60 protein-coding genes (2 of these 60 running past the window's edge) are annotated in these 55,768 nt (G+C 70.8%); 37 read left to right on the top strand and 23 right to left on the bottom strand.

Annotated elements, in window-relative coordinates:
• The 7 genes from Acor_RS11785 to Acor_RS11815 all read left to right on the top strand — a co-directional run.
• Positions 1-60, top strand: the final stretch of a protein-coding gene (locus Acor_RS11785) for a hypothetical protein (RefSeq protein WP_155336642.1). 354 nt of this gene lie to the left of the window's left edge; only the last 60 of its 414 coding nucleotides appear in the window; its start codon lies off the left edge, out of view; it ends in the stop codon at positions 58-60.
• A gap of 55 nt (positions 61-115) precedes the next feature.
• Positions 116-373 (top strand): hypothetical protein, encoded by a 258-nt coding sequence (locus tag Acor_RS11790; RefSeq protein WP_155336643.1) that lies wholly within the window; start codon positions 116-118, stop codon positions 371-373.
• Between the two features lie 4 nt (positions 374-377).
• Complete coding sequence (locus tag Acor_RS11795) at positions 378-1,391, top strand: LacI family DNA-binding transcriptional regulator (RefSeq protein WP_155336644.1); 1,014 nt, start codon at positions 378-380, stop codon at positions 1,389-1,391.
• Positions 1,392-1,515: 124 nt separating this feature from the next.
• Positions 1,516-2,664, top strand: coding sequence for a glycosyl hydrolase (locus tag Acor_RS11800; protein WP_155336645.1), 1,149 nt, complete (start codon positions 1,516-1,518; stop codon positions 2,662-2,664).
• A gap of 90 nt (positions 2,665-2,754) precedes the next feature.
• The gene (locus Acor_RS44260; RefSeq protein ID WP_155336646.1) at positions 2,755-3,078 is read left to right on the top strand and encodes a DMT family transporter; all 324 of its coding nucleotides are present in this window, start codon (positions 2,755-2,757) and stop codon (positions 3,076-3,078) included.
• Positions 3,075-3,644 carry a TetR/AcrR family transcriptional regulator gene (locus Acor_RS44265; RefSeq protein ID WP_155336647.1) on the top strand — a complete coding sequence of 190 codons (570 nt, stop codon included), beginning with the start codon at positions 3,075-3,077 and terminating at the stop codon, positions 3,642-3,644. The genes Acor_RS44260 and Acor_RS44265 overlap by 4 nt, the downstream gene beginning before the upstream one ends.
• A complete protein-coding gene (locus Acor_RS11815; RefSeq protein ID WP_155336648.1) occupies positions 3,641-3,958 on the top strand; it encodes a DUF952 domain-containing protein in 318 nt (105 codons plus the stop codon). Before Acor_RS44265 ends, Acor_RS11815 begins: the two co-directional genes overlap by 4 nt.
• 152 nt (positions 3,959-4,110) lie before the next feature.
• On the opposite strand, the gene Acor_RS11820 is transcribed toward Acor_RS11815, so the two are convergent.
• Positions 4,111-4,710 carry a TetR/AcrR family transcriptional regulator gene (locus Acor_RS11820; protein ID WP_155336649.1) on the bottom strand — a complete coding sequence of 200 codons (600 nt, stop codon included), beginning with the start codon at positions 4,708-4,710 and terminating at the stop codon, positions 4,111-4,113.
• 113 nt (positions 4,711-4,823) lie between these two features.
• Between Acor_RS11820 and Acor_RS11825 the strand changes: the two genes are divergently transcribed.
• Positions 4,824-5,600 (top strand): class I SAM-dependent methyltransferase, encoded by a 777-nt coding sequence (locus tag Acor_RS11825; RefSeq protein ID WP_155336650.1) that lies wholly within the window; start codon positions 4,824-4,826, stop codon positions 5,598-5,600.
• An 82-nt stretch (positions 5,601-5,682) separates the two neighbouring features.
• Here Acor_RS11825 and Acor_RS11830 read toward each other — a convergent pair whose 3' ends face one another.
• Positions 5,683-6,429, bottom strand: coding sequence for a DUF2786 domain-containing protein (locus Acor_RS11830; protein WP_170316884.1), 747 nt, complete (start codon positions 6,427-6,429; stop codon positions 5,683-5,685).
• Between the two features lie 41 nt (positions 6,430-6,470).
• Between Acor_RS11830 and Acor_RS11835 the strand changes: the two genes are divergently transcribed.
• Complete coding sequence (locus tag Acor_RS11835; RefSeq protein WP_155336652.1) at positions 6,471-7,505, top strand: phosphotransferase family protein; 1,035 nt, start codon at positions 6,471-6,473, stop codon at positions 7,503-7,505.
• Here the strand turns inward: Acor_RS11835 and Acor_RS11840 are convergent.
• Positions 7,492-7,917 carry an SRPBCC family protein gene (locus Acor_RS11840; RefSeq protein WP_246238596.1) on the bottom strand — a complete coding sequence of 142 codons (426 nt, stop codon included), beginning with the start codon at positions 7,915-7,917 and terminating at the stop codon, positions 7,492-7,494. The genes Acor_RS11835 and Acor_RS11840 overlap by 14 nt on opposite strands.
• A gap of 94 nt (positions 7,918-8,011) precedes the next feature.
• Between Acor_RS11840 and Acor_RS11845 the strand changes: the two genes are divergently transcribed.
• The 3 genes from Acor_RS11845 to Acor_RS11855 all read left to right on the top strand — a co-directional run bounded on the left by Acor_RS11845 (position 8,012) and on the right by Acor_RS11855 (position 9,377).
• The gene (locus tag Acor_RS11845; protein WP_170316885.1) at positions 8,012-8,407 is read left to right on the top strand and encodes a DUF3224 domain-containing protein; all 396 of its coding nucleotides are present in this window, start codon (positions 8,012-8,014) and stop codon (positions 8,405-8,407) included.
• A 120-nt stretch (positions 8,408-8,527) separates the two neighbouring features.
• Complete coding sequence (locus Acor_RS11850; RefSeq protein WP_155336655.1) at positions 8,528-8,827, top strand: hypothetical protein; 300 nt, start codon at positions 8,528-8,530, stop codon at positions 8,825-8,827.
• 124 nt (positions 8,828-8,951) lie between these two features.
• A complete protein-coding gene (locus tag Acor_RS11855; RefSeq protein WP_155336656.1) occupies positions 8,952-9,377 on the top strand; it encodes a hypothetical protein in 426 nt (141 codons plus the stop codon).
• 3 nt (positions 9,378-9,380) lie between these two features.
• On the opposite strand, the gene Acor_RS11860 is transcribed toward Acor_RS11855, so the two are convergent.
• From Acor_RS11860 to Acor_RS11875, 4 genes are all read right to left on the bottom strand, one after another.
• A complete protein-coding gene (locus Acor_RS11860) occupies positions 9,381-10,229 on the bottom strand; it encodes an ABC transporter permease (RefSeq protein WP_155336657.1) in 849 nt (282 codons plus the stop codon).
• Positions 10,226-11,125 (bottom strand): ABC transporter ATP-binding protein, encoded by a 900-nt coding sequence (locus tag Acor_RS11865; RefSeq protein WP_155336658.1) that lies wholly within the window; start codon positions 11,123-11,125, stop codon positions 10,226-10,228. The genes Acor_RS11860 and Acor_RS11865 overlap by 4 nt, the downstream gene beginning before the upstream one ends.
• Before the next feature lie 62 nt (positions 11,126-11,187).
• Positions 11,188-11,667, bottom strand: a complete 480-nt coding sequence (locus Acor_RS11870) for a Clp protease N-terminal domain-containing protein (RefSeq protein WP_155336659.1) — start codon at positions 11,665-11,667, stop codon at positions 11,188-11,190.
• Between the two features lie 2 nt (positions 11,668-11,669).
• Positions 11,670-11,900: a hypothetical protein gene (locus Acor_RS11875; RefSeq protein WP_155336660.1), complete on the bottom strand. Its 231-nt coding sequence runs from the start codon at positions 11,898-11,900 to the stop codon at positions 11,670-11,672.
• A 946-nt stretch (positions 11,901-12,846) separates the two neighbouring features.
• Between Acor_RS11875 and Acor_RS11880 the strand changes: the two genes are divergently transcribed.
• Positions 12,847-13,995 carry a sugar phosphate isomerase/epimerase family protein gene (locus Acor_RS11880; protein WP_218034239.1) on the top strand — a complete coding sequence of 383 codons (1,149 nt, stop codon included), beginning with the start codon at positions 12,847-12,849 and terminating at the stop codon, positions 13,993-13,995.
• A gap of 108 nt (positions 13,996-14,103) precedes the next feature.
• On the top strand, positions 14,104-17,415 hold the full coding sequence (locus Acor_RS11885) for a PQQ-dependent sugar dehydrogenase (RefSeq protein ID WP_155336661.1): 3,312 nt from the start codon (positions 14,104-14,106) through the stop codon (positions 17,413-17,415).
• 198 nt (positions 17,416-17,613) lie between these two features.
• Here the strand turns inward: Acor_RS11885 and Acor_RS11890 are convergent, their stop codons facing one another.
• Entirely contained in the window at positions 17,614-18,102 is a 489-nt protein-coding gene (locus Acor_RS11890) for a cupin domain-containing protein (RefSeq protein WP_155336662.1), read from the bottom strand.
• Positions 18,103-18,306: 204 nt separating this feature from the next.
• Here Acor_RS11890 and Acor_RS11895 point away from each other — a divergent pair, with 204 nt between their 5' ends.
• The 3 genes from Acor_RS11895 (at position 18,307) to Acor_RS11905 (ending at position 20,783) form a co-directional block, all read left to right on the top strand.
• On the top strand, positions 18,307-19,320 hold the full coding sequence (locus Acor_RS11895) for a tyrosine-type recombinase/integrase (protein WP_246238597.1): 1,014 nt from the start codon (positions 18,307-18,309) through the stop codon (positions 19,318-19,320).
• Positions 19,321-19,449: 129 nt separating this feature from the next.
• On the top strand, positions 19,450-19,605 hold the full coding sequence (locus Acor_RS42770) for a GNAT family N-acetyltransferase (RefSeq protein WP_174876136.1): 156 nt from the start codon (positions 19,450-19,452) through the stop codon (positions 19,603-19,605).
• A 482-nt stretch (positions 19,606-20,087) separates the two neighbouring features.
• Complete coding sequence (locus Acor_RS11905) at positions 20,088-20,783, top strand: hypothetical protein (protein WP_155336664.1); 696 nt, start codon at positions 20,088-20,090, stop codon at positions 20,781-20,783.
• Positions 20,784-21,016: 233 nt separating this feature from the next.
• Here the strand turns inward: Acor_RS11905 and Acor_RS11910 are convergent, their stop codons facing one another.
• Both Acor_RS11910 and Acor_RS11915 read right to left on the bottom strand, forming a co-directional pair.
• Positions 21,017-21,838, bottom strand: coding sequence for a hypothetical protein (locus Acor_RS11910; protein WP_155336665.1), 822 nt, complete (start codon positions 21,836-21,838; stop codon positions 21,017-21,019).
• Between the two features lie 374 nt (positions 21,839-22,212).
• Positions 22,213-23,382 carry a thiolase family protein gene (locus tag Acor_RS11915; RefSeq protein ID WP_155336666.1) on the bottom strand — a complete coding sequence of 390 codons (1,170 nt, stop codon included), beginning with the start codon at positions 23,380-23,382 and terminating at the stop codon, positions 22,213-22,215.
• A gap of 140 nt (positions 23,383-23,522) precedes the next feature.
• On the opposite strand from Acor_RS11915, the gene Acor_RS11920 reads away from it, so the two are divergent.
• The gene (locus Acor_RS11920; RefSeq protein WP_170316886.1) at positions 23,523-24,269 is read left to right on the top strand and encodes an HAD family hydrolase; all 747 of its coding nucleotides are present in this window, start codon (positions 23,523-23,525) and stop codon (positions 24,267-24,269) included.
• On the opposite strand, the gene Acor_RS11925 is transcribed toward Acor_RS11920, so the two are convergent.
• The 6 genes from Acor_RS11925 to Acor_RS11950 form a co-directional block, all read right to left on the bottom strand.
• A complete protein-coding gene (locus Acor_RS11925; RefSeq protein ID WP_155336668.1) occupies positions 24,232-24,954 on the bottom strand; it encodes a hypothetical protein in 723 nt (240 codons plus the stop codon). The genes Acor_RS11920 and Acor_RS11925 overlap by 38 nt on opposite strands.
• Positions 24,951-25,817, bottom strand: a complete 867-nt coding sequence (locus tag Acor_RS11930) for an ATP-binding cassette domain-containing protein (protein WP_155336669.1) — start codon at positions 25,815-25,817, stop codon at positions 24,951-24,953. Before Acor_RS11930 ends, Acor_RS11925 begins: the two co-directional genes overlap by 4 nt.
• Positions 25,814-26,173, bottom strand: coding sequence for a GntR family transcriptional regulator (locus tag Acor_RS11935; RefSeq protein ID WP_155336670.1), 360 nt, complete (start codon positions 26,171-26,173; stop codon positions 25,814-25,816). Before Acor_RS11935 ends, Acor_RS11930 begins: the two co-directional genes overlap by 4 nt.
• A gap of 61 nt (positions 26,174-26,234) precedes the next feature.
• Complete coding sequence (locus Acor_RS11940; RefSeq protein ID WP_218034241.1) at positions 26,235-27,257, bottom strand: DUF4037 domain-containing protein; 1,023 nt, start codon at positions 27,255-27,257, stop codon at positions 26,235-26,237.
• A gap of 100 nt (positions 27,258-27,357) precedes the next feature.
• Positions 27,358-28,779 (bottom strand): adenylosuccinate lyase, encoded by a 1,422-nt coding sequence (gene purB, locus Acor_RS11945; RefSeq protein WP_155336671.1) that lies wholly within the window; start codon positions 28,777-28,779, stop codon positions 27,358-27,360.
• Between the two features lie 169 nt (positions 28,780-28,948).
• Positions 28,949-32,152 (bottom strand): efflux RND transporter permease subunit, encoded by a 3,204-nt coding sequence (locus Acor_RS11950; RefSeq protein ID WP_155336672.1) that lies wholly within the window; start codon positions 32,150-32,152, stop codon positions 28,949-28,951.
• A 138-nt stretch (positions 32,153-32,290) separates the two neighbouring features.
• Here Acor_RS11950 and Acor_RS11955 point away from each other — a divergent pair, with 138 nt between their 5' ends.
• Both Acor_RS11955 and Acor_RS11960 read left to right on the top strand, forming a co-directional pair.
• A complete protein-coding gene (locus Acor_RS11955; protein ID WP_246238598.1) occupies positions 32,291-32,875 on the top strand; it encodes a MarR family winged helix-turn-helix transcriptional regulator in 585 nt (194 codons plus the stop codon).
• A gap of 161 nt (positions 32,876-33,036) precedes the next feature.
• Positions 33,037-33,810: an SDR family NAD(P)-dependent oxidoreductase gene (locus tag Acor_RS11960; protein ID WP_155336673.1), complete on the top strand. Its 774-nt coding sequence runs from the start codon at positions 33,037-33,039 to the stop codon at positions 33,808-33,810.
• A gap of 78 nt (positions 33,811-33,888) precedes the next feature.
• Here Acor_RS11960 and Acor_RS11965 read toward each other — a convergent pair whose 3' ends face one another.
• The 3 genes from Acor_RS11965 to Acor_RS11975 all read right to left on the bottom strand — a co-directional run bounded on the left by Acor_RS11965 (position 33,889) and on the right by Acor_RS11975 (position 36,266).
• Positions 33,889-34,359, bottom strand: coding sequence for a pyridoxamine 5'-phosphate oxidase family protein (locus tag Acor_RS11965; protein WP_155336674.1), 471 nt, complete (start codon positions 34,357-34,359; stop codon positions 33,889-33,891).
• 113 nt (positions 34,360-34,472) lie between these two features.
• The gene (locus Acor_RS11970) at positions 34,473-35,234 is read right to left on the bottom strand and encodes an alpha/beta fold hydrolase (RefSeq protein ID WP_155336675.1); all 762 of its coding nucleotides are present in this window, start codon (positions 35,232-35,234) and stop codon (positions 34,473-34,475) included.
• A 63-nt stretch (positions 35,235-35,297) separates the two neighbouring features.
• Positions 35,298-36,266 (bottom strand): helix-turn-helix transcriptional regulator, encoded by a 969-nt coding sequence (locus tag Acor_RS11975; RefSeq protein WP_155336676.1) that lies wholly within the window; start codon positions 36,264-36,266, stop codon positions 35,298-35,300.
• A gap of 73 nt (positions 36,267-36,339) precedes the next feature.
• On the opposite strand from Acor_RS11975, the gene Acor_RS11980 reads away from it, so the two are divergent.
• The 3 genes from Acor_RS11980 (at position 36,340) to Acor_RS11990 (ending at position 39,325) form a co-directional block, all read left to right on the top strand.
• Positions 36,340-37,098, top strand: coding sequence for a DeoR/GlpR family DNA-binding transcription regulator (locus Acor_RS11980; protein ID WP_155336677.1), 759 nt, complete (start codon positions 36,340-36,342; stop codon positions 37,096-37,098).
• 21 nt (positions 37,099-37,119) lie between these two features.
• Positions 37,120-38,298, top strand: a complete 1,179-nt coding sequence (locus Acor_RS11985) for an MFS transporter (protein WP_155336678.1) — start codon at positions 37,120-37,122, stop codon at positions 38,296-38,298.
• 136 nt (positions 38,299-38,434) lie between these two features.
• The gene (locus Acor_RS11990; RefSeq protein WP_155336679.1) at positions 38,435-39,325 is read left to right on the top strand and encodes a hypothetical protein; all 891 of its coding nucleotides are present in this window, start codon (positions 38,435-38,437) and stop codon (positions 39,323-39,325) included.
• Positions 39,326-39,338: 13 nt separating this feature from the next.
• Here Acor_RS11990 and Acor_RS11995 read toward each other — a convergent pair whose 3' ends face one another.
• Complete coding sequence (locus tag Acor_RS11995) at positions 39,339-39,878, bottom strand: TetR/AcrR family transcriptional regulator (protein WP_155336680.1); 540 nt, start codon at positions 39,876-39,878, stop codon at positions 39,339-39,341.
• Between Acor_RS11995 and Acor_RS12000 the strand changes: the two genes are divergently transcribed.
• Positions 39,871-40,557 carry an alpha/beta fold hydrolase gene (locus tag Acor_RS12000; protein WP_246238599.1) on the top strand — a complete coding sequence of 229 codons (687 nt, stop codon included), beginning with the start codon at positions 39,871-39,873 and terminating at the stop codon, positions 40,555-40,557. The two genes, Acor_RS11995 and Acor_RS12000, sit on opposite strands and share 8 nt — an antisense overlap.
• Positions 40,558-40,650: 93 nt before the next feature.
• Here the strand turns inward: Acor_RS12000 and Acor_RS12005 are convergent, their stop codons facing one another.
• Positions 40,651-41,394 carry a hypothetical protein gene (locus Acor_RS12005; RefSeq protein WP_155336681.1) on the bottom strand — a complete coding sequence of 248 codons (744 nt, stop codon included), beginning with the start codon at positions 41,392-41,394 and terminating at the stop codon, positions 40,651-40,653.
• A gap of 95 nt (positions 41,395-41,489) precedes the next feature.
• Between Acor_RS12005 and Acor_RS12010 the strand changes: the two genes are divergently transcribed.
• The 3 genes from Acor_RS12010 to Acor_RS12020 are packed head-to-tail and all read left to right on the top strand — an operon-like array spanning position 41,490 to position 44,373.
• Positions 41,490-42,524 carry an AAA family ATPase gene (locus Acor_RS12010; RefSeq protein WP_155336682.1) on the top strand — a complete coding sequence of 345 codons (1,035 nt, stop codon included), beginning with the start codon at positions 41,490-41,492 and terminating at the stop codon, positions 42,522-42,524.
• Positions 42,521-43,429, top strand: coding sequence for a DUF58 domain-containing protein (locus tag Acor_RS12015; RefSeq protein WP_246238600.1), 909 nt, complete (start codon positions 42,521-42,523; stop codon positions 43,427-43,429). Before Acor_RS12010 ends, Acor_RS12015 begins: the two co-directional genes overlap by 4 nt.
• Entirely contained in the window at positions 43,426-44,373 is a 948-nt protein-coding gene (locus tag Acor_RS12020; protein ID WP_155336684.1) for a VWA domain-containing protein, read from the top strand. The genes Acor_RS12015 and Acor_RS12020 overlap by 4 nt, the downstream gene beginning before the upstream one ends.
• Here Acor_RS12020 and Acor_RS12025 read toward each other — a convergent pair.
• The gene (locus Acor_RS12025) at positions 44,370-45,515 is read right to left on the bottom strand and encodes an FAD-dependent monooxygenase (protein ID WP_155336685.1); all 1,146 of its coding nucleotides are present in this window, start codon (positions 45,513-45,515) and stop codon (positions 44,370-44,372) included. The genes Acor_RS12020 and Acor_RS12025 overlap by 4 nt on opposite strands.
• A gap of 58 nt (positions 45,516-45,573) precedes the next feature.
• Between Acor_RS12025 and Acor_RS12030 the strand changes: the two genes are divergently transcribed.
• The 7 genes from Acor_RS12030 to Acor_RS12060 all read left to right on the top strand — a co-directional run bounded on the left by Acor_RS12030 (position 45,574) and on the right by Acor_RS12060 (position 52,564).
• On the top strand, positions 45,574-46,179 hold the full coding sequence (locus Acor_RS12030) for a TetR/AcrR family transcriptional regulator (protein WP_155336686.1): 606 nt from the start codon (positions 45,574-45,576) through the stop codon (positions 46,177-46,179).
• Positions 46,180-46,190: 11 nt separating this feature from the next.
• Positions 46,191-46,796, top strand: a complete 606-nt coding sequence (locus Acor_RS12035) for a class I SAM-dependent methyltransferase (protein WP_155336687.1) — start codon at positions 46,191-46,193, stop codon at positions 46,794-46,796.
• The gene (locus Acor_RS12040; protein WP_155336688.1) at positions 46,793-47,341 is read left to right on the top strand and encodes a TrmH family RNA methyltransferase; all 549 of its coding nucleotides are present in this window, start codon (positions 46,793-46,795) and stop codon (positions 47,339-47,341) included. The genes Acor_RS12035 and Acor_RS12040 overlap by 4 nt, the downstream gene beginning before the upstream one ends.
• Before the next feature lie 35 nt (positions 47,342-47,376).
• A complete protein-coding gene (locus Acor_RS12045) occupies positions 47,377-48,888 on the top strand; it encodes an AAA family ATPase (protein WP_246238601.1) in 1,512 nt (503 codons plus the stop codon).
• 100 nt (positions 48,889-48,988) lie between these two features.
• The gene (locus Acor_RS12050) at positions 48,989-50,401 is read left to right on the top strand and encodes a CBM96 family carbohydrate-binding protein (RefSeq protein ID WP_218034242.1); all 1,413 of its coding nucleotides are present in this window, start codon (positions 48,989-48,991) and stop codon (positions 50,399-50,401) included.
• Positions 50,402-50,405: 4 nt separating this feature from the next.
• On the top strand, positions 50,406-51,614 hold the full coding sequence (locus Acor_RS12055) for an MFS transporter (protein ID WP_155336689.1): 1,209 nt from the start codon (positions 50,406-50,408) through the stop codon (positions 51,612-51,614).
• Positions 51,611-52,564: a TolB-like translocation protein gene (locus Acor_RS12060; protein WP_155336690.1), complete on the top strand. Its 954-nt coding sequence runs from the start codon at positions 51,611-51,613 to the stop codon at positions 52,562-52,564. Before Acor_RS12055 ends, Acor_RS12060 begins: the two co-directional genes overlap by 4 nt.
• On the opposite strand, the gene Acor_RS12065 is transcribed toward Acor_RS12060, so the two are convergent.
• Positions 52,561-53,043, bottom strand: coding sequence for a cupin domain-containing protein (locus Acor_RS12065; protein WP_155336691.1), 483 nt, complete (start codon positions 53,041-53,043; stop codon positions 52,561-52,563). The genes Acor_RS12060 and Acor_RS12065 overlap by 4 nt on opposite strands.
• A gap of 152 nt (positions 53,044-53,195) precedes the next feature.
• On the opposite strand from Acor_RS12065, the gene Acor_RS12070 reads away from it, so the two are divergent.
• The 3 genes from Acor_RS12070 to Acor_RS12080 form a co-directional block, all read left to right on the top strand.
• Entirely contained in the window at positions 53,196-53,990 is a 795-nt protein-coding gene (locus Acor_RS12070; RefSeq protein ID WP_155336692.1) for a glycerophosphodiester phosphodiesterase family protein, read from the top strand.
• A gap of 30 nt (positions 53,991-54,020) precedes the next feature.
• The gene (locus tag Acor_RS12075) at positions 54,021-55,388 is read left to right on the top strand and encodes an MFS transporter (protein WP_155336693.1); all 1,368 of its coding nucleotides are present in this window, start codon (positions 54,021-54,023) and stop codon (positions 55,386-55,388) included.
• Positions 55,389-55,534: 146 nt separating this feature from the next.
• Positions 55,535-55,768: the 5' portion of an RNA polymerase-binding protein RbpA gene (locus Acor_RS12080; RefSeq protein WP_155336694.1), read on the top strand. Its footprint extends 111 nt past the window's final position; 234 of the gene's 345 nt are visible here — the first part of the coding sequence; the start codon lies at positions 55,535-55,537; the stop codon falls past the right edge of the window.

Below are 55,768 nucleotides of genomic sequence, written 5' to 3' on the forward strand. Positions count from 1 at the left end.
CAGTGGTGGCCGGACTGGACCTGCCTGCGCCGCAACTACGGCTACATGTTCATCTACTGACCACCCCGGCCCGGGACCCACATCCCGGGCCTCCTCACCGCCGGGGCGCGAACGGGTGATCGCGAGAGGCGGCCACCGCCTCGCCGGATGCCAGCCGCCGACCAGCTCCGCCGCCATCCGGCGCAACTCGGCCGCCCCGGCCCCGGCGGGCCGCCCGCCCGGCCAGCCGTCCACCGTCCAGGCCAGATATCCGGGCACGACGGTCAGGCCAGACCCCGCGCCCGGGGTGCGGCGGCGGCAGGTGGCCACCGACATCGACCTTCGAGGTCACCTCCCAGCAGGCCGCCCTGAGCTGAGCCCCGGGCTATCGTGATCCCGTGGCGGACGACACGGCGCGGCGGGGGATGCGGGAAGTGGCGCGCGTGGCCGGAGTGTCGGTCAGCACCGTCGCCAACGTCCTCAACCACCCCGCGCTGGTCACCGAGACCACCCGCCGCCGGGTCCGGGACGCCATGGCCGCCGTCGGATACGTCCGGTCCGGACCGGCCCGCCAGCTGCGCGGGGTGCCCAGCCGGGTCGTCGGCGTCGTCTCCCTGGACCTGGCCAACCCCTTCTACGCCGAGGTCAACCGCGGCATTGAGGACCGCCTCGCCGAAGCCGGCTGCGTCGCCCTGACCTGCAGCACCGATGTGCGCCCCGACAAGGAGAGCTGGGCGCTGGACATGCTGGAGGAGCAGGGCGTGCGCGGGATCCTCATCTCGCCGGTCGGCACGCGGCGCCTGCGCCGGCTCAGCACGCGCGGCACGCCGGTGGTCCTGCTCGACCATCCGCCCGGGGACCTGGACCTGTGCGCGGTCATGGTCGACGACGTGGCGGGCGGGCGGATGACGGGGGAGCACCTGATCTCGCTCGGGCACCGGCGGATGGCGTTCCTGCGCGGCCGGGTCGACGTCGCCCCCGTCGACCGGCGGCGGGACGGGCTCCGCCAGGCGCTGCGCGAGGCCGGAGCCGATCCCGCCGACCTGCTGGACGTCGTCCTCGGGCCGCCCACCGTGATGGAGGCCGCCGACGCCGCCGTACCGGGCCTGCTGGAGCGGCCCGACCCGCCGACCGCGATCATCTGCCTCAACGACCTGGCCGCCCTCGGCGTCATCCACGGCCTGACCCGCCTCGGCGTCCGCGTCCCCGCCGACGTCTCCGTGATCGGCTACGACGACCTCCAGTTCGCCGCCCGCCTCACCCCGGCCCTCACCACCGTCGCCCGCCCCAAATACGAGCTCGGCCGGGCCGCCGCCGACCTCCTGCTGGCCGAGGAGGAGCCCGGCCACCGGCACCGGACCCTCACCTTCCCGCCCGCCCTGCGCGTCCGCGCCTCCACCGGCCCGCTGTAACTTTCAACCCCCGTACCGCCCGCGAGCAGGGCGTACCCACCGCCCGCCCGCCACGGTTGCCGGGCCCGCGAATTGTGACGTCACAATCGGACATCCCCGTCCAACCAACCCCGGGAGCGACCACATGCTCATCCGACGGGCGTTACCCAGCGGCGCGTTGTTCGCCGCCCTGCTCGCCCTGGCCGCCGCGCTCCTGCCGGCCGCCCCCGCCTCGGCCGCCGTCGCCTGCGGGGTCGGCTACACCGTCACCAACCAGTGGCCCGGCGGATTCGGCGCCGCCGTCACCCTCACCAACCTCGGCGACCCCGTCGCCGGCTGGCGCCTCACCTGGACCTTCGCGACCGGGCAGAGCATCACCCAGATGTGGAACGCCACCCCCACGCAGAGCGGGACGGCGGTCACGGCGGCGAGCCTGCCGTACAACGCGAACCCGGCCACCGGCGCCGCCGCCACCTTCGGCTTCAACGGCGGCTGGACCACCGCCAACCCCGTCCCGGCGAGCTTCGCCATGAACGGCGTCACCTGCACCGGATCCGCCCCGACCAGCTCACCCACCCCGACCCGCTCGCCGACACCCACACCGACGCCGGGAGGGTGCACGGTGCAGCCCGTCAACCCCACCCCGCAGGCCCGCCGCCTGCTCTGCTACCTCTACAGCCAGTACGGCAACCACATCCTGTCCGGCCAGCAGGAATCCACCTGGATCGGCGGCCCCGACTACGAGAACACCTCCTTCCGGGAACGCCTCGACGGCGCCGCCGCCCTGCAGCAACTCAAGAACGCCGGCGCGGCCGTCATCTGGCGGCCCTTCCACGAAGCCGGCGGCGCCTGGTTCTGGTGGAGCAAGGAAGGCGGCGCCCAGTACAACCGCCTCTGGCGGTACATGTACGACTACTTCACCAACACCAAGGGCCTCAACAACCTCATCTGGCTGCACGGCTACAACGGCTCACCCCAGAGCGCCTTCTACCCCGGCAAGCAGTACGTCGACATCGGCGGCGCCGACACCTACGCCGGAGACGGCAACTACGACCCCCAGAAAGCCATGTACGACGCCACCCGCGCCATCGTCGGCACCACCGTCCCGATCGCCCTGCACGAGAACGGCCCGATCCCCGACCCCGACCGCCTCCAGTCCACCGGCGCCCGCTGGGTCCTGTTCGGCACCTGGCACGGCAACCACCTGACCGTCAGCAACTCCGCCGACCACCTCCGCAAGGTGTACGGCCACAGCTACGTCGTCACCCGCGACGAACTCCCCAACCTCCGCTGACCCCCGCCACCGGGTGCGCCGTCCTGGCGCACCCGGCACTCACCCACGGTCCGCTAAACTGGAACAAGCGTACCGTTTTGAGGAGTTTTCATGGCGTGGATCCTGCTGGCCTGCGCGATCGTCACCGAAGTCACGGCGACCACCGCGCTCAAACTCAGCGACGGCTTCGCCCACAAGGGCTGGAGCGTCCTGGTCGTCATCGGCTATGTCGCCTCCTTCATCCTGCTGTCGCGGGCACTCAAACTCCAGATGCCCGTCGGCGTCGCCTACGCCGTCTGGGCCGGCATCGGCACCGCCGCCGTCGCCGGCATCGGCACCCTGTTCCTCGGCGAATCCATGAACCTCGCCAAAGCCGGCGGAATCGTCCTCATCATCGGCGGCGTCGTCCTGCTCAACCTCGCCGGATCCCATTGACCGGCCCCAAAACCCCCCAGAAACGCGCCCAGGCCCGCCGCAACGCCATCCTCGACGCCGCCGTCACCCTCCTGGAAGAAGGCGGCTTCCCCGCCGTCACCCACCGCGCCGTCGCCGCCCGGGCCGGACTCCCGCTCGCCGCCACCACCTACTACTTCGCCTCCCGCGACGACCTCGTCGCGCACGCCTTCACCCGCCTGGTCGGCCACGAACTCGCCGCCCTCCACGCCATCCTCGACGCCCCCGGCCCCCTCCCGGACCGCCTCACGGCCATCCTCACCCAGGACCGCGCCCGCCAGCTGGGCCTCTGGGAGCTGTACGTCCACGCCGGCCGCGACCCCGCCCTGCAAGCCATCGCCCGTACCTGGACCGACGGCTGCGACGCCGCCCTCACCACCGCCCTGCACCGCGACGGCCACCCGCACGCCCCCGCCGACGTCCGCTTCCTGGCCACCCTGCTCAACGGCCTGTGGATCGAAACCACCGTCGAAGCCCGCCCCATCACCGCCGCCCGCGCCACCCTCACCCGGGCCCTGCACGCCCTCACGCTAAAGTCCCCTCCGTGATCCTCCACCTCGCCCTCGCCTCCGACTGGGCCCACGCCCAGACCAGCGGCCACTACCGCGTCTCCACCCTCGGCCGCACCCTCGACCAGGAAGGCTTCATCCACGCCTCCACCGACCTCCCCCAAGCCGAAGCCGTCGCCGCCCGCTACTACACCGCCGTAACCGAACCCCTACTCCTCCTCCACATCCGCGAAGACCTCCTCAACTGCCCCGTCAAACACGAAACCCCTCCCGGCAGCGACGAAATCTTCCCCCACATCTACGGCCCGATCCCCGTCTCGGCCGTCACCGCCGTCACACCCTTCCGCGCGTGAACGACGCCGCCGGATCGACGAACCCGACTTCAAACGCCCAGGGTTTCCTGTTCCGGCCATAGATCCGGCGAATCATGGGACTGCCGGGTCGACGTTGTCCGCGCCCTCGCCTCAGGTATCTCCTCGAAGCCGCCACAGCGACCCAATAGCTCTTAGGGCAGCGGTTCCGGTAGGACGCCGGCGATGACGGCGGTCACCATCTTGCCGACGGCGTCGGCCTCCGGTGGGGTGCCCGTGCGGTCGGCGAACAGGAGGTGGCCGGCGCCGATCAGGGTGGGGGCGAGGGTGTCGATGTCGGCGTTCGCCGTGAGGCGGCCCAGGTTCCGTTCGGCGGTGAGGTAGGAGGCGATCATGGTGACGGCTTCGGTGAGGACCGGGACGCCGGCCGGCCAGGTCCGGCGCAGCCGGGAACGCAGTTCGTCGCGGAAGGTGACCAGGGCCACGATCGCGACGGCGACCGACCCGAACAGGGCCGTGAGGGCGGTGGCGAGGTTGCCGGTGACGGTGCCGGTTCCGGCGGCCCGGCCCAGCGCGGCGGCCTGGGCGTCCATCCGGTCGACGCGGTCGAGGACGAACTCGGCGAGGAAGTGGTCGAAGTCGTCGAAGTGGCGGTGCAGGACGCCCTTCGCGCAGCCCGCCTCCGTGGTGACCGCCCGGCTGGTCAGCGCGCTCGGGCCCTCGCGCAGCAGGACGCGGTCGGCGGCGTCGAACAACTGCTCGCGTACGTCGCGGAGCACCACCCCTGTCGGCACTGTGCGGCCTCCCTTCACCCGTTGAGGAATGGGCAGTTGCCCACTATGGTGGGCGGATGCCCACTATATCGAAGGCGGGGGAGCCCCACCGCGAGCCTCACCAAGCCCGGCAGATGGCCGAGTCATTCGGCACCGACGCCGAACGCTACGACCGGACCCGGCCCCGCTACCCCGACGCCATGGTGGACCGGATCCTCGCCGCCAGCCCCGGCTCCGACATCCTGGACGTCGGCTGCGGAACCGGCATCGCCGCCCGCCAGTTCCAAGCGGCCGGCTGCAGCGTGCTCGGCGTCGACGCCGACGCGCGAATGGCCGAATTCGCCCGCCGCCGCGGACTCGAAGCCGAGGTCGCCACGTTCGAAACCTGGGACCCCGCCGGCCGGGCATTCGACGCGATCATCGCCGGGCAGACCTGGCACTGGGTGCACCCGGTCACCGGAGCCGCCAAAGCGGCCGAAGCGCTACGGCCGGGCGGCCGCCTGGCCGTGTTCTGGAACGTCGGCCAGCCGCCGCCCGACCTCGCCGAAGCCTTCGCCGCGGTCTACCGCCGAGTGCTGCCCGACTCACCGATCTTCCACCGGGCGATGCAGGGCCTGAACCCCTACTCGGCGCTGCTCACCAAAGCCGCCGACGGGATCCGGGAAGCGGGCGCGTTCGACGAGCCGCAACAGTGGCGATTCGACTGGGAGCAGCCCTACACACAAAAGGCGTGGCTGGACCAAGTCCCCACGTCCGGCGGCCACAACCAGTTCCCGCCGGGCAAGCTGGAAGAGCTGCTGGCAGGCATCGGAGCCGCGATCGACATGTCAGGGGGCAGCTTCACGATGCGCTACGCCACGGTGGCCGTCACCGCGACACGAACCGGCGCTTTACGAACCGGCGCCATCTGACCCGGCTGCCCGTCGCCCGATAGGCAAGCACCTGTGGGGAACTACTCTGGGCAGGCCACACCTTGAGGACTGATCCGAGGGCTCATCGGGGGATCCGATCGCCCGGCTCGCCCTCGATCGACCCGGACGGCTTTCGCGAACCCACCCGGGCGTCCTCCAGGTCGGCGCGGTCACCGGCGGCGCGGCCGTCCTCCCAGCCCGACCAGTCCCGTAACCGGCGGCGCCCGGCACGGCGGACCCGGGGAAACAGCTCCTCGTAGACGCGGCTCACCTCGGCCCGGCGATCGACCAGGACCAGTTCCGCCGACCGGCCGCCCGAAGGACTGTCCGCCGCCGCCCGGCGTTCCGCCTCACCCAGCCGCTCGCACACCCGATGCACGAAACCCGCCATCCAGCTCTTGCGGAAACTCACCGTCGCGCCCCCCTCGGGCGCCCGTACACGCAGAACACCCGAACCCATCTGCAGGCACAGCGACGTGAACAGAAGCTCCACCACCGCCAGGTCGGAACCGAACCCCACCACCCGGACCACCGACTCACGGCCAGAACGCCAGTAGATCGCACGGCACCGCAACGCCGACGCCACCCCGGCCAGCAGAGCACGCCGATCCGCCTGGTACGGATTACCCACCGTAACCGTCAAATCGCTCACCTCGTCGGCCACCAGACCGGCGTTCGCGAGCATCGCCTGCTCGATCCCGTACGCGGCCATCACCGCATACGCCTTCTCCAGATACACCGCCGCCTCGGTCGGATCAGTGCCCGGATGCTCGGCCACCGCAAGCAGCTTCCGCACCAACTCCAGCTTCCGCTCCGGAATCTCCGCCACGCCGCGCACCTCCTCCCGCCGACGACCATAGACTACGAACAGTGACCGACAACCCGCCGTGGCCCCCCAGCCTCCACGACACACTCGGCACCCCCGGCAACATCCGGCGGCTGGGCAGCAGCCCCCGCTCACGCGTCTGGCAGGCCGAACTCCACCACCGGCCCATCATCGTCAAACAGATCGTCGGCGGCCGCGAACCCGGCCTCGACAACATGGACGCGGGGGAGCGGCACCAGCGCGAAGCCACCGCGCTCCGCCTGGCCGCCCGAGCCGACCCCGCCGTCGCCCCCGCCCTCCTGGCCGACGACCCCCGGGAGCACCTGCTCATCCTGGAACACCTGCCCAACCGGCGTACCGGCCAATGGCCCATCCGCTACGCCGAAACCCTGGCCCGCCTGCACGCCACCACCACACCCCGGGACGCCGGCGCCCTCCCGCCCTGGAAAGGGCCGGCACCCGCCGACGCCGACGCCTTCCTCGCCCTGGCCGCCGCCCTCGGCATCACCCCGCCCGCCGAAGCCGAATCCGAACTCGCCGACCTGCTGGACCGGCTCGACCCCCAAGGCCACCACGACCTCATCCACGGCGACCCCTGCCCCGGCAACGACCGCCACACCCCGGCCGGCACCCGCCTGCTCGACTTCGAAGCCGCCGCCCTCGGCAACGGCCTGGCCGAACTCGCCTACCTCCGCATCGGCCTGCCCACCTGCTGGAACTCCACCGCCCTCGCCAAACCCCTGATCAGCGAAGCCGAAACCGCCTACCGCGACATCCGCGGCCTGCCCGACGACCCGCGGCCACTCCTGGACGCCTGCGCCGGATGGCTCATCCGCGGCGACGCCCTCGTCGAACGCGCCCACCGCGGCCCGGCCGACCACCTGGCCCGCCTTCCCGGCGAAGACTGGCACTGGGGAGCGGTCTCCGCCCGTGAACGCCTCACCCACCGGCTCACCGTGGCCGCCGAATTCGACCACATGCCCGCCTTCGCCCACCTCTGCACCCGCATGCGCGAACGCGCCACCCACCGCTGGCCGGGACTACGCCCCCTGCCGTCGCGCCTCATCACCTGGGTGTGAGCGCCGCCAGCCGCCGCAGCGACGTACGGAAGAACACCGCCAGCACCGGACGCATCAGCGGCCACAACACCGGCAGCGGAACCTCAAGCCGCTCCTCCCACTCCACCCGGCAGCCGCCGGGGCGGGGGAGCAGCCGGAACACCCCGGTCCCGCGCACCAGCCGCCCGGTGTGCCGTACCGACACCGAACGCGGCGGATCCCAGCCGGTGATCTCCATCGTGTCCACGAAACCCAGCGGCCCCACACCCGTGAACGCCGACAGCGACGAACCCGCGCTCCGGCCGTCACCGCGCGTCACCTCCGCGCGCGTCAGCAGCATCCACTCCCGATGCCGCGGCCAGTCCGTCAGCACCGCGAACACCTCCGCCGCGTCCGCGGCCACATCCTCACCCACCAGCAGTCGCACCGTCACACCCGCGACCCTAGGCGACCGGCGGGGGAGCGGACCCGGGCACCCCGCCGATACCTGACAGGAAATGTCAGCCACCCCTGCCACCCTGGATCCCATGCACGCAACCGGGACCTTCGACGTCACCAGCTGGGAAACCCTCGCCACCGATGAACGCGAGGGAGCCGTCCTCGCCCGCAACCGCCTCACCAAGACCTTCAGCGGCGACCTCACCGGCGCCAGCGTCACCGACCTGCTCACCGTCGCCACCCCGGCCGGGCCCGCCGCCTACGCCGGCCTCGAACACCTCCACGGCGTCCTGCACGGCCGCCAGGGCACCTTCGTCCTGCAGCACAACGGGGGAGCGGAGGACGGCAAACCCTGGCTGACCTGGATCATCGTCCCCACCTCCGGCACCGGCGCCCTGACCGGCATCCACGGCCAAGGCCAGATCGACGTCGACGACCAGGGCAAACACACCTTCACCCTCGAATACCAGCTTCCCGGCATGTGACCGGGGGAGCGGCCCCAACCCTTGATCAACAATCACCCAAACGGCGGCCCGCCGCCGGAACCCCCGCGTTGATCGGATCCACGCTGACCACAGCAATCCCGATCAACGCGAAGGTTCACGATGAAAAGCACACTCGTCGCCCTGTCGGTCGCCGCCTGCACGGCGCTGCCCGCCACCGCGTACGCGGCCGCAATCCCGCCGCCTCCGGTGGCGCCGGCCGCCCCGGTCGTGAAGACACCGCCGGTACCGCCGGTCAAACTGCCGATCCCGCCGCCGGTCACCTCGCTGGCGCCGCCGGCGGCGCAGGAGCCGGGGGACCTCTCCACCCTGATCGCCGACCTGATCAAGGAAATCACCAAAGCGATCAAAATCAAGATCGCCACCCAGCTGAGCGAACTCAAAGACAAGCTCGGCAAGTAGCCTCCCGGGTCCTGTACAACCCAAGCCGTACAGGACCCCCAAAAAGGACGCTACTTGACATAATGTTCATTATCGAGCAGAACCAGAAGTGGCCCACCACGACACCCAAGCCTACGATCAACCCATGCCCACGCTTGTGATCATCGTGATCGCCATCATCATCATCGCCGGCGTCATCGGACTCGCCCTTCGCGCCGGCGCACGACCCAGCGCCACCCTCGCCTGGCGCACCCCCGGATTCCTCCCACCCATCCCCGAACACCTCCAGGAACGCATCCTCGAACTCACCGCGGAAGGCCGCGGCCTCGACGCCATCCGCCTCCTCCGCCAAGAAACCGGACTCGGCCTCCGCGAAGCCAGAACCATCACCGCCGCCATCAAAGCCGGCCGCTACACCCCCACCACCCCAGAACGCCCCGGCGACGGCGACCTCGCCTTCCGCGTCCAGGAACTCAAAGCAGCCGGCCACACCGACCACGCCATCGAACTCGTCCGCACCGAAACCGGCATGACCCGCGACCAAGCCGAAACCTTCGTCTCCCTCATCTGACCATCACCCCGCCCGCCGCAACGCCCGCTCCCGCCGCGACGCCACACTCGACCCCGACTCCCGCCGCGCCATCCGCCGCAACACCACCGGCGCCACCACCAGCCCGGCCACCGCCCACACCCCCAGCACCCCCACCGTCTCCCAATGCCGCCACGACTCCCCGACCTCCACCGCCACCGCACCCCCCGGCAGCAACGCCGACCGCATCCCCAGCCCCAGCCAGTAGAACGGAAACGCCTGCCCCAGCCACTGCACCCACCCCGGCAACGCCGCGATCGGATAGAAAATCCCCGAAACCGCGATCAGCCCCAGCAACGGCAACGTGATCAGCCCCTGGCTCCGCGGACTGGTGAACACCGAACCCAGCACCGCCCCCAACGGCAACGCCGCCACCAGACCCAGCACCAGCACCCACCCGATCGTCACCCACCCGCCAGGGCCGCCCAGCGACAACCCCGGAACGAAGAACAGCGCCGGAACCACCACGATCGCCAGATCGGCGACCAGACCCCCGGACACCACGACGATCTTCCCCACCAGGTAACCCACCATCCCGTTCGGCGTCGCCTTCGCCCGCAGCAGCGTCCCGTCCTCCCGATCGGCCGTCAGCAGCTGACTCATGCTCACCATCGCCAGCGCGACATTCATCCCCAGAACGCTCGGCAACGCCAGCGTCCCCAGCGCCAGCCCACTGGACGCGAACGCAGAATCCCGCAGGAAAAACAGCGCCACCAGCAGCACCACCGGCCAGAACAGCCGCCCCAGCAGATCACCGGCATCGGTGAACGACTGCCGTAACTCGATCAGGCCACGCGACCAGCCCGCCCGGACCGCCCCAGCTGCCGGATTCATCGCCCAACTCCCTCGTCTACGGATTCGGCCTGGCGCACCAACGCCAGATAGGTCTGCTCCAAAGACGCCCGGCGCACCTCAAGCTCGGCGATCGCCTCCCCGTACTCGGCGAACAACCCGCGGACGAACGCCGTCGACTCCGCCGTCGAACACGTGAAAGCCCGGCCATCGCGCATCCAGCGGACCTCGTCCTCCCCGGCGATCCGGCGCGCCAGCTCACGCACCGAACCATCCGCGATGATCCGGCCGCGATCCATCACCACGATCCGGTCCGCCAGCTTCTCCGCCTCGTCCAGATCGTGCGTGGTCAGCAGGACCGTCGTCGCCCCGTCACCGGCCAGACCGCGGACCAGCTCGTGGAACTCGTGCCGCGCCTGCGGATCGAACGCCGCGGTCGGCTCGTCCAGAAACAGCAGCTCCGGGCGGCCGACGATGCCGATCGCCACATCCAGACGCCGCCGCTGCCCGCCGGAGAGCATCCTGATCTTCTGGCCCGCCTGCCCGGTCAACCCCACCGCCGCGACGAGCTCGTCGGCGTCCCACGGCCGCCTGATCCGCTCGGTGGAGTACGCGGCGTAGAAACTGCCCAGATGCGCCAGCAGCTCACGCACCCGCCACTTGCCGTGATCACGCCAGGACTGCAGCACCACCCCCACCCGGGCCCGCCACCGCTCATCCGCACGCGCCGGATCCACGCCCAGGACGCTGACCCGGCCCGCCGACCGCATCCGGAAACCCTCCAGGATCTCGATCGTGGTCGTCTTACCCGCGCCGTTGGGGCCGAGCAGGGCCACCACCTCGCCGTGACGGGCCTGGAAGGTCACATCGTGCAGGATGTCGCTCGTGCCGTACCGCATCCGAAGGTCCCCGACGTCCAGGACCACTTCCTGACTCATCCACTCACCTCTCACCGAAAACGGGCACGCCAAAAACCAGCCGTGTCCTACGGGATTTGTCCCTACGCGGTCTCGTCCGCGAGTTCCTGCCGGACGGCTGCCGCCAGGCCGTCCCGGTCGACGCCCGCCAGCGCCAGGGCGCGCGGCACGGTGCCGAACTGCGCCTGCAGGATCCCCAGCAGCACATGGGCCGGGCGCAGGCTCCGGGGAGCGCCGTACTTGAAGCCGCGTTCGAAGGCGAGCCTGGCCGAGGCGCCCATGTCCGCGGCCGGCTTGGGGCCCGGACTCGCCGGCGGCAGCCCGAACGCCGCCGCCGACACCCCGGCCGAGGCCAGGCTGTGCGCGAACTCCCGATCCAGGGCGGCACGGATCGCCGCACGGTCCAGCCCGGCCGAAACCAGGACCCGATGGGCGTCCGTCCCCTCCACGGAGGCGATCGCCAGCAGCAGATGGTGCGCCTCGATCGCCGCCGACCCGTCCCGCTGCGCCTCCACCGCCCCCTGTTCGAGGATCGTCCGGACGTACTTGTGGAACACGGTCATCCTCAGCGCCTCCTCAGCGTGACACCGGCGGCGATGAGCCGCTTGGCGTGCTTCTTGTGGACCGCCTGGCGGGTCACGCCGAGCGCCTCGGCCACCTGCGGCCAGCTCCAGCCGGCCCGCATCGCCTGTTCCACGGCGGCGTCCTCCAGCTGGTCGGCCATGCGCCGCAGCGCCGCGACCGACGCGAGCGCGTCGGCGGGTTCCTGGGATACGGGGATGTCAACAGCCGGCATGTAAGCAACCTTAATTGACTAATCCGAAATTAGTCAACGCGAGTTGCCAACAGGACCGGGGTGCGGCCACCGGAAGATCATCAGAGAATCGAAGGTCATCAGCACGAAGATCAACCGGACGTGCGGGATCAATGATGATCAAGGAGTGAGCGATCCCGGGGAAGGTCACCGGCATCGGCCCGCGGGCGAATCGCCCGACGTCCTCGCATATGCGCCATCCAGCGCAAAACTAGCTATACCAGACAGAAGGTGAATTCTGTCTGGTATCGGAGAGGGGTTCACAGCCCCTGTTTGGCGTTCACGACTACATGGCGGGCCCGGCCGCCAAAGGGCGGGTCGGCTGAGTCTTCCGTGACGTGATCGCCGTACCCTCCTGAGAAGGTACGGCGATCACGTTTTCCGTATCCGGGCACGATGGACTGAGCCCACCGCGCCCGGATACGAGAGGATCGGTCATCTGGAGGATTCGGGCCGGGGTGGCATTCCCTGGAGCCCGCCGTCTCGGCGCGACGGCGGAAGGGACCGAACCGAAATCTTCCAGTAGTCGGGGACATGGTCACTGCTGTGGTTTCAGGCTCGCGTGGTGCGTTCCTTCACCTTGAGTGCATCGGACATCGCGGATACATCGGATGTTTTGTTGGCGTAACCGCACATGTCCTGCACATTTCGTGACAATAGGTTCCACTTTTGATTTTTGTCAACAGAAGTCGGCCGATTTGTGACCAAAATTGGTCCCATGTGACGTTGTACTGCGGATGTGACGCACAGTGACGGGAACGTTGCCCCACGTACCGATCGGGTGAGGGGGGCCGAACCATTGACCATGTTCCGGTCGCGCAGTAACAATGTGATCGCTCGGCTCAACAGCGGTGGCATGCTCGCGGGCTTGACACGAATCACAGTGACGTGATCGGCGCACGCGTCCCTCGATCGAAAGGGAGTAAGCGTGAGCGACACGCATGCCCGAGAAGACTCGCTCCGCCGTAGCCTCGGCCTCAACCGACGGCAGTTCATGGCCGCTACCACCGGTATGGCGGCCGCGGCGGCCGTCCCGTTCGCCCTTCCCGGCGCGGCCAAGGCCGACCCCGCTCCCGTCCGTGACGAGCGGAGCGCCCTGGTGCCCGCCTCCCAGCGAGGCATCATCCTCTACACCGTCCGGGACGCCATCAGCCGTAACCCGCTGTCCAGCCCGCTCCCGTCCGGCTTCCGCAAGGTGTTCCAGGCGTTATCGGAGATCGGGTACGCCCAGGTCGAGTTCGCCGGCTACACCCAGAACGCCAACGCAGAGGGCGGCGCGAACCTGGAGACCGTCCAGGGCGCCCAACTGCTCCGTGCCTGGCTGGACGAGTACGGCCTGAAGGCGCAGGGCAACCACGGCTTCATCCCGGGCTCGTGGCCGCTCAGCCCCGCCGATCTGGACCGTTTCCAGCGGACGCTGGAGATCGCCAACATCATCGGCATGCAGCACGTCGGCACCGGCAACGACCCGACCAACAGCAACTTCAAGGGCGACTGGGACGTCGCGATCGAGAAGTGGCACCAGATGGGCGCGCTGGCCCAGGCGGCCGGGCTCAAGCTGTACACGCACAACCACGACGCGGCGTACAACTTCCTGCTGGACAGCGGCCCGCTGGACGCGCAGGGCCGGCCGACCCGCTCCTCCGGTATCCGGAAGCTGGAGTACTTCCTCAACCAGACCGACAAGCACCTGGTCTTCCTGGAGATCGACCTGTACTGGGCGCACGTGGCGCAGTACAAGCACACGCTGTTCACCGCGGCGGACGGATCGGTCCAGACCGACATCTTCGATCCGTTCTCGCTGGTGCGCGACAACCAGAAGCGCTACCCGCTCTTCCACATCAAGGACGGCAAGCTCAACCCGGCCAGCTCCAACGGGTACGACATGGTGCCGTTCGGGACGGGTGACATCGGCTACAAGGAGTTCTTCAACCGGGTCAAGGTGCGCGACAAGCACCACCCGATGTACGAGCAGGACAACGCCCCCTCGGGCCCGAACCCGGGGCAGTCCCTGGATTACGCCCGGCTGAGCTACGAGAACCTGTTCGCCCTGAAGGAAGACCGTTACTACGAGTAAGCGCGTCTCCGGTCACATCTAATGCCGGACCGCCATGCGCATCCGCCGTTGCCCCGGCGGGCGTGGCGGTCCGGTCCTGATACTCCTCGTCCTAGGAGAAGTACCTTCATGCAGCGTACCCGAAAGGCGCTGGGCGTCCTGGTGACGGCTCTGGCGCTCCCGTTGAGCGTGCTCGCGGCGCCGGCGCCGGCCGCGGCCGCCGAGCCCGCGACCACCTGGTCGAACTACGAGAAGATCACCTTAACCAAGAACGTCGGCGAGCCGATCGACCTGGCGGTGCTGCCGGACCGCCGGGTCCTGCACACGGCCCGCAACGGCGACATCCGGCTGACCGACCCGGCGACCGGCGTCACGACGGTCATCAACACGATCCCGGTGTACGCGAACTCGGAGGACGGTCTGCAGACGATCGCCCTGGACCCGGAGTTCGCGACCAACCAGTGGGTGTACGTCTACTACGCGCCCCGCACCATGACGGCGCCCTACCCGGAGACCACTCCGACCGGTTCCGCGCCGAACTCGCTTCCGGCCGGCCAGGACGAGAGCTACTGGAACCAGTGGAAGGGCTACAACCAGCTTTCCCGGTTCAAGTGGACGGGTTCTGCCCTGGATCTGGCGACCGAGCAGGTCATCATCAAGATCGAGGTGCAGCGCGGCCAGTGCTGTCACGTCGCGGGTGACATGGACTGGGACGCGAACGGCAACCTCTACCTCGCCACGGGCGACAACACCCCGGCCAGCGCGCCGGGCGCCAACGGTTACGCGCCCAACAACGACGCGCCCGGCATGAACCCCGGTTTCGACGACCGGCGCGGGGCGGGCAACAGCAACGACCTGCGCGGCAAGATTCTGCGGATCTCGGTGCAGGGGGACGGTTCGTACACGATCCCGGCCGGGAACCTGTGGGCGCCGGGGACGGAGAAGACGCGGCCCGAGGTCTTCGTGACCGGGGTGCGCAACCCGTTCCGGATGGATGTGGACGCGGAGTCCGGGACCCTCTCGTGGGCCGACTACGGTCCCGACGCGGGCACCGCCAGCGCCACGCGCGGGCCGCTCGGGTATGTCGAGTGGAACGTCACGCCGATCAGCAAGCCCATGAACAGCGGCTGGCCGTACTGTACGGGCGACAACTTCAACTACAACAACTGGGACTTCGCGACCTCCCAGCCGCGTGAGTTCTTCGACTGCGCGGCCGGTCCGTCGAACACCTCCCGTTACAACACCGGGCTCGCGCAGCTGCCGCCCGCGACGCCGGCCGACCTGTACTACGGCGACAACGCCTCGCATCAGCCCGCGGAATGGGCGGGCCTGGTGAACTTCGACCCGCAGACCGGCCAGGGCCCGATGGGCGGCCCGGTCTACCAGTACGACGCGGCCAACCCCTCGACGTCGAAGTTCCCGGCGTACTGGGACGGCAAGGCGTTCTTCGCCGAGTTCTCCCAGGACTACCTGGCGGCCTTCACCTTCACCGGCGCGGACGGGCCGGTGACCGCGATCGAGCAGTTCCTGCCCAACAGCGCGCTGCGGACCGCGGCGCAGCCGCTCACCGACAGCACGATGGACATCGAGTTCGGCCCGGACGGTTCGCTGTACGTGCTGGACTACGGTGACGGTTTCTTCCGCGCCAACCCGGACGCCGGTCTCTACCGGATCGACTACTCCCCCGCGAACAAGACGCCGCAGGCGCGGATCGCGGTCGACAAGGCGTCCTCGAGCGCTCCCCCGCTGACCGTGCAGTTCGACGGTTCCGGGTCGACCGACACCGAGCCGGGCGCCCTGACCTACGAGTGGGACGTGGACGGTGACGGCGACTTCGACGCGACCGGCGCCACCACCAGCCACACCTACGCCACGCAGGGCCAGTACACGGCGCGGCTGCGGGTCACCGACTCCGGTGGCCGGGCGGGGCTGACCTCGATCGAGATCACCGTGGGCAACACCGCGCCGGTGGTCACGGTGACGCCGCCGAATGGGGCGTTCTTCGACTGGGGTAACGCGATTCCGTACCAGATCACGGTCGCCGACGCGGAGGACGGCAACGCGCCGGTCTGTTCGCGGGTTCAGTGGACCTTCGGGCTCGGGCATGACACCCACGCGCACCCGGAGACGCTGGGCACCGGCTGTTCGGGCACCTGGCCGACGCCGGTGAACGCCACCGAGCACGGGGAGACCGAGAACATCTTCGGTGTCGTCGTGGTGCAGTACCGCGACAACGGCGCCAACGGCATCCCGGGGGCGATGGGTGAGGCGAGCCTGATCCTGAACCCCAAGCTGCTGGAGGCCGAGCACGCCGACCAGCTGACCGGCGTCACCGACACCGACGACGACGGCGCCTCGGGCAAGGGCAAGATCACCTCGTTTGATCCGGGTGATTCGATCGCGTACGACCCGGTCAACTTCGTCGGGGTGAACGCGGTCCAGACCAAGGCCTCGGGTGCGGGGACGCTGTCGCTGCGCTGGAACTCGGCGACCGCGGAGCCGTTCGCCACCGTCGCGATCCCGGCGGGTACGGGCTGGCAGACGGTCACCACCTCACTGGCCGGCGCCCCCGCGGGCAGCGGCAAGCTGTTCGTCACCTCCAGCGGCGGCGTCGAGGTGGACTCCTTCGCCTTCTCGGGCGACGGGGTGGGCGACAAGACGCCGCCGACCGTGACGGCCACGGCGAACCCGGCGGCGCCGACCGGTGCCAACGGCTGGTACACCGACAACGTCACGGTGACGGTGAACGCGACCGACAACGGCGCGGTCGCCAGCCGCCAGTACTCCCTCAACGGCGGCGGCACCTGGTTGAACGCCAACAACCCGGTGGCGCTGAACACCGAGGGCACCCACGTGGTCAGTTACCGGGCGACCGACACCGGCGGCAACATCTCGCCGGTCGGCACCCTCACCGTGAAGATCGACAAGACCGCTCCGGTCCTGACGCTCAGCGGGGTGGCCGCCACCGCCTACGGCGACTCGGCCTCCATCACGCCGCTGGCGACGGCGACCGACGCGACCTCGGGCGTGGACACGGTGACGATCACCGTCGACGGCCAGCCGGTCGCCTCCGGTGCCGCGCTGCCGCTGTGGAAGCTGCCGCTGGGCGCGCACACGCTGACGGCCACGGCCAAGGACAAGGCGGGCAGGACGGCCACCCAGTCGGTGGCCTTCACCACCACCACGTCCTACGCCGACCTCACCACGCTGGTCAACGGCTTCAGGGACAGCGGAATCATCACCGTGAACGGCGCCAAGAAGCTGGTCCGTCATCTTGAGGACGCCCAGTACAGCCTGAGCCTGAACAAGCCGAGAGCGGCCAGGGACGAGCTGGTGCGGTTCATCGAGGATCTGTCCAAGCGAGACAACGTCAACAACGTGGAGGTGCGGGCGGCGCTGGCCAGGGACGCCCAGTCGCTGATCGACCGTTTGCAGCTGTAACCGACGGCAGTTCGTAGCTGACGGCGGGGAAGGGTCCGTTCGGGGCCCTTCCCCTTCGCCGTTTAGGGGCCGGTCTTCGAACCGCTAACAGGATGGGCCGCGCCTTCTTCGCGCCGGCGCGGTGAGAAGCATCACCTGCGTTAACGGCGCCGGATAACGGCGACCGACCCGGCAACTCGCCCATTCCGTTAGGAGTTGTTAGAGCCAGAAGGTGTCGTGGCGGAAGTAGAACTTGGCCAGTTCCTCCTCGCCGGGGCGGCCGGTGACGGCGAACTCGGCGAGTCCTTCGAAGTAGCCTTCGCGGGGCGCGCCGGGGGCGAAGTGCAGGAGCATCGAGGCGGGTTCGCCGGATTCGTTGCGGAACCCGTGGATTCCGCCTTCGGGGACGTGGACGTAGTCGCCGGGGCGGGTGTCGATCCAGCGGGTGCCGTCGAAGATGCGGACGGTGCCGGTGAGGACGTAGAAGGATTCGCTGATCGAGCGGTGGAAGTGCGGGCCGGGACCGGTCGGCCTGGGCCCCATCTCCCATCGGTAGAGGCCGAACTTGCCGCCGGTGGTGGCGCCGGTCGCCAGGTAGTGGGCGACGTTGCCGGAGCCGTAGTCGATCTCCGGTTCGTGCCCGGCGGCCCGGTGGGTGGCGCTGATCTCACCGCCGTCATCGAGGTAGCGCGGTTCCGGATAGCTCACGACCCTCATCCCCCTTCGTATCGATCTTTCAATTCTGCCGGTACGGCTACGCGGGCCCGGCGTGGGGGCAGCCGGTAATTGTCGGTGGGGATCGCTATCGTCTCGGGTCATGCGCCCGGCTGAAGTGAATCGTCGCTATCGTCTCGGGTCATGCGCCCGGCTGAAGTGAATCGACTGACGGTTGAGGAGGCTGCGGATCGTTATGTGGAATTGGTCCGCGCCAAGATGGTGACCGGCGCCCTGTCGGCGGGCACCGGCGAGGTGTATGCGCGGGATGTGGCGACGTTCGTCCGGCTCGCGCGGCCCGGCCGGATTCTGGACGACCTGTCCGGGGAGGATGTGGACGCGATTCTGCTGGCGTTCGCGCGCAAGCCCGACGAGCGGCGGGCGGCGACCGGGGCGGAGGTGCGGCAGAGCGCTTCCTCGCAGGCGCGGTTCCGGCGGTCGGTGTCGGCGATGTTCAAGCATGCGGCGCTGGCGGGCTGGGTGCAGCTGAATCCGATGCCGTCGGCGACGGTGATGGCGCGAGAGCGCGGCGGCCTGCGTCCGGAGCGGCGGGCGCTGACGAAAGAACAGGCCGAGGGGCTGATCGGGGCGGCCCGCTCCCCCGCGGCGGCGGCCCGCCCGCGACGCCGCGATCAGCGGACCGACCTGCGGGATTCACTCATCGTGCTGCTACTGACCACGCTGGGCCCGCGAGTGTCGGAACTGGTCCGCGCGAATGTGGAGGATTTCTTCATCAACGACGGGGTCCGGTATTGGCGGATCTTCGGCAAGGGCGGCCGGACTCGTGACGTCCCGCTCCCCCGCGACGTGGCGGCGGTCCTGGCCGAGTATCTGCAGGCCCGCCCCGCCTCGCCGGACAAGGCGCTGCTGCTGTCGTGGCGCGGTAAACGCCTGGCCCGGGGGGATGTGCAGGCGGTGATCGACCGGATGCAGGAACTGGTCGATCCCGACCATCGCCGCACCGTCACTCCCCACGGGCTGCGTCACACCACCGCCACGCATCTTCTGGCCGACGGCACGGACATGGATTCGGTACGCCGGGTCCTGGGCCACAGCGACCTGAGCACCCTGGGCCGCTACCGCGACGAACTGCCCGGCGAACTGGAGGTCGCCATGCGCGCCCATCCCCTGCTGCGCGGCCCCCGCCCGTCCGGCCTTCCGCGCGACGAGGCTTCGGGGCAGAGCGGTGGCGACCCGTCCGGCCGCTCGTGATCCGGTGTGTGCGGGGCGGGTGCCGTCCGGCGACTCGCTGATCCGCTAGTGCCGGGAACCTTCACCGGGTTGTCCGCTCGCTCGCCGTCATCGGCCGCGACATTCGAGATCCTTCATAGGCTCGGGCACATGACGATCACCATCCGGCCGGCCGCTGAGACCGATCTACCGGCACTGCTGACGCTCTACGGTGAATTGAACCCCGACGATGCGCCGTTGCCGGCACAGTCCGCGCGAGACATCTGGGCGGCCATCCGCCTCCAGTTGGTTGTTGGGGGTGTCTAGCGCTCGCGCAATACGACGCTATAGCGGGTCTACGGGCGTGCGCAGGGCGAAGGGAGCACCGGTGGAGGTGCCGGCCTCGACACGGTGCCGGTACGCATCACCTACGCCAACGAGGGCGCGGTCGGCCTTCCGACGCCTATCCGGCGACGGACGCCCCTCACCGGCCGCACCCCGGTGTCTTTACGGCCAGCCCGTCCGGCAGGAAGCCAAACTCCGGGCGGTGTGCATAGTGGTGAACGCGGCTTCGGGAAGCGGCGCAGGTAGGGCGGCGCAGGTAGGGCGGCGAGTTTGCGCAGATACATGCCGTCGCCGACAAGCGGTTCCGGCTGCGAAACGCTGGGAGTTTGTCCCTTGGAGGCGATTAGGGGCGATGTAGACTTCGCCTCCGTTTGTGGCCTATTCCACGGTGAAGTGGGCGCGTCCTCCCGGAATCTTCCGCTGGCTTCACCGTGGAATTGGCCGCGCTGGTTGGGAGACGTGTAATGCAGCCGGTGTTGGACTACTACCTGGTTTTTCCTGAGGCGTGGGACGGTGACCTGTCGGTGCCGCCGGGTGGGATCGCCGTTGAGGAGTTCGTTTTCGCGGGTGATCATACGGCGGCCGGGGTGGACGGTGCCGTGTGGACTGCGGCGGATGGCGGCTGGTGGAGTTCGGCGGATTTCAGCCGGGCGGTCCGCGCGGATCAGGGGTTTCGTGCCCTGGTTGTCGCGGTGCGCAGGGGGGATGCGGAGGCGGCCTACCGGCGGCTGGGTGGTGGGGTGTTGCCCGCTGAGGCGATGCTGCGGGGGTACTTCGGCGATCGTCTGGCTTTGCCGGGCTCGGCTCCGCTGCTGCTCACTCCCCCGGAGGTGCCCGACGGGTTTCGGGAGAAGCGCAGGTATCGGATCCTGTTCGCCGGTGAACTGGGTGAAGATCAGGTGGGGCGGCTGCGGCAGGTGTGGGGAATGGCGCCTGCCGACGCGAGGGCCCGGGTGCTCGGCACTGCACATCTGCGGGTGGCGGGTGACGCGTTCACGTGGGAGCTGCGCCGGATCGGCCCGGGGGTGGCCTTGTGCGTGGATGTGACCGCCTGTCTGGGTGATCCGCCGGGCGAGGCGGTCGGGGTGCTGCTGCGCGAGCTGATGGCGGTCGTGCGGCTCGAAGGACTGGTTCCTGTGACGATCGAGCGCTTCGCCTGACCGGAGCATCGTCGGCCACTCCCTCGTGGTTTCCCCCGTGACCCAGTCGTCGACGCTGGCGGGGACGTCCTCGCGGATGACGCCTTCTGCACGGCCCCTGTCGACCCCCTGTCGATGCTGGGTCTGCTCGGCGGCGCTTCGTTTCGTCTCGGGCGGCCGGGATCGGGTGAGAGTTTGAGTGAGCGGCGTGCCTGGACCCGCGGCGCTCGGGTCCAGTGGTGTCAGCCGTTGCCTCAGGGGAAGCAGACCAGGGATTGTTCGATGACCCGGTTTGTGCCCGTCTGGTTGTTGAAGTTGAGCTTCCAGCCGGGGCTGGTGGGGATGGTGGCGGTCACGACGGTTGAGCTTGAGTCGCCGCCGATGAATCGGAAGCCGCCGCCGGTGGTGATGCCGGTGGCGCACTTGCTGAAGAAGAATCCGGACTGGCCCGTGTTGGCCTGCACCCCGGAGAGCAAGGTGAACTGGCCGGTCAGGCTCGTGCAGGTCACTGCGGCCTGCGGGTTGGCGGTGGCGGTGGCGCCGTTGTAGACGCGCGTCTGCCAGGTGTTGGTGGCCGACAGGCGTGAGGCGTTGACGACGAGTCTCTCATCCCGCGCGAATATGAAGCCGCCGCCGAGAGCGATCTTGCCGGAGGCGCACTGCGCGGTGGCGTCGCCGAAGCTGCCGCTGCCGACGGTCCCGAAAGGCGAGAACGCGCGGGCGTAGCCGGTCACTCCGGTGGCGCAGATGGCCCTGATATGGACCTCCTGGGTGATGTTGGAGCGGTTGACGGCGGTGACCAGCCACTGGGTGTCGCTGCTGGGGTAGGAGGCGGTGAACTTGACCTGAGGGCTCAGGTTCTGGGACAGGTACCCTCCGCTGATCACTTTCTCGCCGGCATTGCAGCCGACGGTGGCCGACCCTTCCTGGAACGGGCCGAGCGTCGTCCAGACGAACTCCACGGGCCGGGTTCCGATCGCCGCGTGCGCCGGGAGCGCGACGGCGAGCGAGGCGCCCAATGCCACCGCCGTCATCGCCGCCAGCCGGGCGATCCATAGTCGTGGACTGCTCCTCATGACACCCTCCTCGGGGGTTGGGGATGCGGCCGTCCAATCGCGCCGCCGTCGGGCTCCGGTTCGCAATCGCGTTCCGGACAAGCAGACGGCGGCGCTTTATTCGGCCGAAAGGGACGCCGGCGCCGGGCATCGCGAAATCGTCCACTGAAATAGTTTCGGAAATCGGAGGCTCGGTTACCGATCAGCCCCAATACCAGTTTGACGTGCAGGAATGCCGTCGCATTCGGCGCGTATGCGGCAACTGGTTCCGCGCTCAATTTGAGGACAGGCAACGAAATATGTCAATGCTGTGACGAAAGCTTTCGCCCCCGTGGCCATTTGTGGAGCCCTTGAATTGGCCAGGCGCATTTCAGTGTTCCTGGTCAGTCCCCGGGTCAGGTGGATTCCAGGACGACGGCGATGCCCTGGCCGACGCCGATGCAGGCGGCGGTGACCCCGATGCCGCCGCCGGTGCGGCGCAGGTGGCGGGCGCAGTCGACCACGGCGCGCGCGGCCGAGGCGCCGATCGGGTGCCCGAGCGCGATCGCCCCGCCATTGGGGTTGACGCGTTCGGGGTCGAGGCCGGGGAGTTCGTCCAGGCAGGACAGCACCATGGCGGCGAACGCCTCGTTGAGTTCGAGCACGTCGATCCCGGCCAGGTCACGCCCGGCGCGGCCCAGGGCGGCGTGGATGGCGGGGACGGGCGCGAGAGTGAACCGGTCGGGGGCGAGGGCGGCCACGGCGGAGGCGGCGATCCGGGCCAGCGGGGTGACGCCGAGTTCGGCGGCGGCTTGTTCGGTTCCGAGCAGGACGGCGACCGCTCCGTCGCTGATGGGTGAGGAGTTGCCCGCGGTGACCGTACCGGCGGCGGAGAAGGCGGGTTTGAGTGCGGCCAGGGCGGCGGGGGTGGTGCCGGGGCGGAGGGATTCGTCGCGGGTGAGGCCGGCGCATTCGGTGACGAAGCCGTCGTGGTGGCCCTGCTGCCAGGCGGTGTGGGCGCGCTGGTGGGAGCGGAGCGCCCAGTCGTCCTGCTCAGCGCGGCCGATGCCCTTGGCGGTGGCGACGCGTTCGGCGGAGGCGCCCAGGGATTCGGTCCAGCGGGCGGGGAAGGCGGGGTTGGCCATCCGCCAGCCGATGGTGGTGGGGAGCAGGGCGAGGTCGCGGGGCAGGTGCTGGTCGATGGGCGGCAGCACGTACGGGGCGCGGCTCATGCCTTCGACTCCCCCGGCGATGACCAGGTCGGCTTCGCCGGTCTTGATGAGCCGGGCGGCCTGGGCGATGGCTTCGGCGCCGGAGCCGCACAACCGGTTGACGGTGACGGCGGGGGTGGTGTCCGGGAGGCCGGACAGCAGCACGGCCATCCGGGCGACGTTGCGGTTGTCCTCGCCGGCGCCGTTGCTGTTGCCGTACACGACCTCGGCGACGCGGCCCGGATCCAGGGCGGGGTGGCGTTCGATGAGGGCGGTGATGGGGTGGGCGGCCAGGTCGTCGATGCGCACGCCGGACAGCCCGCCGCGGTTGCGGCCGAAGGGGGTGCGTACGGCATCGAGGATGTACGGTTCCACGGGCTCCTCCAGAGCGCTCTCCTGACTTCGCCGACAGTAGCGCGCCTCCACGCCGGACTCGACCAGTCCTGACTCGGCGGAGTTTCCGCTTTCACATCACGGAAACTCCGCCGTAACAGGCGTTACCCAGGATGGCAGACATGATCAGGGCCATCCTCTTCGACCTGGACGAGACCCTCTTCGACCACCGCACGGCCGTCGCGGCCGCGGTGACCTCGTGGACCGCGGCACACTCGCCCTGCCACCCGCTCCTCGCCGAAGGCCCCGCCCTGTGGCTGCGCCTGGAGGACAAACACCTGCCCGCCTGGCACCACGGGGAATGCTCCTTCGGCGAGCAGCGCCGCCGCCGCCTCCGCGACTACTGCCACCACCTCGGCCTGCCCGTACCCGCCGACCTGGACGAGGCCTACGGCCAGTTCCTGACCCGCTACGAAGCCGCCTGGCAGGCCTTCCCGGACGCCTACCCGGCGATGGACGCCCTCACCGGCACCGGCCTCACCCTCGGCGTCCTCACCAACGGCCAGCCCGTCCAGCAGGAGGCCAAGCTCCGCCGCCTCGGCCTGCTCGACCGCCTCGACCCCGTCCTGACCCCGGACTCGCTCGGCCACTTCAAGCCCTCCCCGCGGTGCTACCTCAACGCCGCCGCCAAACTCGGCCTCGCCCCCCACCAGGTCGCCCTGGTCGGCGACAACCTCGACCTGGACGCCCTCGGCCCCGCCCGGGTCGGCATGCACGGAATCTGGCTCGACCGGTACGGCACCAGCCCTCCCCCGCCCGGCGTCCCCGCCATCCGCACCCTCACCGACCTGCCCGCCCTCCTCGCCGAACTGGGCGAACAGGGCGACTGGCTCACCGCCGCCGGTTTCGCAACGGCACGTCACGGATGATCGGCCAGGTCAGCGCCAGCCCCGCCAGGAACACCCCGAACCCGGCCGCGAACGTCAGCGGCAACCCCGGCGGCAGGTCCACCCGCAGACCCATCAGCCGCGACACGAACGGAATCCGCAGCTCGCTGCCCGCCGCCCCCGCCGCCACCAGCACCAGCGCCACCCCGACCGGGATGGTCAGCAGCCCGCCGCCCTCCCACCGGTAGAAGGCCGCGCTGATCAGCGCGCCCGCCACCGCCCACGCCAGGAACTCGATCAGGTACTCGCTGAAGATCAGCGGCACCTGCGTGGTCGAGGTGAACAGATGCGGCCGCTCCAACCCCTGCGGCCAGCCCGCCAGCGCGTGAAAACCGTTCTCCAGCAGATAGCCGGCCGTCATCAGCGCCGCCAGGACGGGCGCGAACACCGCGAGCGTGATCGCCGCCTGGCCGCCGAACTGGCGGCGGGTCTGGCCGTGCGCGATATACATCGGCAGGTACTCGCGGACCAGCGACACCCCGGTGAACAGCACGTACAGGCGGGGCAGCTGCGCCGCCGGCTCCCACACGCTGCCGCTCACCTCGCCGAACACCGCGATCCCCGCCGTGACCAGCCCGATCGCCACCACGAAGCCGGCCCACAGCAGGGCGGCCAGCGCCAGGTTGGCCGCCAGCAGCCGGGTCGGGAACCTCAGCCCGCCGCTCATCGCGGATCCACCGTCAGGTGCAGGAACAGGTCCTGCATGGCGATCGGCCCCAGCTCCAGGCCCGCCGCCGCGGCTTCCCGCCGGCGCGCCTCGTCCAGGTCGCCGTACACCATGACGGACTTGGTCGCCCCCAGCTGGCGGCTGCCCAGCACGGTCAGCCCCTCGGTGAACGCGTCCACCGGCGCGGCCGCGCCGGTCACCGAGATGCCGCGCGCCAGCAGCGTCTGCGCCTCCTCGTGCACCACCAGCCGCCCCAAATCGATGATCACGACCTGTTCGAACAGCGGGCTCACCTCCTCGATCAGGTGACTCGACATGATGATCGTCCGCGGGTTCGCCATGTAGTCGGCCAGCAGCACGTCGTAGAACTCCGCCCGCGCGGGCGCGTCCATGCCCAGATACGACTCGTCGAACATGGTCAGCGGCGCCCGCCCGGCCAGCCCGATGATCACCCCCAGCGCCGACCGCTGCCCCGTCGACATGGTCTTGACCGTCATCTTGCGGGTCAGCTTGAACCGCTCCAGCAGCTCGCGGGCGAACTCCGCGTCCCAGTCCTCGCGCAGCCACTCGGCGAAGAACAGCGCGTCGTCCACCGTGCCCAGGTCGGTGGTCTCCCCCACGTCGCGGATCAGGCTGATCCGGGAGGTCACCGCCGCGTTCTCGAAGACCGGATCCCCGTCCACCAGGACCTCGCCTGCGCTCTCCCGGCGGAACCCCGCCAGCACCGACAGCAGGCTCGTCTTCCCCGAACCGTTGCGGCCCAGCAGTCCGTAGATCTTGTTCTCCGGCAGGGACAGCGAGATGCCGTCCAGCGCGGTCTTCTCCCCGTACCGCAGGACCAGGTCCCGCACCTCGACCCTCATCGCGACCCTAACTCGTTGATCCGGCCGACCACCTCGCCGAGCGGGACGCCGATCGCCTTCGCCTCGGCCACCATCGGATCCACCACCTCGGCGAAGAAACTCTCCCGCCGGGCGGCCCGCAGGCTCTCCCGGGCGTCCGGACTCACGAACATGCCGATACCTCGCTTCTTGTACAGGACGCCCTCGTCCACGAGCTGCTGGAACGCCTTGGCCGCCGTGGCCGGATTGATCCGGTAGAAGGCCGCGTACTGGTTGGTGGACATGACCTGCTCGTCGCCCTTGAGCGTCTCGCTCAGCACATCGGCCTTGATGCGGTCGGCGATCTGCCGGTAGATCGGGCTCCGGTCGTCGAACATGACACCCGCTTAGTTGGTTCATTACTCTAGTAACGAACCATAGAAGCTCCCTGTACGGGTGTCAACGAACCGCGGCCACCAGCGCCCGCGCCGACCCCGCCACCGCGTCCGCGCCATCCGCGAACTGATCCACCGTCCCCACCAGCGGCAACCCCCGCACCACCGGATCCGACACCGACGCCATCAACGCCTCAGCGAACCGCATCCCCCCGATCACCCGGAACGGCCGCGCGAAAAACGGCCGCACCGACCCCTCCACCGGCTCCGCCAGCCCCAGCCGGTTCTGCACCGACGCCACCCGCCGGTACGCCACACACAACTGCTCCTCCCGCGCCCGCCAATCCCCCGCCCGCAACGCCCCGCTCAACGCCTCCCCCAGCTCCGCCGACCCGCCCAACCGCTTGAACGCGCTCCCCAGCCACTTCGGGTACGGCGGATACCGCCGCCGCATCAGCAGCGACAACCGCATCAGATCCCGCACCAGCCGACCCGTCGACAACAACGACCCCAGCTCGTCACCCACCTCGGCCGCCCGCCCCGGAAACGACTCCTCCCGCGAGATCCGCACCCACTGACACGCCAGCACATACCGCCACACATCAGCCGGATACCAGCGCAACGCCGCCCGCGCCGCCGCCAGCTCCCCCAGCCCGTCATGGAAAACCTCACCCGAGGTCAGCTCCGCCAGCCGCTGCCACGACGCCGACCGCCAATCCTCCACCGACACCCCGCCACGCGGATCAAACCCCAGCCGGCAACGCGCCCACGGCCCGAACTCCGCCACCGCCACCCCCGGCCGCACCGGATGACGATCAGAACCGAACGCCGTCGGATACCCCCCGAACTCGGCCGGCAACCGCAACCAGACCTGCTCCCTGACCTGCTCCACCATCCCCGGACCCACGAACACCAGCACCCGGGGACCCCAGTCATGATCAGCCGACCGGGCCGTGTCGAAACCCAGCACCTCCGACCCCGGCCCGATCAGCGCCGCCCCATGCGCCACCCCATCAAGCAGCGGCGACACAACCTCGCGATAGAACGCCCGCGACAACTCAAGACCCGGCACAAAACTGGACATCATGCCACCAACTGTGCCTCCTCCCCCGAGCAGGCTCACCTGGTTTTCCCCGCGCCGTCCCCCGCGCCGTCCCCCGCGCCGTCCCCCGCGCCGTCGCCCGGCGTCAGAGAATCGCCGACGGCACGTAACCGGCCGCCCCCGGATGCGCCGCCACCACCCGCTCCACCCGCGCCGCCACCGCCGCCACCTGAGCCTCCGCCGCCCCCGTGAACGACAACCGGTCCGCCAGCAGCGCCTCCAGCGCCGCCCGGTCCAGCGGGAACCGCCCATCCGCGCCCAGCCGGTCCAGCACATCGTTGCCCGAACCGTCCACCCGCATCGCCAGCGCCGCCGCCACCGCGTGCTCCTTGATCAGCTCATGCGCCGCCTCCCGGCCAAGCCCCGCGCGCACCGCCGCCATCAGCATCTTCGTCGTCGCCAGGAACGGCAGATACCGGTCCAGCTCCGCCTCGATCACCGCCGGGAACGCCCCGAAATCATCCAAGATCGTGAGCATCGTCTCCGACAGGCCGTCGAACGCGAAGAACGCGTCGGGCAACGCCACCCGCCGCACCACCGAACACGACACATCCCCCTCGTTCCACTGATCCCCCGCCAGCTCCCCCGCCATCCCCGCATACCCGCGCAAGACCACCATCAGGCCGTTCACCCGCTCACTCGACCGGGTGTTCATCTTGTGCGGCATCGCCGACGACCCGACCTGACCCTCCCGGAACCCCTCCGTCACCAGCTCATGCCCCGCCATCAACCGGATCGTCTTGGCCAGCGACGACGGCGCCGCCGCCAGCTGCACCAGCGCCGACAGCACCTCATAGTCCAGCGACCGCGGATACACCTGGCCCACACTCGCGAACCGCTCCGCGAACCCCAGATGGGCCGCCACCCGATCCTCCAGCTCACCCAGCCGCTCCGCGCCCAGCAGATCCAGAATGTCCTGCGCCGTCCCCACCGGGCCCTTCACCCCGCGCAGCGGATAACGGGCGATCAGCTCCTCCAGCCGCGCGTACGCCACCAGCAGCTCATCGGCCGCCGACGCGAACCGCTTCCCCAGCGTCGTCGCCTGCGCCGCGACATTGTGCGAACGCCCCGCCAGCACCAGGCCCGAATACTCGGCCGACAGCCGCCCCAGCCGGGCCAGCATCGCCACCATGCGATCCCGGACCAGCAGCAGGCTGTCACGGATCTGCAACTGCTCCACGTTCTCGGTCAGATCCCGGGACGTCATCCCCTTGTGCACCTGCTCATGCCCCGCCAAAGCGCCGAACTCCTCGATCCGCGCCTTCACATCGTGCAGGGTGACCCGCTCCCGGGCCGCGATCGAGGTCAGATCGACCTGGTCGACGACCTTCTCGTAGGCGGCGATCGCGCCCTCCGGCACGGGCACCCCGAGATCGGCCTGCGCCTTCAGCACAGCCACCCACAGACGGCGCTCCAGCACCACCTTGTATTCGGGAGACCACAGGTGGGCCAGCTCGGCAGAGGCGTAACGAGCGGCCAGGACATTGGGAATACGCGGCTTGGTCACGTTGCCCCAGCCTAACGCCGAACCGGAAACGCCCTTCGCCCTGGTCGAGGGTTTTGACGTTGCGGGAGGCGATTTTCCACCACGCCACCAGCTTTACAAAGTAGATCAATCAAATCCCGGTACGCGAAAGGCCGCGCGACTCCTTCTCGCGCGGCCTTTCTTCACGGGGTCACCTGGAGGGGGTGAGCGCCTCCTCCTCGTACACCTTCACGTCCGCAGGCTCGGCCGCGGGCTTGCGCCGCATCCGCTCCTTCGCCCGCTCCACCATCGTGTACAGCGTCGGCACCAGCACCAGGGTGAGCAGCGTCGAGGAGATCAGGCCGCCGATCACCACGATCGCCAGCGCCTGCGAGATGAACCCGCCGGAACCGGTCAGGCCCACCGCCATCGGCGTGAGCGCCCCGATCGTCGCCAGCGCCGTCATCAGGATCGGCCGCACCCGGCGGCGGCCCCCCTCCATGACCGCCTCGACCACGCCCAGGCCCTGCTCCCGGTACTGGTTGATCAGGTCGATCAGCACGATCGCGTTGGTCACCACGATGCCGATCAGCATCAGCATGCCGATCAGCGCCGGCACGCCCAGCGCCGTGTCGGTCACCAGCAGCAGGCCGATCGCGCCGGTCGCCGCGAACGGGATCGACACCAGCAGGATGAGCGGCTGCACGAAGCTGCTGAACGTCGCCACCATGATCATGAAGACGATGGCGATCGCCAGCAGCATGGCCAGGCCCAGGTCGGCGAAGGCCTCCTCCTGGTCCGCGCTCGCCCCGCCGATCTGGTAACTCACCCCGGCCGGCAGCGCCACGCCCTTCAGCTTCTCGGTCACCGTCGCCGTGATCGCGCCCAGGTCGCTGGCGTCGGCCCGGCCGGACACGGTCGCGGTGCGCTCCCCGTCCAGGCGGCTGATCTGGGTCGGGCCGCCCGCCTTGGCCACCTCGGCCACCGACGACAGCTTGACCGGCCCGGCCGCGGTCGGCAGGACCAGGTCCCGCACCTCGGCCAGGGTCACCGGGGCGTCGCCGGTGCGCAGCACGATGTCGCTGGAGCGCCCGTCCAGGTCGATCGACCCGACCGGAGCGCCGCGGAACGCCTGCGCCACCAGCTGGCCGATCCCGGCCTCGGTGAGGCCGCGCGCCGCCGCCTTCTCGCGGTCCACGTGCACTTCGACCCGCTCGGCGGAATCCTCCAGGTTGGAGGCCACCTCGCGCAGCCCGGCCGTGCCGGCCAGGGCCGTCACCACGGTGTTCGCGGCCGTCTTCAGTTCGGCGTTGTCGGCGCCCTGCAGGATCACCTGCAGCTGGTCGGAGGAGAATCCGCCGCCGCCATCGCCGATCACGATCTCACCGGCTTGCAGCGCCGTCAGCTGCTCTCGCAGCTTGGTCTCCAGTGTGGCCGTTTCCACGTTCTCGGCCAGGGTCACCGAGTAGCTGGCCCGGTCCGCGGTGCCGCCGGCGCCGCCCAGGAACTGGTTGCCGCCGCCCACGTTCACCTGGTAGGAGGCGATCTCCGGGGTGTCGGCCAGGACGGCCTCGACCTTGGCGGCGGCCGCGTCGGTGGTCTCCAGGTTGGTGCCCACCGGCATGCGCTGGGTGATCTGGATGGTGTCGTTGCCCGAGGAGTCCAGGAAGTTCGTCTTCAGGTTCGGCACCAGCGCCATCGTCCCCGCGAACACCGCGAAACCGATCAGCAGGGTGATCAATCGGCGCTGGGTCGCGAACCGCAGCACCGGCAGATACATGCGCTGCAGCGGCGAGCGCAACTCCTTGCGCTCGGCCTCCTCCCGTACGGCCCTGGCCTGCTCCGGGTCGAGCTTCGGCGCCTTCAGGAACCAGAAGGCCAATACCGGGATCACCGTCAGCGACACCAGCAGCGAGGCCAGCAGCGCCACCGTCACCGTGATCGCGAACGGGCTGAACAGCTGGCCGACCATGCCGCCCACGAACGAGATCGGCAGGAACACCGCGACCGTGGTCAGCGTGGACGCGGTCACCGCGCCGGCCACTTCGCGGACCGAGGCCAGGATCGCGGCGCGCTTCTCCTCGCCGTACCCGAGATGGCGCTTGATGTTCTCCAGCACCACGATCGAGTCGTCCACCACCCGGCCGACCGCGATCGTCAGCGCGCCCAGGGTCAGCAGGTTCAGCGAATAATCTCCCACCCACAGCGCGATCAGGGCGATCACCACCGACAGCGGGATCGACACGGCGGTCACGATGGTGGACCGGATCGACAGCAGGAACACCAGGATGATCAGCACCGCGAAGGTCAGGCCCAGCAGGCCCTCGGTGGTCAGATCCTCGATCGAACGCTCCACGTACGGCGCCTGGTCGAAGACCACGGTCAGCTCCGCGCCGGCCAGGTCGGTCGTCAGCTTCGGCAGCAGCGCCCGCACGTCATGGGAGATCTGGACGGCGTTGCCGTCCGGCGTCATCGTGATCGACACGCCCAGGCTCGGCTTGCCGTTGGTACGCGTCAGCGTCGAGGCGGACCCGTCCTTGATCTCGATGTCGGCGACCGAGCCGAGCGTGACCGGCTCGGGCGGCTTCGGCGCCACCACCGGCCGGGGATCGCCCGGCGCCGCGGGCCGGCCGGCCGTCGGGCCCGGCCGCGCCTGCGGGACCTGGACGGCGGCGGCCGGCGCCAGGTAGAGCCCCTTCAGGTCCTCCACGCCCTCGATCCGGTCGCCGATCTGGACGGTCAGGTTCTTGCCGTCCTCGACCAGTGCGCCCGCCGGGATGGCGATCCCGTTGGCGCGCAGCAGCTCGGGGATCACCGCGGGGGACAGCCCCAGCTTGGCCAGCTCCGCGCTGTCCGGGGTGATCACCACCTGCTTCTCACGCGCCCCGGTGACCTGCGCCTCGCGCACCCCCGTGACGGCCTGGACGGCCGGGATCATGATCCGGTCCAGGCGGTCCAGGGTGGCGTGCGGGTCGCCGCCGTCGCTGACCGCGACCACCATGACCGGGATGTCGTCGGTGCTGCCCGCCAGCACCTGCGGATCCACGCTCGCCGGCAGCTGCGCCTCGATCCGGGAGATCGACTGCTGCATCTTCCCGATGGCCTCGTCGATGTCGGTGCCGAACTCGAAGGCGACCTGGATCGAGGCCATGCCCTCCCGCGACGTCGAGGTGACCTCGGTGACGCCCGCGAGGCCCTGGAAGCTGTTCTCGACCGGCTTGGTGACCTGCTCCTCGACGATCTCGGGAGCCGCGCCCGGGTACGGGGCGATCACGAAGGCCCCCGGGAACTCCAGGGAGGGGAAAAGCTGTTGTTTCAGGGACGGGATGGCGAACGCGCCAAATGCGCTCAGCACCACCGCAATCATGATGACGAGACTGCGGTTGGCGAGGCTCAGCCTGGCCAGGGACGTCATGGGGGCAGGGCTCCTCAGGATGAACGCGGGAATGGATGAACGCGGGGAATGTTCGCCCAACCCTAACACTTCGCCTTAGACGAATATTTAACGTCTCGTTGCTTTCCTGATAACCTTCTCAGGTTCCGAGAGGTGAGCGTGAGCGACGAGACAGGCAAGCGACCGGACCCGACGCCCGGTGACCACGTCGGCGGCAGCACCGCCGATCCTGACGCCGATCCCCCGGCCGACCCCCGCGAGCAGGAGGAACGGCAACGACTGCTGGAGCTCATCGGCGAAGCCCAGCATGGCATGGGCCGCTTCTTCGCCCGCGACCGCTCTCTCCCCCTGCTGGCCTCCAACCTGACGATGCAGCAGCTGAAGATCGTCATGACGCTGTCGTTCCTCGGCTCGGCCTCCGGCCAGGACCTGGCCCGCGAGCTCGGCATCGGCCTGGGCACCGTCACCGGCATCGTCGACCGCGTCGTCGCCCAGGGCCTGGCCACCCGCCACGAGGACCCGGCCGACCGCCGCGTCCGCCGGGTCGAGCTCACCCCCGCCGGGCGGCACCTCACCGCCCAGATCCTCGACGCGGGCACCGCCACCTGGCGCGACGTGCTGGCCCACCTGGACATGGGCACCCTCCGCGACCTCGAACGGGTGATGCGCCGCCTGCTCGACGCGATGGCGGCGTTACATCCGGCCTGCGTGCGCGAACCATCCGAGCCCGGCACACCGGTATAGAACGCCGGCGCCTGCATGCCGATCGGACAGACCTTCCCGGGGTTCCTGGAGTCGCGTCCGCGGCCCGCCCTCACGCGGCCCCCGGCCGGACCCGGCCGGGTCCGCGTGACCCTCGTCCAGACCTGGCCGGAGGCAAAGATGGGATGATACGGTAACCCGCCATGTCGTCTTACCTTTCGGACCTGTTCTCGCTCTCCGGCCGGGTCGCGCTCGTCACCGGAGGAAGCTCCGGCATCGGATACGGCATCGCCGAAGCCCTCGGCCGGGCCGGCGCCGACCTCGTCCTGGTCGCCCGCCGCGAGGAACAGCTCGCCACCGCCATCGACGCCCTCGCGGGCCACGGCGTCCGCGCCGCCGCCATCAGCGCCGACCTCGGCGACCGCGCCGCGATCACCCGCGTCACCGAGCGGGCGGCCGGCTTCTTCGGCGAGATCGACATCCTGGTCAACGACGCCGCCAACAACATCCGCCGCCCGATGGCCGAGCTCACCCACGGCGACTACGAGCAGACCATGGCCGTCAACATCACCGCCCCCTACCTGCTCGGCCAGCACTTCGGCCCCCGGATGGCCACCCGCGGCTGGGGCCGGATCATCAACATCGGCTCCCAGCAGTCCATCCGCGCCTTCGGCGACAGCGGCGCCTACGGCGTCGCCAAGGCCGCCATCTGCGGCCTGACCCGCTCCCAGGCCGAAGCCTGGACCCCGCACGGCGTCACCTGCAACACGCTGATCCCCGGCTTCGTGCTCACCCCGCTCACCGAACCCGCCCAGGCCGTCCCCGGCCGCGTCGAAGCCCTCGCCGCCCGCACGATGATCGGCCGCAACGGCGCCCCCGCCGACTTCGCCGCCGTCGCGATCCTGCTGGCCTCCCCCGCCTCGGCCTACCTCACCGGCCAGGCCCTGTGCGTGGACGGCGGCTTCTCCGTCAGCTGAGGGCGGGCCGATGATCCTGGCCGCTCAGATGTCCCCGGCCCCCGCGGACTGCGAGAACCTCTGAGCGGCCAGGACCGCCTAGGTGCGGCGGGTCTCGCGGAGCCCGCGGCCCTCCGCCCAGCTCTCGATCACCAGGAACGGATCCTCCACATGGGTGAAGGCCGCCTCCTTGATGTCGATCCGGAACAGGTGGAAGCCCCCGGGCGGGCCGCCGTATTTCGCGAACACCTCCGGGTCGGTGATCTCCACGGCCAGGCCCGACAGCTTCGCCTCCCCCGGCCAGGCGTTCGGGTCGCCCGGATCCGGGTCGATCGACGGGCCGTGCACGGCCACCCGCGGATCCCGCTTCAGATCCAGGGCCTTCATCGCGCCCGGCATCGAGCCCAGCCACACCTCGTGGTCCTTGAACTCCAGCTCGGTGCCGCTGATCCGAGGAGACCCGTCCTTGCGCAGGGTCGCCATCGTCTTGTGCTTGCCCGCCGTCATCGCCGCCAGGACCCGTGCGGCGAACTCGGGGACCTCCTGCTCGAACTCCTGCCATGTAGCCATGGCCCCCATCGTGCCCGCCGCCACCGACAAAACCGGATCACCGCAGGTGAGCGTTTGATCTTCTGTGTTCCGGAGAGGCGTAAATCATCAAGAGACCGACTTTACAATGTAGATCAAACTGAGGGCCGGTCAGCCGCGAGGCGGGCGATCAGCAGTTCGGCGATCTCCGCCGGCCGTTCCATGGCGGGCAGGTGACCTGCCCACGGGAGTTCCAGCAGGGTCGCGGCCGGCATCTCGGCCACCAGGTGGCGGCCGGTGTCGGCGAAGTAGGACAGGTCGTGTCCGCCGATCACCACCAGCGCGGGCGCGGCGATCGCGGCCAGGTCGACCTCGGGGCGGGTGAATTCGAGCTCCGGGTCGGCGGCCAGCTGCAGTTCGAAGGCGTTGCGCTGCATCTCCACGAGTTTGGCGCGGGCCTGTTCGCCGGCGTCGGGGCCGAGCCACATATGCGCGTTCAGCTCGGCCGCGCCCCGCACGTCCCCGGCTTCGAGCAGCCGGTCCTCCTCGGCGCCGAACGCCGCCAGCTCCGGCGTCGGGTCCAGCCCGGCCGCCGCGGCGATCAGCACCAGCTCCGACACCAGGTCGGGGCGGATGGCCGCCAGTCCCAGCGCCACCCGGCCGCCGCCGGAGGCGCCGACGACCGCCGCCGTTCCGACGCCGAGCTCGTCCAGCAGGGCGGCCACGTCACCGGCGTCGGAGTAGGGCTTGTCCGCCACCAGCGGGCTCCTGCCGTACCCGCGGAAATCCAGGCGGATCACCCGGAAGCGGGCCGCGAGGGGCTCCCACACCTCGTCCCACATGCGCCCGTCGGCGGCCGTGGAGTGCAGCAGCACCACCGGGCGGCCGGATCCGGACTCTTCCCACCAAATGTTCACCGAGTTCTCCCCATGTATCGCACGCGGTCATCGTCGCCAGCGCGAGCCGGTGGCGCAAACGATTTACCCGCGGTACATCTGGGCGAGTTCCTCGATCGTTTCGGCCATCAGTTTACGCAGGTCGGGAGGGTCGAGGACTTCGAGGGCCGAGCCGAGGCGCAGGAGTTGCCAGCGGGCGTGCCGTACCGACTCGATCGGGACGGCCAGGCGCAGCCGGCCGTCGGGGCCGGTGGCGGCGTCGTCGAGGGCGGCGTCGGTGATGTCGTTGCCGATGGTGTAGCGGAGCAGGCCGAGGTAGTCGGGGTCGAGGCGGACGGTCGCGACGCCGGTGTACATGCGGGCGGAGAATTCGGCCGCGAACTTGGACCAGAAGGCGACCAGGTCGAAGCCGGGGCGGCGGTCGAACCGGCCGGGCAGCACCTCGATCCGCAGAATCCGCCCCACCCGATAGGTACGGAATTCTCCGGAGGTTTCGGCGGCGAGGTACCAGGAGCCGCCTTTGAGGATGAGGCCGTAGGGGTGGATGTCGCGGTCGACCTCCTCCGGGCCCCAGCGGCGGTAGCGCATCCGCAGCGGGCGCTGCTCCCACACCGCCTCGGCCACCTCGGTCAGGAACGGCGCCTCGTCGCTCCCCCGGTACCAGCCGGGCACGTCCAGATGGAAACGTTCACGCATCATGGCGGCCTGCGAACGCGGTTCCGGCGGCAGCGCGGCCAGCACTTTGAGCTCGGCCGCCGCGGCCACCTCGCCCAGCCCGAGCTCGGCCGCGGGCCCCGGCAGCCCGGCCAGGAACAGCGAGGAGGCCTCCGCGGAGGTCAGCCCGGTCAGCCTGGTCCGGTAGCCGTCGAGCAGCTGATATCCGCCGGCGGGCCCCCGATCTGCGTAAACGGGCACGCCGGAGGAGGAGAGCGCCTCCACGTCCCGGTAGACGGTCCGGATCGACACCTCCAGCTCCGCCGACAGTTCGGCCGCCGTCATGCGCCCCCTCGTCTGCAGAAGGAGGAGCAGGGACAGCAACCGGCTGGCACGCATATCCCCCAGTCTGCCACCTTTACATTGTAGATTCCGTTTGCTCACCGAACATGGCCTGTGTTCAAATGCACACATGGAAGGTGCCGACCGTATCCGGGCGATCATGAACGCGCTGCGCGCGCACGACAGCGTCTCCGTCGCCGAGCTCGCCGGCCGGTACGGCGTGTCCGAGATGACCATCCGCCGCGACCTGGACGAGCTGGCCCAGCAGGGCGTCGTCCGCCGGGTCCGCGGCGGCGCGCTCAGCCTGCTGCTGCGCGGCGAGGAACCCCCCTTCGGCGTACGCGAACGGGAGGCCGTCGACGCCAAGCACCGGATCGCGGCCGAGGTCGCGGCCCTGCTGGCCGACGGCGAAGCCGTCGTGCTGGACGGCGGCACCACCACCCTGGAGGTGGCCAGGGCCGTGCACGACCGCCGCCTCACCGTGCTCCCGCTGGCGCTGCGCTGCGCCGACGAGCTGGCCACCGCGCCGCGGATCAAGCTGGTGCTTCCCGGCGGCGAGGTCCGGCCGGGCGAGCTCAACTTCGTCGGCCCGCTCACCGAGGCCTCGCTGCGCTCGCTCCGCTTCGACACCGCCGTGATCGGCTGCTGCGGCATGTCGGCCGAGCACGGCGTCACCGCCCACGATCTGGAGGACGTCGCGGTCAAGCAGGCCGCCATCACCTCGGCCCGGCGCGTCATCGTCGCCTGCGACTCGGGCAAGTTCACCCGCACCGCGTTCGGCGCGGTCTGCTCCTACGACAAGCTCGACGTCGTGGTCACCGACATCGGCATCCCCCGCGACCAGCACGACGCGCTCACGGGCGCGGGCGTCACCGTCCGCCTCACCTGACCCCTCCCCCGGAGTCGAACCATGACAATCTCCGCCCCTTCCCGCCTGACGCTGCTCCACGCCCGCCTCGCCGTGTACGGATTGTTCCTCATTGCCGGAATTTCCCTGGGGACGTGGACCTCCCGCATCCCGGCCATCAAGGACGACCTCGGGCTCAGCGACGGCGAACTGAGCGTCGTCCTGCTCGGCATCGCCGGCGGCGCGATCATCGGCATGCAGGCCGTCGGCCGCCTCATCGACCGGTACGGCAGCCGCCGCGTGATGATCCCCGCCGGCCTGCTCCAGGGCGTGGTGCTGGTCCTGCCGGCGTTCGCGCCGAGCCTGCCCGCGCTGGCCGCCGCGATGTTCGCCTTCGGCATGGTGCACGGCGTGCTGGACGTGTCGATGAACGCCAACGCGGTCGTGGTGGAGCGCGTCTACGCCAAGCCGATCATGTCCTCGTTCCACGCCGTGTTCAGCATCGGCGGCTTCCTCGGCGCCGGGATCGGCGGCCTGTTCGCCAGCGCCGGCGCGAGCGTGCCGGTGACGTTCGGCTCGGTCGGCCTGGTGGTCACGCTGGTCGCGACCCAGTGCCTGCGCTGGGCGCTGCCGGACGCCTTCGACCCGGGCCGCCGGCCGGTGCAGGAAGCCGCGGCGGCGCCGGGCCGCCCGATGGCGGGCTGGGTGCTGTTTCTGGGCGTGCTGGCGTTCTGCTGCCTGGTCGGCGAGGGCGCGGCGGCCGACTGGAGCTCGGTCTACCTGGTCGAGGACCTGCGCGCCACCGAGACGGTCGGCGCGTTCGGCTACGCGGCCTTCTCGATCATGATGACGGCCGGCCGGCTGGCCGGGGACCGGCTCACCGCCCGCCTCGGCCCGGTCCTGCTGGTACGGTGCTGCGGCGCGCTCGCCGGGATCGGCCTGCTGGTCACCCTGCTGATCGGCCACCAGGTCGCCGCTCTGATCGGTTTCGGCCTGTTCGGCGCCGGTCTGTCGTGCATCATCCCGCAGGTGTTCTCCGCCGCCGGTCACCGCGACCCCGCCCAGTCCGGCCGGGCGCTGGCCCAGGTCGCCAGCATCGGCTACGCGGGCCTGCTGGCCGGTCCTGTCCTGATCGGCGCGGTCGCCGAGCTCACCGGCAAGCCGATCGCGCTCGCGATCCCCGCGATCATGGCCCTGTTCGTCGCCGCGGCGGCTCCCGCGCTGCGCCCGGCCAGGAGCTGATCGTGGGGGCCGGCGGCCGCATGGGAGGCCGCCGGGCCAGGGCTTCCCCGGGGCCTGATTACCGTGCCAGCACCCTGGGGCGGCCGGGGCGCGGCTCCTTATGGTTGCGGTGATCCCTCGCAGCCAGGAGCGCGTGATGACACAGGACAATCGCCCCCAGTCGTGGCGGCCGACCGCCGTCGAGCGGAGCACGTGGGCGCGTGATGTGTTCCGCGCCGCGTCCGGGCTGCTGCTGGGGCCCGGCGGGTTCATCCTCTACCTGGCCGGCGAGTACGTCTACGACCGGCGGCACCTGCTCTTCGACGCCGGCGGCGCGCCGATGCGGGCGATGAACCCGGAAGGGGAGTCGATCGCTCTGCGCGGCGGCTTCACCAGCCTGGACGCCGTCCCGCTGCTGGGCGGCGGCGGCCGGGGCACCCAGGTCCTGTCGATCACGCCGAGCCTGACCGCGTCCACCCGGGCGATGGGCCTGCGCGACGGCGACCCGGTGTCGGTGGCGCTGTCCAGCCGTACCGTCAGCTCCACCCGGAGCGGGCTGATCGTGCCCGGCCGGATCGGCGCCACGACCCGGATCACCGTGCCCAGGGACGAGTATTCGGTGGCCGCGCTCGGCTCCCTCGCCTCGGCCCTGTTCACCAGCAAGGACCCGGTGATCGGTGCGGGAACCGGCCAGGTGGTGGCGGCCGGGCCGGTCCTGCCGGGCTTCTCCGGCGGCGCCCTGTACCCGGCCGCCCGGCCGGTGAGTCTGCCGCTGATCGGGCGGGCGCCGTATTCGAACCGCCTGGCCACGCCGCTGGCGCTGCGCTGCCCCTGGTGCGGGGAGAGCGTGACCGGGTCGTCGTTCAACGCATTGGCCAACTGCCCCCGCAGGCCGGCGGCGATCGGTGTCCCGCGCGCGACACCGGCCACGTACCGGCCGCTCATCGCGCGGAGCGGTACGCGGTGCGCCGACTGTGACCGCTGGGTCACCTACCCCGCAGACCACAGCCTCTGGTGCCGGTTCCTCAGCTTCCTCGACGAATGGTGAGGACGCTGGTGCGTCAGTCCTGGAGGCTGGTGCGAGCGGCGGCGGACAGCAGGGTGAGCGCGGCCTGACGGGCGGCCTCGCCCGCGCCGGCTGCTTCGTGGTGCGCGGCGACGGCGGTCGCCCCCTCGACCAGCATGAGCAGCTGCCGTCCCAGGGCGGGCGGATCGGCGGCTCCGGCATGGATGGCGATGCCGGTCAGGAGTTCGAGGTAGCCGTCCAGGTGGCGCGCGGTGATGGCGCGGACGGCGTCGACGTGATGCTGGGCGGCCGCGTTCAGTATCGCGCAGCCACGGAAGACCGGCTCGTCGTACCACCGCTGGAGGGCGTCGAACACCGCGGCGAGCTGGGTCGCCGCGGCGGCTTCGGCCAGCCAGCTCGTCACCCGCTCGCTGCGTGCGCGCAGCACGGCCTCCACGAGGCCGTCCTTGGTGCCGAAGTAGCGGTAGAGCGTCTCCTTGGACACCCCCATGCGGGTGCACAGCTCGGCGACGCCGATGCCGTCGAGGCCGCGCTCGTACAGATGGGACCGATGACGCGGACGGCGCGTGCTCATCCCGGGGATGTGCCACGGCGGCTGGTGCTTCGAGGAGCTCACCGGCGAGCTTCGCGCGCGGGGGCATGCCGTCCACCCGCTGACGCTGACCGGGCTCAGCGAGCGCGGCCATCTGCTGCGCGGCGGCGTGAACCTCGACACGCACATCCAGGACGTGACCAGTCTGCTGGCCGCTGAGAACATCCGGGACGCGGTGCTGCTCGGCCACAGCTACGGCGGAATGGTGATCACCGGCGCCGCCGACCGCGCACCCGACCGGGTGGACGCCCTGGTGTATCTGGACGCCATGGTGCCGGGCCCCGGCGACTCCTCCTGGACCCTCGTCTCCGACCAGGAGCGCCGATGTCACCTGGACGTGGTGGAGACCGGCTACGCGGTACGGCCGCTGCCGTTCTTCGACCCACGGGCCACGCCCCACCCGCTGGCCTCGCTGCTCCAGCCACTCCAGCTCACCGGCGACCTGGCGCATATCCGGCGCAGGGACTACGTCTACGCCGCGGGATGGGACGGCCAATCCCCGTTCACTCCGGTCTACCAGCGGTTGCGTGAAGACCCCTCGTGGCGGACGTACGCGCTGGCCAGCGGGCACAACCTCATGCGGGACGCCCCGCAGGACCTGTTGAAGATCCTGCTCCAGGCCGTCGACCCCGCTGATGGCGAGGGTCCGGGACAACCATGATGACGGTCTGATACCCCCACCGGGTACGCAAGCCGGTCAGACGAGGCCTGGCAGCAAGAGCATCGGGCGATATGGCCCAAGGCGTTGGCGTGCTCAGATGTCCTGGCCCGGGTCCTCGTCCTGTGGGGCCGGTGACGGGCTCTCGCCCTGCTCGCCGCTTTCCTCCGGGGTCGGTGACGGCTGCATCGGCTCAGGTGAGGTCGGCACCGGCGGCGGGGTCGGCACGAACACGGTCGGCGGGAGGGGCCTGGCCGGCATCGGGCTGTCGTCGGAGCGGATCAGCATCAGCCACAGGATCAGGCCGATGAACAGCACCAGCGTGCCCAGCAGCGCCGAGGCCAGCGCCACCGAGCGGACCGTCTCGGTGCGCGGCGGCGCGGGCGGCGGCGGCGCCGGCAGCGCCGGATTGCGGTCCCCCAGCCAGTACGGCACGAAATCCGGCCCGTGCCGATCGCCGATCAGCATGCCCGACACCATGACGGGCTCCAGGAACCGCTCGGCCCCCACCCCGCCCGGCGCGTACGGCACCGCCACCCAGGGCGCGTCGCCCCCGTCCCAGGCCACCACCAGCGGGGCCGCGCTCCGCCGCCGGCTCACCCGGGTGAACAGGCCGCGCACACCCGACCTGGCCGCCTCGACCTCCTTGATCCCGGTCACGAACCGGTTCCTGGCGGCCGGATCCAGGGCCGCGCCCCGGGTCAGCACGGCCACCGAGACCGCCCGCCCGTCCGCGCCCTGCCCGAGATAGACCAGGCCCGCCGGGGCCGCCTGAAGGCGCGCCTGAAGCACGAAAGGCCCCAGCCGGGGCGGGTCGCCGTACTGCAGTGGAGTGGCCATCCCCTTCATGAAAACACACCGGGTGTTTTCGCCCATCGCAGCGGGCAGTGATCAGGGCATGGATTCTGTCGGGGAGTCACGATTGAATAACACCCATGACCGTTGCTGAAGGAGAGCCGGGCACCGCGGTGACCCGGGCTCAAGGCGGGAGCGAAGCCGACCTCGGCGCGCTCCGGGACGCCCTGAACGAGGTGCGGCGGGTGATCGTCGGCCAGGACCACATGGTCGAGCGCCTGCTGGTGGCGTTGCTGGCCCGCGGGCACTGCCTGCTCGAAGGCGTGCCTGGGGTGGCCAAGACGCTGGCCGCCAGCACCCTCGCCACCGTGGTGGGCGGCACGTTCGCCCGCATCCAGTTCACCCCCGACCTGGTTCCCAGCGACATCGTCGGCACCCGGGTGTATCACCCGAGCACTGAACGTTTCGACATCGAACTCGGCCCCGTGTTCGTCAACTTCCTGCTCGCCGACGAGATCAACCGGGCCCCGGCCAAGGTGCAGTCGGCGCTGCTGGAGGTCATGGCGGAGCGGCAGGTCACCCTGGCCGGCGTCACCCACCGCCTGCCCCGGCCCTTCGTGGTGCTGGCCACCCAGAACCCGATCGAGTCCGAGGGCGTCTACCCGCTGCCGGAGGTGCAGCGCGACCGGTTCCTGTTCAAGGTGCGGGTCGCCCACCCCAGCGCGCACGAGGAACTGGAGATCCTGCACCGGATGAGCGTCACCCCGCCGGTGGCGGAGAAGGTGCTGGACCCGGCCCGGCTGCTGGCCCTGCAGCAGACCGCCGAGGAGGTGTCGGTGCACCAGCTGGTCGCCGACTACGTGGTCCGGCTGGTCATGTCCACCCGCAACCCGGCTGAGTACGGGCTGCGCGAACTGGAGGAGACCATCGAGATCGGGGTCAGCCCGCGCGCCACCCTGGGCCTGGTCGCCGCCGGGCGCGCCCTGGCCCTGCTGCGCGGCCGCGACTACCTGCTCCCCGACGACGTGCGGGACGTGGCCGTGGACGTGATGTCGCACCGGCTGATGCTGACCTTCGACGCGCTGGCCGACGGCATCGAACCCGAGGACGTGGTCCGCCAGATCCTGGTCTCGGTGCCGCCGCCGCTGGTCGTCTGGAACCAGGGCCAGCGGTGACCAGCCGCGCTCCGCACGCCGCGCTCCGGCGGCTGGAGCTGACCGTGGTGCGCCGCCTGGACGGGCTGCTCCAGGGCGGCCATCAGGGCCTGCTGCCCGGCCCGGGCAGCGAGATCGGCGACACCCGCGTCTACGTGCCCGGCGAGGACGACGTGCGGCGGATGGACTGGGCGGTCACCGCGCGCACCACGATCCCGCACGTCCGCGACCTGATCGCGGACCGCGAGCTGGAGACGTGGGCGCTGGCCGACCTATCGGCCAGCATGGACTTCGGCACCGCCGACACCGACAAACGTTCCCTGGTGGTGGCCGCCATCGGCGCCGTCGGCTTCCTGGCCAGCCGGGTCGGCGACCGGTTCGGGGCGTATGTGATGCACGGCGAGGAAATCCACCGCTACCCGGCCAGACCCGGCAGGCCCGCACTGTTCGGCCTGCTCAAGTCGCTCGCCGAGGCCCCCCACGACCCCGGCTCCACCGACCTGGGCGGCGCCATCGAGCTGATGGCGGCCGCGCACCGCCGGCGCGGCATGCGGGTCATCGTGTCCGACTTCCTGGACGCGCCCGACACCTGGGAGCGGCCGATCCGCCGGCTGGCCGCCCGCCAGCAGGTGCTGGCCGTCGAGATCATCGACCCGCGCGAGCTGGAGCTCCCAGATGTCGGCCAGATCACCCTGGTCGACCCGGAGACCGGCCGTTCCCGCGACATCCACCTGTCCCGCCGGCTGCGCGACCGCTACGCCGAGGCCGCCGCCGGCCAGCGGGAGGCCAACCGGGTGGCCCTGCGCCGCAGCGGCGTGGCCCACCTGGTGCTCCGTACCGATCGGGACTGGGTGGTCGACATCGCCCAGTTCGTTCTGCAGCAGCGGCGAACCGCCCACCTGATGGCCAGGAGAACACGCGCATGATCTTCCTGTCCCCCGCCTGGCTCTGGCTGTTCGCGGCGCTCGCCGGCCTGGTCGCGCTGTATGTGGTGGTCCAGCTGACCCGCCGCAAGTACGCGGTCCGGTTCACCAATCTGGCCCTGCTGGCGCTGGTCGCGCCGGAGAAGCCCGGCTGGCGCCGGCACGTGGCCGCGGCGCTGTTCCTGGTCATGCTGAGCCTGCTCGTGCTCGGCGCGGCCCGGCCCGCCGACGCGGTCCGAGTGCCCCGCGATCGGGCCACCATCATGATCGCGATCGACATCTCGCTGTCGATGGAGGCCGCCGACGTGCCGCCGACCCGGATGATCGCCGCCCGGCAGGCCGCCGAGGCGTTCGTCCAGGAGCTGCCGGAGCGGTTCAACGTCGGCGTGGTCTCCTTCGCCCGTTCCGCCGCCGTCGCCATCCCGCCCACCACCGACCACGCGGCCGTGGTCAACACGATCAGGAACCTCACCACCCGCCCCGGCACCGCCATCGGCGAAGCCGTCTTCAACTCCCTGGACGCGATCCGCTCCTTCGACCAGCAGGCGGTCACCGACCCGCCCCCGGCCGCGATCGTGCTCCTGTCCGACGGCGACAACACCTCGGGCCGCTCGGTCAACGAGGCCATCGAGGCCGCGCTCGGCGGCAAGGTGCCGGTCTCCACCATCGCGTACGGCACGCCGGAGGGAACCGTGGCCATCGACGGCCGCGACGTCCAGGTCCCGGTCAACAAGCAGACCCTGCAGTCGCTGGCGGACGGCACCAGCGGGCGCGCCTACACCGCCGAGTCGGGCAGCGAGCTCCGCGACGTGTACGAGCAGATCGGCACCTCACTCGGCTACAAGATCGTCCACGAGGAGATCACCCAGCGGTTCATCATCGGCGCCATCCTGGCCGGGCTCCTGGTCGCCGCGTCGGCGCTGATCCTGGGCACCCGCCTCCCCTAGGCGCGCCAGAGGGCGGCGAGCTGCCGGGTGGCCAGCCAGGTCGGCACGGCGCGCAGCAGCGCGTCGCGAAGCCACGCGGCGGCGCCGGTCTGGGAGGTCAGCCGCGACTGCCGGGACGCCGCCCGCATGATCTGGTTGGCGCTGGGCCTGCGCTCGGCGTCGTAGCGCAGCAGCCGCCCGGCGACGCCGGCCGGTTCGGCGCCGGTCAGGTGGCGGGTGAGCGCGGCCGCGTCTTCGAAGGCCTGGCTGGCGCCCTGGCCGAGGTCGGGCGGCATGGCGTGCGCGGCGTCGCCCAGGAGCGCGATCCTGCCCGCCGCGAACGAGGGCAGCGGTTCGGCCAGGCGGGCGATCGGGTCGACGTAGATGTCGCCGGGCGGGGTGGCCTCGATCAGTTCCTTGACGAGGGGGTGCCAGTCGGCCATCAGGGCGAGCATCCGCCGGCGTGCCTCGTCCGCGCCGGGCGGGTCCCCGCGCAGGACGGAGTCGGTGAACCAGTACAGGCGGTCCTCGCCGACGGGGAACAGGCCGAACATCGCGCCACTGCGGCGGTCGACCAGCTGGCAGGCGAGCAGGTCGGTGACCAGGCCGGGCGGGCGGGGCAGCATGCCGCGCAGGTCCATCCGGCCGGTCCGCCGCAGGCCCGGGTGGCCGGGAAAGAGCTGTGCGCGCAGTTTGCTGCCGATGCCGTCGGCCGCGATCACGGCGTCCGCCCGCGCGACGGGCCCGCCGTCGCCGATCACGGTCACCCCGGCGGCGTCGGGCTCCAGGCGCTCGACCGGGGTCGCGGTCCGCACCAGCCCGTCAGGCAGCGGAGCGCGTAGCACCCGGTGCAGTTCGGCCCGGTCGAGGAGGGCGGGCGCCCCGACGTCCAGCTGGGCCTGGACCGCGTCGGTGACCAGCAGCGGCCGCCCGCGCCAGTCCCGCAGCCCCGCGCGGCCGGCCCGCATGACGTGCCCGCGGACGTCTTCGGCCAGCCCGAGCGCGTCCAGGGCGCGCAGCCCGTTGGGCATGACCACGATCCCGGTGCCCGCCTCCCGGAGCTCGGAACCCCGCTCGAAGAGCGTCACCTCATGACCCAGGCGATGCAGCCCCACCGCGGCCGCCACTCCCCCGAGACCGGCGCCGACCACCACGATCCTCATGGGACCTCCTCGCTATTCACTACGACCGTACTAGTACGGCTATTGGTAGCATGGCCGGATGCCGCCCACCAATCCGGCCCGTCGCCAAGCCCTCACCGACGCCGCCATCGAGCTGCTCGCGTCATCGGGAGCGCACGGACTGACCCACCGCACCGTGGAGCAGAAAGCCGGGCTTCCGCAGGGCACGGCCTCGAACTACTTCCGCAGCCGGGAAGCGCTGCTGGTGGCCGCCGCGGAACGCATCGCCGAGCTGACCCACGCCGACACCGACCGGGCCACCGACCAGCCCGCGGCGCTGGCCGACCTGCTGACGGAATCGCTGCTCACCGCGGCGACCACCCTGCGCGCCCGCTATCTGGCGATCTTCGAACTTCAGCTGGAGTCCTCGCGCCGGCCGGTGCTCGCCGCGGCGCTCGCGGGCCTCCAGGACACGGCACTGCGGATCACCGCCGGCCACCACGACAAACTCGGCCTGGCCATCCCGCGCGAGAACATCCCCGCACTGATCATGCTCTACGGCGGCGCGCTGTTCACCCTGGTCACCGCCCCGCCGGAACTACTCAGCAGGGACCTGGTCCAGAGCATGGTCCAGGGCATGGTCCAGGGCATCGTGTACGGCTGCGCCCCACCCGGCGCGGCCCGGGCCGGGGCCGGGGATTGGTAACGTTGCTCCGCGTGAGCAACACCGGCGCGCACTACTTCGAGGAGCGTCCGCAGGCCGCGTCCCGGCCCGGCACGGTCAGCCTGGTCCTGCCCGACCTGCATCTGCGGCTGGAGACCGACCGCGGCGTCTTCTCCCCCGACAGGATCGACCTGGGCACCCGGATCCTGCTGGAGTCGGTGCCCGCCCCGCCCGCCGAGGGCGACCTGCTCGACCTGGGCTGCGGCTACGGCCCGATCGCGCTGACCATGGCCGCCCGCGCGCCCGCCGCGACCGTCTGGGCCGTCGACGTCAACCGCCGCTCGCTGGAGCTCACCACCCGCAACGCCGCGAGCGCCGCCCTTGACAAAGTAAGGTCGGCGCATGTGGACGAGGTCCCGCCAGAGGTCAGGTTCCGCGCCATCTGGTCCAACCCCGCCATCCGGATCGGCAAGCCCGCCCTGCACGAGATGCTGACCCGCTGGCTGGACCGGCTCACCCCCGACGGCGTCGCCTACCTCGTCGTCCAGAAGCACCTCGGCTCCGACTCCCTGCAACGCTGGCTGAGCGACCAGGGCTGGACCGCCACCCGCCACACCTCCCGCGCCGCCTACCGAATCCTGAAGGTGACCCCCCGATGAGCACGCCCAACCCACGCCGCCAGCTCCGGCCGACCGACGTGAAGCGGCTCAACCGCACCTGGCGGCGCGGCACCGAGGGCCGCCTGTCCCTCATCCTGGAATCGGTCACCGGCCCCTTCAACATCGGCTCCATCTTCCGCACCGCCGCCGCCTTCGGCGTGGACACCATCTGGCTGGCCGGCAACGCCACCCCGCCCACCAACCCGAAAGCCCAGAAGACCGCCCTCGGCACCGACCGCCTCGTCACCTGGCACGACCCCGTCCCCGCCACCGAAGCCGCCAAAGCGGCCAAAGCCGACGGCTACCGCATCGTCGCCGTCGAACTCACCGGCGACGCCACCCCCCTCCACCAAACCCCCCTCACCGGCGACATCTGCCTGGTCGTCGGCAGCGAGGACCACGGCTGCTCCCCCGCCCTCCTCGAATCCTGCGACGCCGCCGCCTACATCCCCCAGGTCGGCCGCGTCGGCTCCTTCAACGTCTCCATCGCCGCCGCCATCGCCATCGCCGAATCCCGCCGCCAGGAATGGACCCGTCAAGGCTGACCATAACGAAATCTGTTAAGGTCAGCCTTAACAGATTGGACGGCCGCATGTACGAACTGGCCAAACCCGAGCGGGTCCTCGACCGGGAGCACGCCTGGGAGCTGCTGCGGGACTTCGTCAACGACCCCGCGCCGCAACTCCGGCTGGCCATCGTGTCGGGGCGGCGGCGGCATGGGAAGTCGTTCCTGCTCCAGGCGCTCACCGGGGCCTGCGGGGGGCTCTATATGACCGCCGTACAAGAGGAGGGGCGGGTTTCGGCCCTGCGCCGGTTCACCGAGACGATCGCCGCCCACGCCGGACTGCCCGGCGGGGCGCTGCGGCTCGGCGACTGGCGAGAGGTGCTCACCACCGCGCTGGACGTGGCCGGCCGGGCCGAGGGCGCTCCCTTGGTGGTCATCGACGAGCTCCCCTACCTGATGCAGCACTCCCCCGAGATTCCAGGCTTCCTGCAGCTGCTCTACGACCAGTCCCAGGCGGGGCAGGGCCCGGTCGGGCGGATCATCCTGTGCGGGTCGGCGATGAGCGTCATGAGCGAGCTGCTCACCGGCACCAAGCCGCTGCGCGGGCGGGCGGTGATCGACCTGCGGCTGGGCGCGTTCGACTACCGGACCTCGCGCGCCCACTGGCGGATCGAGGACCCGGCCACGGCGCTCCGAGTGGACGCCGTGCTGGGCGGCGCGCCCGGCTACCGCCCGCTGGCGCCGGGCCCCGCCCCCCAGGACACCGGCGAGTTCGGCCCCTGGGTGAGCCGGACGATCATGAACCCCGGCCTCGCCCTGTACTCGCGGGTGGAGGCCGAGTTCCTGCTCCGCGAGGAGCCGAGGATCACGCATCGCACGCTCTACTACGACCTGCTGAGCGCGGTGAGCGATGGGGCGAGCACGCCGTCCAAGATCGGCGCCATTCTGGAGCGGCCGCGGGCCTCGGTGGTCCCGCCGCTGGACCTGCTGGAATCGACCGGCTACCTGCGCAAGAGCCAGGACCTGCTCAAGGCCCGCAATCCCGTCATCACCGTCGTGGATCCGATCATCCGTTTCAACCAGCTCATCACCCTGCCGTTCGCCGACGAGATCGAAAGGGGCCGCGCCGCCGAGGTCTGGGCCGGCTCCCGGCCGACGTTCAACTCCAAGATCCTGGGCCCGCACTTCGAAGACCTGGCCAGGGAATGGACGAGGTCGTTCGCCGCCGCGGAGGCCGCCCAGCGCCTGGGCATGGTCGGCATCGCCGAGGTGAGCGACCAGGCCGCCAGGACCAGGCACGAGGTCGACGTCCTGGCCCTCGCCCCCGGCCAGCGGCCGCAGGCCCCCCGCGCCGCGATCGCCCTGATCGGCGAGGCGAAGGCGACCGTGCGGCCACGGGGGCTGCCCGACCTGGAACGGCTGCGGCACATCCGCGCCCTCCTCACCGAACAGGGGCACGACGCCGGGAACGCCACCCTGGCGCTCTACTCGCTGCACGGCTTCCAGGCCGATCTGCTCAGGGCCGCGAACGGCAGCGCCGACGTCCTCCTCATCGGGCTCGACGCCCTGTACGGCGATCCCGCCTAGCGTGACGTTCGTCATCTGCTGGACGCTTGGCGATCACCTGGCCGGGTTTTCGGCGATCTAAAGTCCGGGGTGCCCAGAGCCAGGAGCACGAGGAGCGCACATGTTCCGACGTACGAGCTTCATGGTGGCCGCCGCCGGGGTGGCCGCCCTTATTGTCACGATGAGTCTTCCGGGTGGGGTGGCCAGTGCCGCCACCGCCACGTTCGCGCCGGTCGCGGACACGTACGTGGACAACAGCACGACGGGCACCAACTACGGGACGTCCGGGCAGCTCGGTGTGGACAACTCGCCGGTGAAGCGAATGTTCCTGCGGTTCACGGTGGCGGGGGTGAGCGGGCCGGTCAGTTCGGTCAGGCTGCGGGTGCACACCGATGACGTGAGCGGGTCGGAGAGCGACAGCGGCGGCGTCTTCAAGCGGATGAGCAGCACCACCTGGTCGGAGACCGGGACCACGTGGAACAACCAGCCGTCCATCGACGGGGCGACGCTGGCCACGCTGGGGTCGGTGGCCAGGAACGGGTGGTACGAGGTCGACGTGACGTCGTACGTGACCGGGAACGGGACGTACAGCATCGGGGTGACGTCGGCGAGCTCGAACGGCGCGGACTACGACTCGCGGGAGAGCGGCGCGGGCACCGCGCCGCAGCTGGTCGTCACCACCGGCGGCGGGGCCAGCCCGTCGCCCAGCCCGTCGGCGAGCCCGCCGCCTGGCGGGGATCCGGTGCTGGTGGGGGCGGGCGACATCGCCAACTCCGGGTCGGGGGACAGCACGACGGCGGCGCTGCTGGACTCGATCCCGGGCACGGTCTTCACCCTCGGCGACAACGTGTACGACAACGGCACCGCGTCGGAGTTCAACACCCACTACAACCCGACGTGGGGCCGGCACAAGGCGCGGACCCGGCCGGTTCCCGGCAACCACGACTACAACACCTCCGGCGCCACCGGCTACTACGGCTATTTCGGGGCGTCCGCCGGGGATCCCGCCAAGGGCTACTACTCCTACAACCTCGGCTCGAACTGGCACGTGATCGTGCTCAACTCCAACTGCTCGGCGGTGGGCGGCTGCGGGACCGGTTCCGCGCAGGTGACCTGGCTGCGCGCCGACCTGGCGGCCGGCACCCGCCCGTGCACGGTCGCGATGTGGCACCACCCGCGCTACACCTCCGGCGCCAACCACTCACCGGACAGCTCGGTCGCGCCGTTCGTCCAGGCCCTGTACGACGCCAACGCCGACCTCATCCTCACCGGCCACAACCACCAGTACGAGCGGTTCGCCCCCATCAACCCGGCCAACCAGCTCGACAACGCGCGCGGCCTCCGCCACTTCGTGGTCGGCTCAGGCGGGGCCAGCCACTACGGCTTCGGCACCATCCTGGCCAACAGCGAGGCCCGCAACAGCGACACCTACGGCGTGCTGAAACTGACCCTGCACGCCAACGCGTACACCTGGCAGTTCGTCCCGCAGGCGGGGCGCACGTACGCCGACAGCGGCACCACGAACTGCCACTGACGACGTGTACCTGTCCACCCTCGGGCGGACCGGCGCCACCGGCGGCTCCCCGCGAGCCGTCGGCGGCACCGTCCTGGCCCTCGGCGCCGTCAGCCTCGTCACCGACGTCTCCTCGGAGATGGTGACGGCCGTCCTGCCGCTGTACCTGGTGGTCGGCCTCCAGTTCAGCCCGGCCGCGTACGGCCTGATCGACGGCCTCTACACCGGCGCGACCGTGCTGCTCCGGCTGGCCGGCGGCCACGTCGCCGACCGGGTCGGCCGCCACAAGGCGGTCGCGGGCGCCGGGTACGGCCTGTCGGCGCTGGCCAAGCTGGGCCTGCTGGCGGCGGGCGCGTCGGGACCGCTGATCGGCCTGGCCATCACCGCGGACCGGGCCGGGAAGGGCCTGCGCACCGCCCCGCGGGACGCGCTGATCACGCTCACCACGCCGCCGGAGAAGCTGGGCCTGGCGTTCGGGGTGCACCGGACGATGGACGCCACCGGCGCCTTCCTGGGCCCGCTGGCGGCCCTGGGCGTGCTGACCCTGGCGGGCGGCGCGTTCGGCCCGGTCTTCCTGGCCAGCTTCTGCGTGGCGCTGCTGGGCGTGCTCGTCCTGGCGCTGTTCGTCCGGGACGTGCCCGCCCCCCGCCGCGAGCCCGCCCCGGCGCCGTGGCGGGCGGCCTTCGGGCTGGCCAGGCAGCGGCTGTTCCCGGCGGCCTGCCTGCTGGGCCTGGTCACCGTCGGCGACGGCTTCGTCTTCCTGCTCCTGCAGCGCCACACCGGTCTGGGCGTCGGCTGGTTCCCGCTGCTCGCGGTCGCCACCAGCCTGGCCTACCTGCTGCTGGCCGTCCCGCTCGGCCGGCTGGCCGACCGGATCGGGCGGCTGCGGGTGATGATCGCCGGTCACGCCGCTCTCGTGGTGGTCTACCTGCTGCTGTCCGGGCCGCTGGCCGGCTGGCCGCTGCTGGCCCTGATCCCCTTCCTGTACGGGACGTTCTACGCCGCCACCGACGGGATCCTGATGGCCATGGCCGGCACGGTCTTCCCGCCGGAGCTGCGCGCCACCGGCCTGGCGCTGATCCAGAGCGGCCAGGCCGCGGCCTATCTCGTCTCGTCGGTCCTGTTCGGTTTCGCCTGGCAAGCCTGGGGGGCGGCCACCGCGTGCCTGGCGGCCGGGGGCGTCGCCGCCGCCGTGCTCCCGCTGGCCGTGCTGCTGCTGATGAGGAAGCCATGACCTCCCTGCAAGGCCGTCTGATCATCACCATCGTGGCCGCCGTCGTCCTGATCGGGGTCGCGCTCGGCTACGCCGTACTCGCGCCGGGCGCGGGCGCGCCGGTCTCCGCCGCCCTGGCGGGGGAGGGCCCGCGCCTGCAGGTGCTGACCAACGGCCTGCTCTCGACGGTCGCGCGCGCCGACCCGGACGGTCCGCGCGAGGTGACCGCCGTGCGCTGCGACCGCGCCCACGCCGCCGCCGCGACCGTGGCGTGCCTGACCCCGGTCGGGGCGCTCACCGCCACCAGCCTGGTGGTGATGGACCGGGCGCTGCGGGCGGGCACGACGATCCCGCTGACGGGTTTCCCCAACCGGCTGCGGGTCTCGGCCAGCGGGCGCATGGTCGCCTGGACGCTGTTCATCGACGGGCACTCCTACGCCGCCAGCGGTTTCTCCACCCAGACCGGCGTGCTGGACACCCGGACCGGGCGGATCGTGCGGTCGCTGGAGGATTTCGCGATCACCCGGGACGGCCGGCCGTACCGGAACGCGGACGTCAACTTCTGGGGGGTCACCTTCGGCGCGGACGACAACCGCTTCTACGCGACACTCTCCACCGGGGGGCGGCGGCACCTGGTGGAAGGCGACTTCGCGGCCGGGACGGTACGGACGCTGCGCGACAACGTGGAGTGCCCGTCCCTGTCCCCCGACGGCACCAGGATCGCCTACAAGTCGGCGGTCGGCGGCGATCCGGCCAGTGGCTGGCGGTTGTCGGTGCTGCATCTGGCCACCGGGCGGGTGGTCCCGCTGGCCGAGACCCGCAGCGTCGACGACCAGCCGCTCTGGCTGGACGACCTGACCGTCGCGTACGCGCTGCAGACCGGCGACGGCACCAACAACACCTGGTCGGTCCCCGCCGCCGGCGGCGGGCAGCCCGTCCTGCTGGTCCCGGGCGCGAACTCCCCCGCCTAGGTCGGCGGCGGGCCGAGGATCTCGATGCCGTGCCTGGCCGCGGCGCCGGCCAGCCGGCCGGCCGGCGCGGGAGGGGGCAGGCGGCGTTCGAGGGCCGGCGTGCCCACGTCGGCGACGAACCCCTCGAACCCGGACGGCGCCGTGATCAGGATGGCGCGCAGCGGCTCGTCGGGCCCGACCACGAAGGAGTGCGCGAGACCCATCGGCAGCAGCACGAAATCGCCGCATCCGGCGGTGAAGGACTCTCCGTCACACAGGAACCGGGCGGTGCCGGCGAGCAGGTAGAACAGCTCGTCCTCGGCCAGGTGCCGGTGCACCGGCGGCGCGAACCCGGGCGGATTGACCGACTCCGCCACCATCACCCGGCCCCCCGTCTCGGCCCCGCTCGCCTTGATCGTGACGAGGTTGCCGAGAAACCAGAGGGCCTCCCCCTCCTCGCCGCCGCGCACGTACGGCCGGACCGCCGCCTCTTCGCCCATGATGGCCTCATCTCGGTTGACGCCCTCGAAACCGAAGCTACCCGCCGGTTTCCGGGGTCAGCCGGGGCCTGGGAGGTCATTGGTCCAGACGTGACCCAAACGTTCACCTTCGCGCGCTGACGGCGGGCCCTGACAAACGGCATACTCCACTCGTGCGGCGGCGTTTCGCTTTTCTGGAGCATCCGGGGCCCCTGCCCTTCGCCCATCGGGGTGGCGCGGCGGAGGGCCGGGAGAACACCATGGCCGCGTTCGGGCACGCCGTCGAGCTGGGGTACTCCTACCTGGAGACGGACGCGCACGCCACCGCCGACGGGGTGCTGCTGGCCTTCCACGACCACACCCTCGACCGGGTGACCGACCGGGCCGGGCGGATCTCCGAGCTGCCCTACCGGGAGGTGGCCAAGGCCAGGATCGGCGGCGTGGACGAGATCCCGCTCCTGGCCGACGTGCTGGGCGCCTGGCCGGACGTGCGGGTCAACATCGACGTGAAGGAGGCCGCGGCCATCGGGCCGCTGGCCGAGGTGATCAGCCGGACCGGCGCGCACGACCGGGTCTGCCTGACCTCCTTCTCCGACCAGCGGCTGGCGCGGGCGCGCCGCGCGGTCGGCGGGCGGGTCTGCTCGGCGCTGGGGCCGCGCGGGGTGGCGGCGCTGCGCACCGCCGCGATCGGCTCCGGGTACGGGCGGCTGCTGGCCGGCCTGGCCAGAACCGGGATCCCGTGCGCCCAGGTGCCGATCGGGGTACGCGGGCTGCGCATCGTCACCCCGGCGTTCCTGCGCACCGCGCACGCGATCGGCATGCAGGTGCACGTCTGGACGGTCGACGCGCCCGCGACCATGGAACGCCTGCTCGACCTCGGGGTCGACGGGATCATGACCGACAACATCACCGGCCTGCGCGGCGTGCTGCAAGGCCGCGGGCAGTGGCATCCGAGGCAGCCGGGCTAGCCAGTCCGGAAGTATCCGAAGTAGGAGAACATGACAGCCCCCCAGGCCCCCCAGGTCATCGACGAGAGCCCGGACGCCCGCAGGCGCGAGCAGCGCGGCTGGTACTGGTACGACTGGGCGAACTCCGCCTTCCCGACGACGGTGCTGACCGTCTTCCTGGGGCCGTACCTGACGGACGTGGCGGAGGCGGCCGCGGGCGGGGCGCCGTACGTGGACGTGCTCGGGTTCGACGTGCGGCCCAGCGCCTACTACTCGTTCGTGGTCGGCGTGGCCGCGGTGTTCCAGATCGTGGTGATGCTGGTCGCGGGCGCGCTCGCCGACCACACCGGGCGCAAGAAGGGCATCATGGCCTTCTTCGCCTACCTGGGGTCGCTGGCCACGCTGCTGATGTGGTTCGTCAGCGACGGCCGCTACCTGCTCGGCGGCGTCCTGTTCATCATCGCGACGGTCAGCTTCGCCTCCGCCTTCGTGGTCTACAACTCGTTTCTGCCGGAGATCTCCACCCCGGACGAGCGGGACACCGTGTCGGCCCGCGGCTGGGGCTTCGGCTACCTGGGCGGCGGGCTGCTGCTGGCCATCAACCTGGGCCTGTTCCTGAACGCCGAGGCCCTCGGCCTGGACGGCGGGACGGCCGCCCGGCTGGCGCTGGCCTCGGCCGGGCTCTGGTGGGGCGGCTTCACGATCATCCCGCTGCTGCGGCTGCGCAACCGCCGCGCCCTGGCCCCCGGCGCCGAGACCGCCCCCCAGGCGGTCGGCCGCAGCCTGCGCCAGCTCGGCGGAACCATCCGCGACCTGTTCAGGCGCTACCCGCAGACACTGCTGTTCCTGATCGCCTACCTGGCCTACAACGACGGCGTGCAGACCGTGATCGCCTTCTCCGCCACCTACGCCGACAAGGAACTCGGCCTGAGCGACACCGTCCGGATCGGCGCCATCCTGATGGTCCAGTTCGTCGCCTTCTTCGGCGCGCTCCTGCTGGGCTGGCTGGCCACCCGCTACGGCACCAAGCGCATCGTCCTGTGGGCCCTGGTCGGCTGGACCGGAGTGGTCGCCGTGGCCTACTTCCTGCCCAAGGGCGCCGCCCTCCCGTTCTTCGCCCTCGGCTTCGCCATCGCGATCGTGATGGGCGGCACCCAGGCCCTGTCCCGGTCCCTGTTCTCGCACGTGATCCCCAAGGGCCGGGAAGCCGAGTACTACAGCCTGTACGAGATCAGCGACAAGGGCACCACCCTGATCGGCTCCTTCAGCCTCGGCCTGGCGCTCCAGCTGACCGACAGCTACCGCTTCGGGATCATCTCACTGGTGGTGTTCTTCGTGCTGGGCGGCGTGCTGCTCGCCTTCATCAACCTGCCCAAGGCCATCCGGGCGGCCGGCAACGAGGTGCCCGAACGGATCTAGGTTGTGATTCCTGAGGAGCCCGCGTCAAAAAGCGCGATTGGATCACCTCTTGGGTGGGAATCCACACACGGTATCAAGCGTTGTACGCGGTGGAGACCAACCCCTCTAAGGCAGTATCGCTAGGGGGACCTCAGGAGGCTTAGAACATGGGCGAGCGTGCACTTCGCGGTACCCGGCTCGGGGCGACCAGCTACGAGAACGACCGCAACACCGACCTGGCCCCGCGCCAGGAGGTGTCCTACACCTGCCCGAAGGGCCATCACACCACCGTGCCGCTTGCCGCCGAAGCCGAGATTCCGGCGAGCTGGGAATGCCGCAGCTGCGGCTCCCCCGCCCTCCGGGTGGACGCGGAGCAGCCCCAGCAGAAGAAGGCGAAACCG

Origin of the sequence: Acrocarpospora corrugata (assembly GCF_009687845.1) — a bacterium.
In the GTDB taxonomy this organism is placed as follows: Bacteria; Actinomycetota; Actinomycetes; order Streptosporangiales; family Streptosporangiaceae; genus Acrocarpospora; species Acrocarpospora corrugata.

Bases quoted from the DNA above. Each gene is read 5' to 3' on its own strand.
- Acor_RS11800 (WP_155336645.1), top strand. From the start codon at position 1,516: ATGCTCATCCGACGGGCGTTACCCAGCGGCGCGTTGTTCGCCGCCCTG.
- Acor_RS44260 (WP_155336646.1), top strand. From the start codon at position 2,755: ATGGCGTGGATCCTGCTGGCCTGCGCGATCGTCACCGAAGTCACGGCG.
- Acor_RS11825 (WP_155336650.1), top strand. From the start codon at position 4,824: ATGGCCGAGTCATTCGGCACCGACGCCGAACGCTACGACCGGACCCGG.
- Acor_RS11845 (WP_170316885.1), top strand. From the start codon at position 8,012: ATGCACGCAACCGGGACCTTCGACGTCACCAGCTGGGAAACCCTCGCC.
- Acor_RS11850 (WP_155336655.1), top strand. From the start codon at position 8,528: ATGAAAAGCACACTCGTCGCCCTGTCGGTCGCCGCCTGCACGGCGCTG.
- Acor_RS11855 (WP_155336656.1), top strand. From the start codon at position 8,952: ATGCCCACGCTTGTGATCATCGTGATCGCCATCATCATCATCGCCGGC.
- Acor_RS11860 (WP_155336657.1), bottom strand. From the start codon at position 10,229: ATGAATCCGGCAGCTGGGGCGGTCCGGGCGGGCTGGTCGCGTGGCCTG.
- Acor_RS11865 (WP_155336658.1), bottom strand. From the start codon at position 11,125: ATGAGTCAGGAAGTGGTCCTGGACGTCGGGGACCTTCGGATGCGGTAC.
- Acor_RS11870 (WP_155336659.1), bottom strand. From the start codon at position 11,667: ATGACCGTGTTCCACAAGTACGTCCGGACGATCCTCGAACAGGGGGCG.
- Acor_RS11875 (WP_155336660.1), bottom strand. From the start codon at position 11,900: ATGCCGGCTGTTGACATCCCCGTATCCCAGGAACCCGCCGACGCGCTC.
- Acor_RS11885 (WP_155336661.1), top strand. From the start codon at position 14,104: ATGCAGCGTACCCGAAAGGCGCTGGGCGTCCTGGTGACGGCTCTGGCG.
- Acor_RS42770 (WP_174876136.1), top strand. From the start codon at position 19,450: ATGACGATCACCATCCGGCCGGCCGCTGAGACCGATCTACCGGCACTG.
- Acor_RS11905 (WP_155336664.1), top strand. From the start codon at position 20,088: ATGCAGCCGGTGTTGGACTACTACCTGGTTTTTCCTGAGGCGTGGGAC.
- Acor_RS11910 (WP_155336665.1), bottom strand. From the start codon at position 21,838: ATGAGGAGCAGTCCACGACTATGGATCGCCCGGCTGGCGGCGATGACG.
- Acor_RS11920 (WP_170316886.1), top strand. From the start codon at position 23,523: ATGATCAGGGCCATCCTCTTCGACCTGGACGAGACCCTCTTCGACCAC.
- Acor_RS11925 (WP_155336668.1), bottom strand. From the start codon at position 24,954: ATGAGCGGCGGGCTGAGGTTCCCGACCCGGCTGCTGGCGGCCAACCTG.
- Acor_RS11930 (WP_155336669.1), bottom strand. From the start codon at position 25,817: ATGAGGGTCGAGGTGCGGGACCTGGTCCTGCGGTACGGGGAGAAGACC.
- Acor_RS11935 (WP_155336670.1), bottom strand. From the start codon at position 26,173: ATGTTCGACGACCGGAGCCCGATCTACCGGCAGATCGCCGACCGCATC.
- Acor_RS11940 (WP_218034241.1), bottom strand. From the start codon at position 27,257: ATGATGTCCAGTTTTGTGCCGGGTCTTGAGTTGTCGCGGGCGTTCTAT.
- Acor_RS11950 (WP_155336672.1), bottom strand. From the start codon at position 32,152: ATGACGTCCCTGGCCAGGCTGAGCCTCGCCAACCGCAGTCTCGTCATC.
- Acor_RS11960 (WP_155336673.1), top strand. From the start codon at position 33,037: ATGTCGTCTTACCTTTCGGACCTGTTCTCGCTCTCCGGCCGGGTCGCG.
- Acor_RS11965 (WP_155336674.1), bottom strand. From the start codon at position 34,359: ATGGCTACATGGCAGGAGTTCGAGCAGGAGGTCCCCGAGTTCGCCGCA.
- Acor_RS11975 (WP_155336676.1), bottom strand. From the start codon at position 36,266: ATGCGTGCCAGCCGGTTGCTGTCCCTGCTCCTCCTTCTGCAGACGAGG.
- Acor_RS11980 (WP_155336677.1), top strand. From the start codon at position 36,340: ATGGAAGGTGCCGACCGTATCCGGGCGATCATGAACGCGCTGCGCGCG.
- Acor_RS11985 (WP_155336678.1), top strand. From the start codon at position 37,120: ATGACAATCTCCGCCCCTTCCCGCCTGACGCTGCTCCACGCCCGCCTC.
- Acor_RS11990 (WP_155336679.1), top strand. From the start codon at position 38,435: ATGACACAGGACAATCGCCCCCAGTCGTGGCGGCCGACCGCCGTCGAG.
- Acor_RS11995 (WP_155336680.1), bottom strand. From the start codon at position 39,878: ATGAGCACGCGCCGTCCGCGTCATCGGTCCCATCTGTACGAGCGCGGC.
- Acor_RS12005 (WP_155336681.1), bottom strand. From the start codon at position 41,394: ATGGCCACTCCACTGCAGTACGGCGACCCGCCCCGGCTGGGGCCTTTC.
- Acor_RS12010 (WP_155336682.1), top strand. From the start codon at position 41,490: ATGACCGTTGCTGAAGGAGAGCCGGGCACCGCGGTGACCCGGGCTCAA.
- Acor_RS12020 (WP_155336684.1), top strand. From the start codon at position 43,426: ATGATCTTCCTGTCCCCCGCCTGGCTCTGGCTGTTCGCGGCGCTCGCC.
- Acor_RS12025 (WP_155336685.1), bottom strand. From the start codon at position 45,515: ATGAGGATCGTGGTGGTCGGCGCCGGTCTCGGGGGAGTGGCGGCCGCG.
- Acor_RS12030 (WP_155336686.1), top strand. From the start codon at position 45,574: ATGCCGCCCACCAATCCGGCCCGTCGCCAAGCCCTCACCGACGCCGCC.
- Acor_RS12040 (WP_155336688.1), top strand. From the start codon at position 46,793: ATGAGCACGCCCAACCCACGCCGCCAGCTCCGGCCGACCGACGTGAAG.
- Acor_RS12050 (WP_218034242.1), top strand. From the start codon at position 48,989: ATGTTCCGACGTACGAGCTTCATGGTGGCCGCCGCCGGGGTGGCCGCC.
- Acor_RS12060 (WP_155336690.1), top strand. From the start codon at position 51,611: ATGACCTCCCTGCAAGGCCGTCTGATCATCACCATCGTGGCCGCCGTC.
- Acor_RS12065 (WP_155336691.1), bottom strand. From the start codon at position 53,043: ATGGGCGAAGAGGCGGCGGTCCGGCCGTACGTGCGCGGCGGCGAGGAG.
- Acor_RS12075 (WP_155336693.1), top strand. From the start codon at position 54,021: ATGACAGCCCCCCAGGCCCCCCAGGTCATCGACGAGAGCCCGGACGCC.